Below are 57,671 nucleotides of genomic sequence, written 5' to 3'. Positions count from 1 at the left end.
GGTGCTGAAGCGGCTGGCCGCCTCCCCGCTGCCGCGCTGGGCCCTGATGACCGCGAAGACGGCATCGGTGCTGGTCACCGAGGTGCTCCAGATCGTGCTGCTGACGGTGATCGCCCTCGCACTGGGCTGGTCGCCGCACGGCAACCCGGCGGCCGTGCTGCTGCTCCTGGTCCTCGGCACCGCCGCCTTCTCCGGGCTGGGTCTGCTGATGGCGGGCACGCTCAAGGCGGAGGCCACGCTGGCCGCCGCCAACCTGGTCTTCCTGCTGCTCCTCGTGGGCGGCGGGGTGATCGTGCCGCTGGACAGGTTCCCGGACGCGGCGCAGGACGTGCTGGGGCTGCTGCCCATCTCCGCCCTGTCGGACGGCCTGCGGGACGTCCTCCAGCACGGGGCCGCGATGCCCTGGGGCGACCTGGGGATCCTCGCCGGGTGGGCGGTCGTGGCGCTCGCGGCCGCGGGGAAGTTCTTCCGCTGGGAGTAAGAACACATGCCACGGACCGACCCTCGTGAAAGCGTGCACAAGCGGGCGCCTACGATGGACGGCGTGCCAAACGTGACCCGTGCCGACGCCGTAGCCGCCGTGCGCAACCCGCTCGCCTTCATCGCCGCGCGCTGGACCCCGCATCCCCGGACGGTCCAGCGGGCGGCCCTCGCGCCGATCGTGATGTCCGTGATCATCGTCGTCACCGGCGGCGCCGTCCGGCTCACCGGCTCCGGCCTCGGCTGCCCGACCTGGCCCAAGTGCACCGACGACTCGCTCACCACCACGAGCGAGATGGGCTTCCACGGCATCATCGAGTTCGGCAACCGCATGCTGACCTACGTGCTGTGCGCCGCGGTCGGCTGGGCGATCATCGCCGCCCGCTCGCAGAAGCCCTACCGGCGCAGCCTCACCCTGCTGGGGTGGGCGCAGTTCTGGGTCGTGATGAGCAACGCCGTGCTCGGTGGCGTCGTCGTGCTCGTCGGCCTCAACCCCTACACGGTCGCGGCGCACTTCGTGGCGACGACGGCGCTGCTGACCCTGGCCACGGTGATGTGGCAGCGCACCCGGGAGGGCGACACGGCACCGCGCCCGCTGGTCGGCAGGTCCGTGCAGCAGCTGGTGTGGGTGATGGTCGTCGTCTCCGCGCTGCTGATCACGGTCGGCACCGTCGTGACCGGCGCCGGACCGCACGCGGGCGACTCCAGCGACGTGCCGCGCATGCCGGTCGACTGGGAGATGATCAGCAAGGGGCACGCCGTCCTGGCGTGGATCGTGGTGACGCTGACGTTCGCCCTGTGGTTCGTGCTGAAGGCGGTCGACGCGCCCAAGGGCCCGCTGGCCCGCACCCGCGACCTGTTCCTGGTGCTGCTGGCGCAGGGGGCAGTGGGCTACATCCAGTACTTCACCGACCTGCCCGAGGTCCTCGTCGGCCTGCACATGTTCGGCTCGTGCCTGATGTGGATCGCGGTGCTGCGGGTGCTGCTGGCACTGCGCGAGCGGCCCGAGGAGACGGTGCCCGGGCTGCCCGCTCAGGAGTACGACGCCACCAGCGTGTCGATGGCCGGTCCCAGGTAGCTCCGGGTCAGCTCGGCGCGGCGGGCGGTCCACTCTCCCGTGGCCGCGGGTCGCGCGCGGTTCCCGTACCGCCGTTCGGTGATGTCCTCGACGACCTCGCCGGGCGCGCCCAGGGCGGGCAGCTCGTCCAGGGCCTGCCGCTTGGTGATCAGGCGGCCCTCGCGCAGCGTGACGGTGGCGCGGGCGAAGGTGATCAGCCCCAGGTCGACCCAGACGTCCTGCGACCACAGCTCCGCCCTGCGCACGTGCGGACGCCAGAATTCCCGCTGGTCGCGGACGACGAAGGCGTCCAGTTCCCGGTCCGGCACCGAAGGCAGCAGCTGCTCCGGCGGCTCGCCGTGCAGGACGCGGCCGAAGCTGTGGAGTTCGCGCCGGGTGACCGGGGTGACCGTCCGCTTGAAAAGCTGCTGGTGGGCCCAGGTCAGATGCCGCTGGTCGGGGTCGGCGACCGTGTCGGGCGACAGGTAGGTGCAGTGCAGCAGCCCGGCCAGGGGCTCGGCGCGCAGGCGGGCGTGGAGCAGCCCGAGCCGCCAGGCCGTGCGCGCCGTGGCCGGCCGGGGCAGGACCGCGATCAGGTCCAGGTCGCTGCGGCCCTCCTGGTAGTCGCCCGCGCCCAGTGACCCGTGTGCCCAGACGGCGACGGGGTCGAGGGGCGTGAGGCCGGTGAGGAAACGGTCGAGCAGGGCGTCGGTCGGCATGCGCCCAGTCTCGACGACCCCCTGCGGTGTGTACACCCGTCACTCCAGTCCGTACACCCGCGCGGCGTTCCCCGAGGCGATCATCCCCGCGACCCGCTGGGCGTCCCCGAGCGACCACGCCCCCTCGGCCACCCAGGCGCCCAGCACCCGCCCGAGGGCCTCGCGGAACAGCCGGGCGGCGACCACGTGCAGTTCGGGCAGGCCCTGGGCGCCGCTGGAGAACAGGATCTTGCCGAAGGGGGCCAGCTCCAGGATCTCCGCGAGGACCGTCGCCGCGCGGGCGCCGGTGCGCACCAGGGCGGCGCCGGAGTCGGCGTAGACGTGCGGGAAGACCCCGGCCAGGTGGGCGGCGTGGCGGTGGTACGGGTAGCCGTGCAGCAGGACCAGGTCGGTGCCGAGGCCCGCGGTGGCCCGCACGAAGTCGGTGAGCAGGACCGGGTCGGTGCGGTCGATGCGCAGGCCCGGTTCGCCGAGACCGGCGTGCAGCTGGAGCGGCAGGCCGGAGGCGACGGCGATCCACAGCAGGTGGCGCAGCAGTACGGGGTCGCTCAGCTCCCCGCCGACCTCGCGCCCGGTGAGCCAGCGGGCGGCGGCCCCGCGCACCTCGCCGGGGCCGGGCGGCTCCGGGGCGAGGGACAGTCCGTGCCGTACCCCGGCGACGGAGGTGAAGGCGACCGCGTTCGCGGCGGCGCCGTGCACGGCCTCGGCGAGATTGGCGAGGAAGGACTCGACGGTGCCCGAGGTGTCGGCGACCTGCTCGGCGAGCAACTCCAGGCGCACGATCTCGCGCGTGTCCGCGTCCGCGGCGGTGGCCATCTCGGTGGGGCCTGTGAGGTCTCCGGGCAGTCCCGCGTCGACCAGGTAGGTGGTGATGCCGCTGCCGCGCAGGAGCCTGCGGTCGGCCTCCATGACGCCCAGTTCGCGGCGCCGGGCCAGGTAGCGGGCGGGCGGGCAGTGCGGTTCCAGGCCGAGCAGGGGCGGGCACCAGCGGCGTACCGCGAAGCCGGTCTGGGTGTCGAAGAGGGTGGTGCCCGGTGCGGGCGGGCCCTCCGTGCGGGCCAGCTGGGCCTCGAAGGTGCCGAGGCCCAGCTCCGTTCTCAGGACGCCGTGGCAGTACTGGTCCACCAGGGACGGCGTTTCGATCATCCGGGCTCCCCGTGCTGGGACCGTGCGCCTCGCGGCTTCCTACAGGTCCTAACGGGTGAACCCGCCTTCAGGTGTTGCTCGGGCCCCCGACCTGGATGCCGGCCATGCGGGACCACTCGTAGCGGCCCGTGGTGACCTTGGCCGCGAACTCGCCGTCGAAGTCCTCGTGGACGGTGATCCCGGACTTCTCCACGGCCTTCTGCGCGGTCTCGTAGGTGCGCGCGACCAGGTCGCCCCAGGCACCGTCTTCGCCGACCAGCACGATCCGGGCACCGCGCTCGCCGAGGTAGGCCACCTGGGCCTCGGCGCCGCCATGGGCCTTGGAGAAGGAGTCGATCCGCCCGGCCAGCCGGGTCACCCGGCGCTCGGCCCACCGGTCGGCCTTCGTGTCCACCTGCTGCGTGTCTGCCATGACCAGGATGCTACCGACGGGTAGATCGAACGGCGACGGGCGGGGTGCGTGGCCTTGACCACGCACCCCGCCCGTCGGACGACTCGGCGAGAGCGCTCAGCGCAGGAAGGGGTCCACCGCGATCGCCAGGAACAGCACCGACACGTAGGTGATGGACCAGTGGAACAGCCGCATCTCCTTGAGCTTGCCGCCGGTCACCTCGGCCTTGGCGCGGTTCTGCAGCCCGTGCGCCTCCCACAGCCACATGCCGCCGGCGGCCAGGGCCACCGCCGTGTAGAACCAGCCGGTGTAGCCGAGCGGCTGCAGCAGCAGCGACACCACGACCATCACCCAGCTGTAGATGACGATCTGCCGGGCGACGACCTTGTTGGAGGCGATCACCGGGAGCATCGGCACGCCGACGCGCGCGTAGTCCTCCTTGACCTTCATGGACAGCGGCCAGTAGTGCGGCGGCGTCCAGAAGAACATCACCCCGAAGAGGATGACCGGCGCCCAGGACATCGAGTTGGTCACGGCCGACCAGCCGATGAGCACCGGCAGACAGCCCGCGATGCCGCCCCAGACGATGTTCTGCGAGGTGCGGCGCTTGAGGATCATCGTGTAGACGACGACGTAGAAGAGGAGCGCACCGAGCGAGAGCCAGGCCGAGAGCCAGTTGACGGTGAGGCCGAACAGCAGCGTGGAGACGACCGCCAGGGTGATGCCGAAGACGAGGCATTCGACCGGACTGACCATGCCGGTCACCAGCGGGCGCTGCGAGGTCCGGTCCATCAGCGCGTCGATGTCGCGGTCGATGTACATGTTCAGCGCGTTGGCGCCGCCGGCCGACAGATAACCGCCGACGCAGGTCAGCAGCACCAGCTTCAGATTCGGAACACCCTGTTCGGCGAGGAACATCACCGGAACGGTGGTGATCAGCAGAAGCTCGATGATCCGCGGCTTGGTCAGCGCCACGAACGCCTTGACACGGGCCCCGAACGGCCGGTGACTCGGGCTCTGGTTCGTCCCGATAACCCCCGCAGGACGGGATTCAACGGCCGTCACGCACACCCCTGACAGAGACATCCCAGCAAGCCTCCCCGTGTGAAGTGGCGGTAAAGGCTCGCGCGTACCACGCCACTTTAGACGTTGCCCATACCTCGGCCTTCGCGGGGGTGGGCTCGTGTTGGCGAGGGCGCTCCTACGTGCGTTCGGAGAGTCGATTGAGCAGTCAGATGAGCGGCTCCGTATTCACTTGCCGAATGCGGTTTCGCCCAGTCGACAGGCGGATCCACGAGAGTCCCGGCAGTCTGGTTTCCATCGGAAAAACGCACGTACTTACGGGGGTAGGCTCGGCCATGGCCGGCCGACTCACGGACGCGCCGGCAGCCGGTGCTCGTGCACCGGCAACCGACATGTGGAGAGGAGCCCTGACTCAGGGTGAGCACCAAGCCGACCACCACAGACCTCGAGTGGACCGAACTGGACCAGCGGGCCGTGGACACCGCCCGCGTCCTGGCCGCCGATGCCGTACAGAAGGTTGGCAACGGCCATCCGGGTACGGCGATGAGCCTGGCGCCCGCCGCCTACACCCTCTTCCAGAAGGTGATGCGGCACGACCCCGCCGACGCGAACTGGGTCGGGCGCGACCGTTTCGTGCTGTCCGCGGGGCACTCGTCCCTGACCCTCTACACCCAGCTGTACCTGGCCGGCTTCGGCCTTCAGCTGGCGGACCTGGAGTCCTTCCGCACCTGGGGCTCCAAGACCCCCGGCCACCCGGAGTACGGCCACACCACGGGCGTGGAGACCACGACCGGCCCGCTGGGCCAGGGTGTCGCCAACGCGGTGGGCATGGCGATGGCCGCCCGCTACGAGCGCGGCCTGTTCGACCCGGAGGCCGCCGAGGGCACCTCCCCGTTCGACCACTTCGTCTACTGCATCGCCGGTGACGGCTGCCTCCAGGAGGGCATCTCCGCCGAGGCGTCCTCGATGGCCGGTCACCAGAAGCTCGGCAACCTGGTGCTCCTGTGGGACGACAACCACATCTCCATCGAGGGCGACACCGAGACCGCCGTCTCCGAGGACACCTGCAAGCGGTACGAGGCGTACGGCTGGCACGTCCAGCGGGTCGCGCCGAAGCCGGACGGCGACCTGGACCCGAACGCGATCTACGACGCGATCGAGGCGGCCAAGAAGGTCACCGACCGCCCCTCCTTCATCGCCATGCGCTCGATCATCGCCTGGCCCGCCCCGCACGCGCAGAACACCGAGGCCGCGCACGGCTCGGCGCTCGGCGACGACGAGGTCGCGGCGACCAAGCGGGTGCTGGGCTTCGATGCGGAGAAGTCCTTCGAGGTCTCCGACGAGGTCATCGGGCACACCCGCAAGGCGCTGGAGAAGGGCCAGGCGGCCCGCGCGGTGTGGGAGAAGTCCTTCCAGCAGTGGCGGGACAACAACCCGGAGCGCGCCGCCGAGTACGACCGCGTCGCCCAGGGCGAGCTGCCGAAGGGCTGGGAGGAGAAGATCCCGGTCTTCGAGGCGGGCAAGAGCCTCGCGACCCGCGCCGCGTCCGGCAAGGTGCTCCAGGCGCTCGGCGCCGTCGTCCCGGAGCTGTGGGGCGGCTCGGCCGACCTCGCGGGCTCGAACAACACGACGATCGACAAGACGTCGTCCTTCCTCCCGGCGGGCAACCCGCTGCCGGAGGCCGACCCGTACGGCCGCACCATCCACTTCGGCATCCGCGAGCACGCGATGGCCGCGGAGATGAACGGCATCACGCTGCACGGCAACACCCGCGTCTACGGCGGAACGTTCCTGGTCTTCTCCGACTACATGCGCAACGCGGTCCGCCTGTCCGCGCTGATGCACCTTCCGGTGACGTACGTGTGGACGCACGACTCCATCGGTCTGGGCGAGGACGGCCCGACCCACCAGCCGGTCGAGCACCTGGCCTCGCTGCGCGCCATCCCGGGTCTGAACGTGGTCCGCCCGGCCGACGCCAACGAGACGGCGATCGCCTGGCGCGAGATCCAGCGCCGCTGGACGAAGGAGTTCGGCAAGGGCCAGCCGCACGGTCTGGCGCTGACCCGCCAGGGCGTGCCGACGTACGAGCCCAACGAGGACGCGGCCAAGGGCGGCTACGTGCTGTTCGAGGCCGAAGGGCCCGAAGGGCAGAGCGCCGACGCGCAGGTCGTCCTGATCGCGACCGGTTCCGAGGTGCACGTCGCCGTCGGGGCGCGCGAGCAGCTCCAGGCCGACGGTGTACCGACCCGTGTGGTGTCCATGCCGTCCGTGGAGTGGTTCGAGCAGCAGGACCAGGGGTACCGGGACAGCGTCCTGCCCCCGTCCGTGAAGGCCCGGGTCGCGGTCGAGGCCGGGATCGGCCTGACCTGGCACAAGTACGTGGGAGACGCCGGCCGCATCGTCTCCCTGGAGCACTTCGGTGCTTCGGCGGACGCCAAGGTGCTCTTCAAGGAGTTCGGCTTCACCGCCGAGAACGTGGCCTCCGCCGCGCGGGAATCCCTCGCCGCGGCCCAGCGCTGACGCTCGTATACGACACGTAGGAGATGCAATTTCCATGACAGACGCACTCAAGCGCCTCTCCGATGAAGGCGTCGCGATCTGGCTGGACGACCTGTCGCGCAAGCGGATCACGTCCGGCAACCTCGCCGAGCTGATCGACCAGCAGCACGTCGTGGGCGTCACCACCAACCCGTCGATCTTCCAGAAGGCGATCTCGCAGGGCGACGGCTACGACCAGCAGCTCGCCGACCTCGCGGTGCGCGGGGTCACGGTCGAAGAGGCCATCCGCATGATCACCACGGCGGACGTCCGCGACGCCGCCGACATCCTGCGCCCGGTCCACGACAACACCGGCGGCAAGGACGGCCGGGTCTCCATCGAGGTGGACCCGCGTCTGGCGCACAACACCCACGCCACGGTGGCCGAGGCCAAGCAGCTGGCGTGGCTGGTGGACCGGCCGAACACCTTCATCAAGATCCCGGCGACCGAGGCGGGCCTGCCGGCCATCGCCGAGACCATCGGCCTGGGCATCAGCGTCAACGTCACGCTGATCTTCTCCCTGGAGCGCTACCGCAAGGTCATGGACGCCTTCCTGACCGGCCTGGAGAAGGCCAAGGAGCGCGGCCTGGACCTCTCCCAGATCCACTCGGTGGCGTCCTTCTTCGTGTCCCGCGTGGACACCGAGATCGACAAGCGGATCGACGCGCTCGGCACCGACGAGGCCAAGGCGCAGCGCGGCAAGGCCGCCGTCGCCAACGCGCGCCTGGCCTACCAGGCGTACGAGGAGGTCTTCGGCACCGACCGCTGGGCCGCCCTGGAGAAGGCCGGCGCCAACAAGCAGCGTCCGCTGTGGGCGTCGACCGGCGTGAAGGACAAGGCGTACAGCGACACCATGTACGTCACCGACCTGGTCGCGCCGAACACGGTCAACACCATGCCGGAGGCGACCCTGTTCGCCACCGAGGACCACGGCGAGATCACCGGCGACGCCGTCGCCGGGTCGTACGAGCAGGCCCGCGCGGACCTCGACGCGATCGAGAAGCTCGGGATCTCCTACGACGAGGTGGTCCAGCTCCTGGAGGACGAGGGCGTCGAGAAGTTCGAGGCGTCCTGGAACGACCTGCTGAAGTCCACGGAGGCGGAGCTCAAGCGCCTCGCTCCCTCGAAGGGCTGAGAATTGTCAAGCAGCAACCCGCTGCGTGACCCCGCAGACCGACGGCTCCCGCGCATCGCGGGGCCGTCGGGTCTGGTCATCTTCGGCGTCACCGGCGATCTGTCCCGCAAGAAGCTCATGCCCGCCGTGTACGACCTCGCCAACCGGGGTCTGCTGCCGCCGGGCTTCTCGCTCGTCGGGTTCGCCCGTCGCGACTGGGAGCACGAGGACTTCGCCCAGGTCGTGCACGACGCCGTCAAGGAACACTCCCGCACCCCGTTCCGCGAGGAGGTCTGGCAGCAGCTCATCCAGGGGATGCGCTTCGTCCAGGGCACCTTCGACGACGACGACGCCTTCGAGCGGCTGCGCGGCACCATCGAGGAGCTGGACAAGGCACAGGGCACGGGCGGCAACTTCGCCTTCTACCTCTCCGTGCCGCCGAAGTCCTTCCCGGTGGTCATCCAGCAGCTGAAGAAGCACGGGCTGGCCGACCAGTCGAGCGGCTCCTGGCGGCGGGCGGTGATCGAGAAGCCCTTCGGCCACGACCTGAAGTCGGCCGAGGAGCTCAACGCGATCGTCCACGAGGTCTTCGGCTCCGACCAGGTCTTCCGCATCGACCACTACCTGGGCAAGGAGACCGTCCAGAACATCCTGGCGCTGCGCTTCGCCAACACGATGTTCGAGCCGATCTGGAACCGGTCCTACGTCGACCACATCCAGATCACCATGGCCGAGGACATCGGCATCGGCGGCCGCGCCGGCTACTACGACGGCATCGGCGCCGCCCGCGACGTCATCCAGAACCACCTCCTCCAGCTGCTCGCGCTGACCGCGATGGAGGAGCCCGCCTCCTTCGACGCGGACGCGCTGGCGGCGGAGAAGACCAAGGTGCTCGGCGCGGTCCGCCTCCCCAAGGACCTGGGCCGGGACACCGTTCGCGGCCAGTACGCGGCCGGGTGGCAGGGCGGCGCCAAGGCCGTCGGCTACCTCGAAGAGGACGGCATCGACCCCAAGTCGAAGACCGACACCTACGCCGCGATCAAGGTGGGCATCGACAACCGCCGCTGGGCGGGCGTCCCCTTCTACCTGCGCACCGGCAAGCGGCTCGGCCGCCGGGTCACGGAGATCGCGGTCGTCTTCCAGCGGGCCCCGCACTCCCCCTTCGACACGACGGCCACCGAGGAACTCGGCTCGAACGCGATCGTCGTCCGCGTCCAGCCCGACGAGGGCGTCACCGTCCGCTTCGGCTCCAAGGTGCCGGGCACGTCGATGGAGATCCGGGACGTGTCGATGGACTTCGCCTACGGCGAGTCCTTCACCGAGTCCAGCCCCGAGGCGTACGAGCGCCTGATCCTCGACGTCCTCCTGGGCGACGCCAACCTCTTCCCGCGCACCGAGGAGGTCGAGCTGTCCTGGAAGATCCTCGACCCGATCGAGGAGTACTGGGACGAGCACGGCACCCCGGCCCAGTACCCGGCCGGCACCTGGGGGCCCGTCGAGGCGGACGACATGCTGGAACGAGACGGACGGAGCTGGCGCCGGCCATGAAGACCGACCTCACGGACACCACGGCCAGCAAGATCAACAAAGCGCTGGTGCTCGGCCGCCGGGCGATCGGCACCCCGGCCATCGGCATGGTGCTCACCCTGGTCATCGTCACCGACGAGGAGAACGCCTACGACGCGCTGAAGGCCGCGAGCGACGCCGCGCACGAGCACCCCTCGCGCACGCTGGTCGTCATCAAGCGAGTCTCGCGCTCGCCCCGGGACCGCACCCGGTCCCGGCTGGACGCCGAGGTGCGCCTCGGCGCCGACGCGGGCACCGGCGAGACGATCGTGCTGCGGCTGTACGGCGACGTCGTCGACCACGCCCAGTCGGTGGTCCTGCCGCTGCTGCTGCCGGACGCGCCGGTCGTGGTCTGGTGGCCGGTGAACGCGCCGCTGGACCCGGCGAAGGACCCGCTGGGCGCCCTGGCCCAGCGCCGGGTCACCGACACCTACGCCTGCGAGGAGCCGATACGGGAGCTGGCGGCCCGCGCCGACGCCTACGCGCCGGGCGACACCGACCTGTCGTGGACCCGCATCACGCCGTGGCGTTCGATGCTGGCCGCGGCCCTCGACCAGGTCGACTGCAAGGTGCAGTCGGTCGAGGTGGAGGGCGAGGAGTACAACCCGAGCTGCGAGCTGCTCGGAATGTGGCTCGCCGACCGGCTGGACGTACCGGTGAAGCGCACGGTGTCGAGCGGCCCGGGGCTCACCGCGGTCCGCCTGGACACCGACTGCGGTCCGGTCGTCCTGGACCGGGCCGACGGCTCGCTGGCGAACCTCTCCATCCAGGGCCAGCCGGCCCGCGCAGTCGCGCTCAAGCGCCGCGAGACGGCCGAGCTGATCGCGGAGGAGCTGCGCCGCCTGGACCCGGACGACACGTACGCCTCGGCGCTGCGGTACGGGGTGGACCGGCTGAACGAGTCGGCCAAAGGAGACCGGGCCGGCGAAGGAGACGCCCTCGCGGTCGCCGCTCCCGTCGGCACGGTCGCGAAGGCTCCCGCGAAGGACGCGGCGCGGGAGAAGACACCGGTGAGAAAGGCGGCGGCGAAATGAGCGACACCCCGCAGCTTGTCGTGCACCGCGACAAGGAGCTGATGGCCGAGGCCGCGGCGGCCCGCCTGATCACGAAGATCGTGGACGCACAGGCCTCCCGTGGCAGCGCGTCCGTGGTCCTCACCGGCGGCCGCAACGGCAACGGCCTGCTCGCGGCGCTGGCCGGCTCCCCGGCCCGGGACGCGATCGACTGGAGCCGCCTCGACCTGTGGTGGGGCGACGAGCGCTTCCTGCCGGAGGGCGACCCGGAGCGCAACGTCACCCAGGCGCACCAGGCGCTCCTCGACGCGGTGCCGCTGGACCCGAAGCGGGTGCACGCGATGGCGGCCTCCGACGGCCCCTACGGCTCCGACGTGGAGGCGGCAGCGGCGGCCTACGCGCAGGAACTGGCCACGGCCTCCGTCCCCGAGAACCACGCCGCGGTCCCGTCCTTCGACGTCCTGCTCCTCGGCGTCGGCCCGGACACCCACGTGGCGTCGCTCTTCCCGGAGCACCCGGGAGTCCGGGAGACGGAGCGCACGGTGATCGGCGTCCACGGCTCCCCCAAGCCGCCGCCCATCCGCATCTCCCTGACCCTCCCCGCGATCCGCGCCGCCCGTGAGGTCTGGCTGCTCGCGGCGGGCGAGGACAAGGCGAACGCGGTCGCGATGGCCCTCTCGGGCACGGGCGAGATCCAGGCCCCGGCCGCAGGCGCCCGGGGCCGCGCCCGCACCCTGTGGCTCCTGGACTCGGCAGCGGCGTCCCAGCTGCCGAGGTCGCTGTACCCACCGGCGTCGGCGTAGTCAGCTCTCCCAACGCCCCCGGCCGTGTGCCCTTGCCCGCACGGCCGGGGGCGTTGCCCGCCCAGGTGGAGAATGCCTGGACGAGGTTCCTGCGACGGGCGCTGAGCGCCCTGGGTGCCGAGTTCCCGGTACGAGTTGGTCTCCGCCGGGGGCACGCGCCAATAGCTCTCGCTCACCGCCTTGTACTGGCGGTGCGAGGGATTCAGCCCCGTGTGCTTCAGCGCCCACGTCTCCACCGGCTCACGGTCGTTGTCCGATGCCGGTGCTTCCTGGCCGCAGTCCATGCACACCGCGGAATGGATGGCCTGCGGTGCGCCCTCCCCGAGTTCCGGGCCGAGCGTCCATTCCGCAACTTTGATGACCGCGCGTGTCACCGCGCCCCCTCGGTCGACCGGTCGGCTGCACTGCCGGTGCAGCGGGGGCAGATGCAGGGCGGGTACTGGCCTGTGAGTTCCGGCGCTGCCGCAGGCCTGACCTTGTGCTTGCCGCGCACCCAAGTACGTGTGCCGGTCTGCGGATTGATCCGGTAGACCTTGATCGCCATCGCCATGACGCGCCCTCACCGCTGTGTGCGAGGCGGTACGTGCCCCACGGTTCCCGGCCCTCTTCGCAGCCGTCCGCGGCCCTGGTCACCCGCTTGCACGCCTCGCACTTGCGGGCGTGCTCGAACCACAGGCGGTAGGTGCGCTGCGTCTCGCCTTCCGGGGCGCTCATCCCGTGCCGGCCTGGGCGCAGGTGCAGACGCTTGCCTCCTGGCGGGTGTACGGCTGGGCGGGGTGCGCGTGTCCGCCCAGTTGGCAGGGGGCAGCAGCCGTGGCGGGGTGTACGGCGCCGGTTCCGCGGTGGGCGGGGCCTGTACGGGCGCCGCCGAACGCGTGGCAGAGGAGGGCCTGCCTGCCCTGTCCGACCCGAACAGCGCCCCTCTCAGCCATTCGAGGGCCTGTGTTACACATTCCACTGTCGACGCTCCTTGTCAGCGGTGGCAATCCCCCGGGCCGTTAGTGCGGTCGGAGGGGTCCCTACGTCTGACCACTCAACCGATTTGGCGACTGCCTACGGGAGTTGACCAGCGTTGACTTGACTGAACAGTCAACGGTCAACACCTTCCGGAGCAGGTACGGCGACTTCCGAGAGCATGTCCGGGCGACCCCTCGAAGAACGGCGTATGAGCATGCGAGGCGCTGCTCACGCCCTCAATTACGACGTTGGCTATCTGAGTCGCGCCTTCAACGGAAAGCAGTCACCATCTCTGCAATTGGCCGAAGGGCTGGACGCACTACTAGAAATGCCGCAACGTCTTGTCGCCCTCGACAATGAGAGCAACGGCTTACCCATCGCGGACGTAGCCGCGCATCAACAGTGGGAACTGAAACGGGATGGCACGGACGGGCTGACAGTCAGCACGTTGGCGACCTCATTGCGGGACGAGGGACGTACAGCGGCCCCCACGCGCCGCTGACATGATGCGGCCTCATTTCTCCCGCCACCAGGCTCGGGACCCTGCAATGTTCGAGGTTCACAGCAAGTCCGGTGCGCGGGACTCTTTTCCCAAAGGCACCGAAAGAAGGGGATTCCCATGCGTACGTGGGTCAAGTCCACAGTCGTGGCAACCAGCGCCGCCGTCACCGCGGGGCTCATGGCTGCGACACCGGCCACCGCGGCCGGCACATGCGCGGGCGGATTCGACAAGAACCTCAGAGGGGTCGGAAGGGTCACCTACTCGATCTGCACCAAGACGGGTGACAGCGGGCAGCCCCTCCGGAAGGTCCAGGGAAGGCTGTACGACACGCGATCCGACAGTGCCAGTATCAAACTCACAGTCACCCTGCACTACCGGCCCAACCAGACCGGAGAGTGGTCCTGGAGGCAGGGCGACAGCGCCGGCTCGAAGGGCTTCGAAACCTCGTGGAGGGTGGCGAACGACCAGATCATCAGCCTCGAGAAAGTATAGACACCGTTACACCCGAACCGACTGGGGTGCGTTAGGCGTTCAGGTAAGCAGAAGGTGTCTCTGGACAGCGCGGTCCTGCTGGTGGATATCGTCCGCAAGGCCGACCGGGCGATATCCACAACCCTGACTACCGGCTGATCGACACCCTGAGCCTCTCACCGAAAACCAAGTGGGCCGTCGGCACCGTCGGCGGCCCATCAAGAGGGATCGAGGCAACCCCTCACTTCACGGACCCCGCCATGACCCCCTGCACAAAATGCCGCTGGAATGCGAAGAACACCACCACCGGCACCACCAGCGACAGGAACGCCCCCGGCGCCAGCACGTCGATGTTGCTGCCGAACTGGCGGATCTGCGACTGGAGTTCCACCGTCAGCGGCTGCGACGAGCTGTCCGCGAAGAGCAGCGCGACCAGCATGTCGTTCCACACCCACAGGAACTGGAAGATGGCGAGGCTGGCGATGGCCGGCTTGCCGACCGGCAGCACCAGTCGCGTGAAGATCCGCCACTCGTTGCCGCCGTCCATGCGCGCGGCCTCCAGCATCTCCTTGGGCATCTCGGCGAAGTAGTTCCGCAGGAGGAACACCGCGAAGGGCAGGCCGTACGCCACGTGGAAGAGCACGACGCCCGGGATGGTGCCGAACAGGCCCAGTTGCCCGAAGAGTTTGGCGACCGGCAGCAGCCCGATCTGCACGGGCACCACCAGCAGCGCGACGACGACCAGGAAGACCGTCTCGCGCCCCGGGAAGTCCAGCCAGGCGAAGGCGTACCCGGCGAGCGCACCGACGGCCACGACGAGCACGGTCGTCGGTACGGAGATCAGCACCGTGTTCCAGAAGGCCTGGGTGATGCCGGAGTTGCCGAGCAGCGCCGAGTAGTTGTCGAGGGAGAGCTGCCCCGGGCTTGCCAGGGCCGTCCACCAGCCGCCCTTCGCCGTGTCCTCGGAGGACCGCAGCGAGGACAGGAACAGCCCGGCCAGCGGGGTCATCCACACCAGCCCGACGAGCACGAGGAAGGCCTGGACGATCCCGTTGCCCAGATACCGCCGGACGGCGTTCATCGCTGACTCCTCATCGCTGACTCCTCTTGAAGCGGCGGACGTTGAAGACCATGGCCGGGACGACGAGCAGCAGGAGCAGTACGCCGAGCGCGCTGCCGAGTCCCTGGTTGTTTCCGCCGCCGAACGACACCAGCCACATCTGCGTCGCGAGCACCGTCGCGTCCTCCTGCACGGGTCCGGGCGCGATGATGTAGACGAGGTCGAAGACCTTCATCACGTTGATCACGAGGGTGATGAAGACGACCGTGAGCACCGGTGCCAGCAGCGGCACGGTGATCCGCCGGAAGATCTGCCACTCGCTGGCGCCGTCCATCCGGGCCGCCTCCAGCGCGTCGCGTGGCAGCGAGGAGAGCCCGGCGCCGATCAGCACCATCGCGAACCCGGTCCAGATCCACAGGTACGCCCCGATGATGGCGGGGGTGACGAGGGCGGGTCCGAGCCAGGAGACGCCCTCGTAGGGCGGGGCGAAGTTCGATGCGGGGAGCTGCACGGTGTAGGTGCCCCGGTCCAGCCCTTCGAAGCGGAAGGAGCCGTCGGCGGCGGTGGTCGTGGTCGCGACCGTACGGCCGTCGCGCACCGCCTCGACCGTCAGCTCGGGCAGCCCGCTCTCCCGCCGGTCGACCCGTCCCTGTTCCCCTCCCCCGCCGGGTGTGAAGTCCAGGTAGACGACCCCGCGCACCTCACCGGCGGCGGCCTCGCGCCCCGCCGCCCCGTACGCGGACTCCGCGCCGGACGGCAGGTCGTCGGGCCCCACGCCGACCAGGCCGAGGGCCACCGTGTCGCCGGGTGACACGCCCGCACCGGTCCGGTACGAGCCGTCGGCCCCCTTGACCAGACCGCCCTCCTGGCCCTCACGCGCCCGGGCGCCCGGGTAGCTCGCCGTACCGGCGAAGGCGTCGTGCACGCCGGTCACGGCGGCGTTGAGGACGCCCTTGTCCGGGTCGTGGTCGTAGGCGAGCCGGAAGACGATGCCGGCGGCGAGGAAGGAGACCGCCATCGGCATGAAGAGGAGCAGCTTGAAGGCGGTGGCCCAGCGGACCTTCTCCACCAGGACGGCGAGGATCAGGCCGAGGCCGGTGAGCAGGGTGGGCGCGACGACGACCCAGATCGCCGTGTTGCGGACGGCCTTGAGGGTGGCCGGGTCGCGGAACATCTCGGTGTAGTTCTCGCCGCCCACGAAGCGCGTGCCGGAGGCGTCGAAGAAGCTGCGGCCGACGGAGAACAGCACGGGGTAGACGACGAGGGCGCCCAGCAGGAGCAGCGCGGGCAGGACGAAGAGCAGGGCGACGGCCGCCCGGCGCCGCCGGGGGCGCCGCAGGGGCACCGGGCCGGGAGCGGCGGGCGGGCTCGCCTCTTTCACCAGGGTGGAGGTCATGACCGGTCGGCCCTCAGCCCTTGTACGCCTTGGCCGCCGCGGCTTCCAGCTCGGCCGCGGTCGCCTTCGGGTCGGAGGGGTCGCGCAGGAAGTCCTGGAGGATCTTCCACTCGCCGGTGCTCTTGGTGCCGCCGAAGGCCGCCGGTGCCTGGTCGGACATGTCGAAGCGGACCGAGTTCCCGGCGCCGACGAGGGACTCGGCGGTGGCCCGGGTGACGTCGTCGCCGTAGGAGGCGGGGTCGAGGTTCTTGTTCGGGGAGAGGAAGCCGCCCGCCTCGGCCCACACGGCCGCGGCCTCCGGCGTCGCGAGGTACTCCAGGAGCGCCATGCCGGCCTCGGAGTTCTTGCCGTCCTTGAGGACGACGGCCGCGTCGCCGCCGCTGACCACGGGCGCCTCGCCGCCGTCGACCGCGGGGAACGGGAAGAAGTTCGCGTCCTTGCCGATCTCCTTGCCGAACTGGTCCTTGGCGACCCCGGCGACGAAGTCCCCCTCGTAGACCATGCCGGCCTCGGGCTTCGGGCCGAACACCTTCTCCACCGAGCCCGGGAAGTCGGTGTTCAGGGCGCCCTTCTGGCCGCCCTCGATGAGCTGCTTGTCCTTGAAGAGCTTGCCGAGGGTGGTGAGCGCCTCGACCACGCTGGCGTCGGTCCACTTCAGTTCGTGGGCGGCCAGGGCGTCGTACTTCTCGGGTCCGGCCTGGGAGAGGTAGACGTTCTCGAACCAGTCGGTCAGCGTCCAACCGTCCTGCCCGGCTACCGAGAAGGCGGCGAGCCCGGAGTCGGAGACGGTCTGCCCGGCCTTCAGCATCTCGTCGTACGTCTTCGGCGGCTCGACCCCGGCCTGGGCGAGGGCGTCGGGGCTGTACCAGACGGTCGACTTGTGGGCGGCCTTGAAGTAGAGGCCGTAGAGGGTGCCGTCGACGGTCCCGTACGTCTGCCAGACGTCCGCGAAGTTGGTGCCGACGGACTTCTGGGCCGTCTTGGACAGCGGCTTCAGCCAGCCGTTGCCGGCGAACTGCCCCAGCACGCCGACCTGCGGGACCATCACGACGTCGGGGGCGTTGCCGCCCTCGATCTTGCTGCCGACGACGGTGGAGACGTTGTCGCCGGTGGAGACGAAGGAGGTCTTGGCGCCGGTCTTCTCGGTGAAGGCGTCCAGCACCTTCTGGAAGTTCTCCTGCTCGGTGCCGGACCAGACACCGGCCACGGTGACCGACTGCCCGCTGAGCGCCTTGTCACCGCCGCCCGCGGTGACGGGTCCGGAGCCGCCGCAGGCGGTGGCGCCGAGGGCCAGGACGAGGGCGGTGCAGCCGGTGAGCAGGGTGGTACGTCGTCGCATCATCGTTGATGTCCCTTCGAAGGGTCGGGCGAGAAAAGGTCAGAGGCGGGGTCAGAGGTCGGCGATCCACCAGGCGGCGGTGGAGCCGGGCAGGACGCCGGGCGGGCAGGGACCGTCGCTGGTCAGCAGCGGGGCGCCGGGGACCGGTGCGGGCGTGGGGGCGGTGCCGAAGTTGACGGCGCAGACCAGTCCGTCGCCGCGGACGAAGGCGAGCACGCCGGGCGGGGTGTCCAGCCAGCGCAGGGTGCCCTCGCCCAGCTGGGGCAGTCCGGAGCGGAGTTGCAGGCCGTCGCGGTACAGGTGCCAGAAGGAGCGGGTGTCGGCGAGGGCGCGGTCGGTGGCGTACTCGGCGAAGTACTCGGGCTGCGGCAGCCAGGGCTTGGCGCTCCCGTCGCCCGCGGTGAAGCCGAACGGGGACGCCTGGCCCGACCAGGGCAGCGGCACCCGGCAGCCGTCGCGGACCCGGGCGCGGCTGCCGGTGCGGCGGAAGATCGGGTCGGTGAGCACGTCGTCGGGCAGGTCGACGACCTCGGGCAGGCCCAGTTCCTCGCCCTGGTAGATGTAGGCGGCTCCGGGCAGCGCGAGCATCAGGAGGGCGGCGGCACGGGCACGGGCCGTCCCCAGGCCGCTGCCGTCGGTGGCGGGTTCGCCGTAGCGGGTGACGGTGCGGACCTGGTCGTGGTTGTTGAGGACCCAGGTGACCGTGGAGCCGGTGCCGGCGATGTCCTGCATGGCCTCGGAGATGACCTTGCGGAAGGCGTCGGGGTCCCAGGGGGCGCCGAGGAGGTCGAAGAAGAAGGCCTGGTGGAGTTCGTCGGGGCGGACATAGCGGGCGTGTTCGCGGGCGCTGGGGACCGACACCTCGCCGACGAGGAGGCGTTCGCGGCCGTCGCGGGCGGTGTACTCCTCGCAGACCGCGCGCCAGTGCCGCCACACGTCGTGCACCTCGGGCTGGTTCCAGGCCAGCGGGTTGACCGAGTCGCGGGTGCGGGCGTCGGCCTCCGGGTCCGGGGAGTCGGGCAGCTCCGGGTGCTTGTAGAGGCCGGCGGCGACGTCGATGCGGAAGCCGTCGACGCCCCGGTCCAGCCAGAAGCGGAGTATCCGGTCGAACTCGGCGGCGACCTCGGGGGTGCGCCAGTTCCAGTCCGGCTGCTCGGGCGTGAACATGTGCAGGTACCACTGGCCGGGGCGGCCGCCGGGCTCCGTCACGCGGGTCCAGGCGGGGCCGCCGAACATGGCGTGCCAGTTGTTGGGCGGCTCGTCCCCGTCCGGTCCGCTGCCGTCGGCGAAGTGGAAGCGGGCGCGGGCCGGGCTGCCGGGCGGGGACGCCAGCGCCTCGCGGAACCACGGGTGCTCGCTGGAGCAGTGGTTGGGGACGATGTCCAGCAGGACCCGGATGCCCAGGCGCCGGGCTGCGGCGACCAGCGCGTCGAACTCGTCGAGGTCGCCGAAGAGCGGGTCGACGCCCCGGTAGTCGGCGACGTCGTAACCGTGGTCGTGCTGGGGCGACGGGTAGAAGGGGCTCAGCCAGATCCCGTCGACGCCGAGTTTGCGCAGGTAGGGCAGTCCGGCTCGGACACCGGCGAGATCGCCGACGCCGTCGCCGGTGCTGTCGAGGAAGCTGCGGACGTAGACCTGGTAGATCACCGCGTCACGCCACCAGTGGTGCCTGTTCACCCCGGAACCTGTCTGCAGAGGAGGGCCGCTGTTATGCATGCATGTTAGGTAGCGGTGCCGCGAGGGTGTCAATGAAAGGAACGGAGGCTACTGGACAGTTGGGTCTTTATATGCCGACTTTTCGGCATGCGACAGACGCAGATGAGACGTCGGCGTTACCTAACGCGTAACTAGGAGATCGCGGCCAGCTCGCGCGCCAGCCGCCGCACCGCGGCCTCGGGCGTCTGCCGCCCGGTCAGCGCGTCGTGCACGACGGCCTGCACGGCGAGGCTGACCTGGTCGTAGCGCGGGCTCTTGGGCCGCGGGGCGGCGGCGAGCACGCTCTCGCGCAGGGTCGGCAGGTAGGGGAACGCCTCGATCAGCGCGGGGTCCTCGTACAGGTCGGCCCGTACCGGCGGCAGCGCGCCGCGGGTGAGGACCTGGCGCTGGACGCGCTCGCCGGTGAGGTACGCGATGAGGCGCGCGGCCGAGTCGGGGTGCCGGGCGTGGGCGCCAACGGCCAGGTTGGAGCCGCCGAGGACGCTGGTGCCGGGGCCGCCCGGGCCGGGCAGCGGTACGGCGCCGACCTTCCCGGCGACCGCGGAGTCCGGGGCGGAGGCGCTGACGTAGGCGTAGGGCCAGTTGCGCAGGAAGAGCAGGCGGCCGTCCTGGAAGGCCTGCTTGGACTCCTCCTCCTTGTAGGTCAGCGCCGCCTTCGGTATCCAGCCCTCGCGCACCCCGCGCGCCAGGAAACCGATGCCCTCGCGGGCCGCCGCCGAGTCCACGGTGACGCGTTCGCCCTCGTCGCCGAGGATGCTGCCCCCGGCCGAGTAGACGGACTCGGCGGCGTTCACGGTCAGGCCCTCGTAGGGCAGGAACTGGCCCGCGTAGCCGTCCAGTCCGTGCTTCGGGGCGATGGTCTCGGCGTACCGCTCCAGCTCCGCCCAGGTGCGCGGCGGCGGGACGCCCTCGGCGGCGAGGACGTCCTTGCGGTACAGGAGCAGACCGGCGTTGGTGACGTACGGGACGGCGTAGAGCCTGCCGTCGTAGGTCGCCGTGTCGACGACGGGCGGCAGGAAGGAGCCGAGCGGGAAGCGGTCGCGGGGCAGCGGGCGTATCCAGTCGGCGGCGGCGAACTCGGAGGTCCAGTTGACGTCGATGTTGAGGACGTCGAAGCGGTGCCGGCCGCCGTCGCGCAGGTCGGTGGCCATCTGCGCGCGGGTCTCGTCGGCGGAGTCGGGCAGTTCGACGAGGGTGACGCGTTCGCCGGGGTGAGCGCGGTTCCAGCCTTCGAGGAGCGGGCCGAGGTAGCCGGTGAGGTCCCCGGCGGTGGCCAGGGTGAGCGGGCCCCGGCCGCTCCCGGTGCCCTCGTCGGCGCGGGCGCCGGAGGCGACGTAACCGGTCAGGAGCACGACCAGGACGAGCAGGCCCCTACCGGCGGCGTGGATCCACCGCATAGGTTCCTCCCTGTACGCCCTCGTACACCGGTCAGGGGCCATGTATACCTGTTAGGTATGCGCGATACTAGGGCCTGGAGCACATGACCAGAAGGGAGGGACCGCTGAGTGCGCCTGCACCTCCTGGCTCTCCTGGCCCGCGGTCCGGCCCACGGCTACGAGCTGAAGCAGGACCTTGAGCAACTGCTGGGCTCCGCGTACCCTCAGCCGAACGTCGGCCAGATCTACGTCACCCTCGGCCGTCTCGAGAAGACGGGACTGATCGAGGGCGAGGACATCGAGCAGTCGAGCCGGCCCAACAAGAAGGTCTACCACCTCACCGACGCCGGGCGCGACGAGCTGCGGGCCTGGTACGAGGAGACGGCGGACGAGCCGCGGGTGCGGGACGAGTTCTTCATGAAGCTCGCCCTGGCTCCGCAGACCGGGCTCGCCGACCAGATCGCCCTGATCAACAAGCAGCGGCGGCAGTACCTGAACACGATGCGGCAGCTGTCGAAGCTGGCCGCCGCCGAAGACCGGGACAACCGCGTCGCCCACCTCCTCATCGAGGGCGCGATGCTGCACCTGCAGGCCGACCTCGACTGGCTGGAGCGGTGCCAGGAAGAGCTGGAGGAGCTGGAGTGAGCGCTGGCGCGAGTGCCGACCCCGCTCCCGTGCTGCGCGCCGAGGGCCTGGTCAAGACGCACCACGGCGAGGGCGCCCCGGCGCACGCCGTGCGCGGGGTGGACCTGACGGTGCGGCGCGGCGAGTTCGTGGCGATCACGGGACCGTCCGGTGCCGGGAAGTCGACGCTGCTGCACCTGCTCGGCGGGCTCCAGCGGCCGGACGCGGGCAGCCTCTGGCTGGACGGCGCGTGCACCGACGCCTACCGCGAGGCCCGCTGGGCCGTGGAGCGCAGGAAGCGGATCGGGATCGTCTTCCAGTTCTTCAACCTGGTCTCGGACCTGTCCGTCGCCGACAACGTGGAGCTGCCCGCCCTGCTCGCCGGGCTGCCGCCGAAGCGGGCGCGCACCGAGCGGGAGGGGCTGCTGGCCGAGCTGGGGCTGACGGGCAAGGAGCGCAGCATGCCCGGTGAGCTGTCCGGCGGTGAGCAGCAGCGGGTGGCGCTGGCGCGGGCGCTGGTCAACCATCCGCCGCTGCTGCTGGCGGACGAGCCCGCGGGCAGCCTGGACAGCAAGGGCACCCGCGAGGTGATGCGGCTGCTGTCCCGCTTCCACCAGCGGGGCCAGACGATCCTGCTGGTCACCCATGACGCACGGCTCGCCAGCGCCGCCGACCGGGTGATCAGCTTCTTCGACGGGCGGATAGCCGACGACGCCGAGCTGGACCCCGCCGCGCCACCGCGCCGCCGTCCCGGGGCGTCCGCCGTCCTGGAACTCAAGGACTGACATGCGGGCATACGACCACCGCGCGCACCGCGCACCGGAGGGCTGAGCCCGTGCGAGCCACGCTGCGCTGGGCCCACTCCGATCTGCGCACGCACCGGGGCGAGGCGCTGTTCCTCGTCCTCGCCACCGCCGGGATCGTCGCGTCGCTGCTGCTGGCCACGGCCCTGTTCGGGTACGCGACCAACCCCTGGCAGCGGGTTTTCGCGCAGGCCCGCGGCGCCCACGTCTGGCTGCACACCGACCGCGCCGCCGACACCGGCGAGCTGGCCGCGCTGGACGGCGTCCAGTCCGTCGCCGGCCCCTACCCCACCGCCTCCACCACCGTCGCCGTGCGCGGCACCCGGGCCTCCGTCGAACTGCGCGGCACCGCCGAGCGGCCCGACGTGGGGCGCCCGCTGCTCACCGCCGGGCACTGGCTCGACGCCGGCGACCCCGACGGGGTGGTCCTGGAGACCCGCCTCGCCCGCGCGCTGCTGGCCCAGCCCGGTGACACCCTCACCCTGCCCGGCACCTCGCGCACCCTCACGGTGCTCGGCATCGCCGACAGCCCCGAACGCCGCTACCGGCCGGGCGAGCAGCCGGGCCTGGTGTGGGCGCCGCCGGCCGCGGTGCCCGACCCGGGCGGCCAGGTCATCGGGCTGCGGCTGACCGATCCCGGGGAGACGGACTACGCCGTGCAGCGGGCGGTGACCGTACTGGGCTCCGGGGCGATCGGGCAGGTCTCCACCTGGGAGCAGGCCCGCGCCGAAGCCCAGGGCGACAACCGGCTGCTCGGTCAGGTCCTCGGCCTGTTCGGGCTGGGCGCGCTGCTCGCCGCGGGGCTGGCGGTGCACGGGGCGATCGGCACCCGGATCCGAGGACATCTGCGGGACATCTCGGTGCTGAAGGCGATCGGCTTCACACCGGGCCAGGTCGTGCGGGTCTTCCTGCTCCAGCACCTCGCCTACGCGCTGCTCGGCGCGGTGGCCGCCGCCGCGACCGTCCAGGTTCTGGGCAGCCGTGTCCCGGGGCGGCTCGGGGACGCGGTCGGCGTCTGGCAGGGGCTGCCCGGGCACACCGTCGCGCTGTTCGTCGTACCGGCGTGCGCGGTGCTGTTCATCGGCGCGACCACCGGCCTCGCGGCCTGGCGGGCGGGCCGGGTGCCGCCGGTCCCGCTGCCGCGTCCGGCGGGGGCGCAGGGCGGCGGGCTGTCCGTGGCGGCTCGCCGGGCGCTGGGGCTGCGGATGTTCCGGGTGCCGGTGGGAGCCCGGCGGCGGGGACGTGGTGTCCGGGGTTCCGACGGAGCGGGTGCACCGGATGCCGGGGCGTCGCCCGGCGTGCGGGAACTGGAGGTACGCGTACCGCCCGCGCTCGTGCTCGGCTGGCACAAGGCGTTCGCCCGCCGCCCGCGCTCGTTCGCCACGGTGGCCCGGCTCACGCTGCCGCTGCTGCTGATCGTGGTGGCGATGAGCGCGTGGACCACCATCGACCGCTTCCACAGCCGGCCCGAGCAGATCGGCCTGCCGGCCGCGCTGACCGTCCGCGCGGACACCGACGCCGGGGAGCGCGGCACACGGGCCCTGCTGGAGCGCGACCCCCAGGTCGCCGCCGCCTACCCGGGTGTCGAGGTCGCCGCCCTGGTGCCGGGCCAGACGGCGACGATCGCCCTGCGCGGTCTCGGCACCCGCGGCGACCCCTACCCGTACGCCCTGGCCGAGGGCCGCCGCGCGCACGGACCGGACGAGGCGGTGGCCGGACAGGGACTCCTGGACCTGCTGGAGGTGAAGGTCGGCGACTGGGTACGGATGACCGTCGGCGACCGGCCGCAGATCCTCCACATCGTGGGCCGCAGCATCGAGCCGGAGAACGCCGGCCGGGTCATCTCCACCTCCCTGGACACCCTCCGGGAGAACGATCCGCGGCTCCGGCCGACCCTCTACCAGCTGCGTCTGGCGGCCGGAGCCGACCCGGACGAGGTCGCCGGGCGGCTCGCGGAGGCCGGGCACGGACGGCTCGACGTGCACGCCGTGGCGAACCCGGCCGACGGGCTGTCCCCGTTGCGCGCGGTGGTCCTCGGCCTGATCGCCGTCCTCGCCCTCGTCGGGCTGATCGAACTGCTCACGGCGATCGGCGGCACCGTCCGGGAGAGCGAACGGGACCTGCTCGCCCTCAAGGCGATCGGGCTCTCCCCGCGCCAGATCACCGGCATCACCGTCACGGCGGCGGGCTGCACCGCCCTGGCGGCCGTACTCCTCGCCGCCGCCCTCGGGCTGCCGCTCGCCCACTGGCTGATCGACGCCCAGGGCGCCTCCAGCGGCATCGGCGCGGGAATCGCCCAGGTCCCCTCTCCCGCTCTCCTGGTGCCGGTGGGAGCGGCTGCCGTGCTCGGTGCGGCGGCGCTGGCCGCGGTGCCGTCGGCGCGGGCGGCCCGGCGGCGCCTCGCCGACACACTGAGCGCGGTGGCCTGACCGGCACCGGCCGGGCCACCGCGCCCCGTGCCGCTCACTGCCGGTCGCGCAGCTCCCGGTAGGCGGCCACCAGCGCCACCGTGGAGGCGTCCAGCCCCGGCACCTCCGCGCCCTCGGTCAGCGTGGGCTCGATCCGCTTGGCGAGCACCTTGCCGAGTTCGACGCCCCACTGGTCGAAGGAGTCGATGTTCCAGATCGCGCCCTGGACGAAGACCTTGTGCTCGTACAGGGCGATGAGCTGTCCCAGTACGGAGGGGGTCAGCTCGGCGGCCAGGACGGTCGTGGTGGGGTGGTTGCCGCGGAAGGTCTTGTGCGGGACCAGCTCCTCGGGCACTCCCTCGGCGCGTACCTCGTCCGGGGTCTTGCCGAAGGCGAGGGCCTGGGTCTGGGCGAAGAAGTTGGCCATCAGCAGGTCGTGCTGGGCCTTGAGTTCGTCGCTCAGCTCGTCCACCGGCCGGGCGAAGCCGATGAAGTCCGCCGGGATCAGCTTGGTGCCCTGGTGGATCAACTGGTAGTAGGCGTGCTGCCCGTTGGTCCCGGGCGTGCCCCACACCACCGGCCCGGTCTGCCACTGCACCGGGTTCCCGTCCCGGTCGACGGACTTGCCGTTGGACTCCATGTCGAGCTGCTGGAGATACGCGGTGAACTTCGACAGGTAGTGCGAGTACGGCAGCACCGCGTGCGACTGCGCACCCAGGAAGCTGCCGTACCAGACGCCCAGTAGCCCCATCAGCAGCGGCACGTTGGACTCGGCGGGGGCGGTGCGGAAGTGTTCGTCGACGAGATGGAAGCCGTCGAGCATCTCCCGGAAGCGGTCCGGGCCGATGGCGATCATCAGGGAGAGCCCGATGGCCGAGTCGAAGGAGTACCGGCCGCCGACCCAGTCCCAGAACTCGAACATGTTGGCCGTGTCGATACCGAAGCCGGAGACCTTCTCGGCGTTGGTCGACAGGGCCACGAAGTGCTTCGCTACCGCGGCGTCGTCACCGAGCGAGGCCAGCAGCCAGGAGCGCGCCGAGGTGGCGTTCGCGATCGTCTCGATGGTGGTGAAGGTCTTGGAGGCGATGATGAACAGCGTCTCGGCCGGGTCCAGGTCCCGGACCGCCTCGTGCAGGTCGGCGCCGTCCACGTTGGACACGAAGCGGAGGGTGAGGGAGCGGTCGGTGAAGGCCCGCAGCGCCTCGTAGGCCATCGCCGGACCGAGGTCGGAGCCGCCGATGCCGATGTTGACGACGTTCTTGATGCGCCTGCCGGTGTGGCCGGTCCACTCGCCGGAGCGGACCCGGTCGGCGAAGCCGGCCATCTTGTCGAGCACGGCGTGCACCTTGGGGACGACGTTCTCGCCGTCGACCTCGATCACCGCGTCCCTGGGGGCGCGCAGCGCGGTGTGCAGCACCGCCCGGTCCTCGGTGATGTTGATGCGCTCACCGCGGAACATCGCGTCGCGCAGCCCGGACACGCCGGTCGCGGCGGCCAGCTCCTGGAGCAGGGCCAGCGTCTCGTCGGTGACCAGGTGCTTCGAGTAGTCGACGTGAAGGTCCCCCACGCGCAGCGTCCAGCCGGTGCCGCGCCCCGGGTCGGCGGCGAACAGCTCGCGCAGCCGCACCTCGCCGAGCTGCTCGCGGTGCTTGACCAGCGCGGCCCATTCGGGCGTCTGGTGGAGCCTGGTACGGCCGTCTGCGTTCATGTCGGACGTCAGCCTTCTTCCTTGGGTGTCCCAGCTGTCCCCTGTACAGCTGTTCCAACCTAAGTGATCAGGAGTGAAGGCGACCGACGGAGACGGAAACCGACGGTGTACGGAGCGGTGTACGGAGCTAGATCTCGCCGCGCAGTTTGGCGAGTGCCTCGGCGAGGATCGCCTCGCCGTCCGCGTCGCTGCGGCGTTCGCGCACGTACGCGAGGTGGGTCTTGTAGGGCTCGGTGCGCGGCGGGTCCGGAGGATTGTCCCGGTCCTGTCCGGCGGGGAAGCCGCAGCGCGGGCAGTCCCAGGTCTCCGGGACCTGGGCGTCGCTCGCGAAGCTCGGCTGAGTCTCGTGTCCGTTGGAGCACCAGAAGGAGATGCGCAGACGCGGCGCGGACTCGCCGCGCTCGGCCTCGCCCATCGGCCCCGCCCCGACCCGGCTTCCCCGGATCGCGTTGCCACTTGCCACGGTCGTAACTCCCTGCGTGATGGTGCCGCGAAGCGAGTCGGCGTTTCGCTTCGCTGCGAGCGCCTCAGTCTACGTAAGGCCCAACGCGCGTCCAGTATTTGGAGTTACAAGCTCCACTGCACAGACGCAAGCCCCATGATAGGCGGCGCGCCGAGGCGCGTACCGGACATGGGGCTTTACGTGCACAAGTGTGTGACGGGGCGACGGGACCCCTCAGTTGTTGGCCTTCATGAGCAGGCCGAGCACCATGATGCACGCGAACCAGCACAGACCGACCACGACGGTGATCCGGTCGAGGTTGCGCTCGGCGACCGAAGAGCCGCCGACGGAGGACTGCATGCCGCCACCGAACATGTCGGAGAGGCCGCCGCCCTTCCCCTTGTGCATCAGCACCAGCAGCATCAGCAGCCCGCTGAAGACGATCAGGGCGATCGAGAACCCCAAAACCACGGCTGGACCAACTTCCTCGGATTCGGATGAACGACGGTGAACGACGGGGGCACGGTGACAGCAGGCCACCATGCCCCCGCAAGGGTACGACGTATCGCCGCTAGCGCATACTCACTGGTCGATCTGCCTCTCGACCGGGCGCCGGCTACTGGTCGCGGAAGCGGACGATCTTGACGAACTCGTCCGAGTCCAGCGAGGCGCCGCCGACCAGGGCGCCGTCGATGTCGGGCTTCGCCATGATCTCGGCGACGTTGCCGGACTTGACGGAGCCGCCGTACTGGATGCGGACCTTGTCGGCCAGCTCCTGGGAGTACAGCTCGGCGAGCTTGCCGCGGATCGCCGCGCAGACCTCCTGGGCGTCGTCGGCGCCGCAGACCTTGCCGGTGCCGATGGCCCACACGGGCTCGTAGGCGATCACGACGGTCTCGGCCTGCTCGGCCGGGAGGTCCTTCAGGCCGCCCTCGACCTGGGCGAGGGTGTGCTCGACGTGGTTGCCCGCCTCGCGGACGTCCAGCTCCTCGCCGACGCACAGGATCGGGGTCAGACCGTGCTTGTAGGCGGCCTTGGCCTTGGCGTTCACGATCTCGTCGGTCTCGGCGTGGTACTGCCGGCGCTCGGAGTGGCCGACGGCCACGTACGCGCACTTCAGCTTGGCCAGCATCGGGCCCGAGATCTCGCCGGTGTAGGCACCGCCGTCGTGCGCGGAGATGTCCTGGGCGCCGTACTTGATCTTGAGCTTGTCCCCGTCGACCAGGGTCTGCACGGAGCGCAGGTCGGTGAAGGGGGCGAGGACGGCGACCTCGACGGCGTCGTAGTCCTTGTCCGCGAGGGCGAAGGCGAGCTTCTGGACGTGGGCGATGGCCTCCAGGTGGTTGAGGTTCATCTTCCAGTTGCCCGCCATCAGCGGCGTGCGGGTGGTCATCGGGGTCAGTCCTCCAGTGCGGCGAGGCCGGGGAGCGTCTTGCCCTCGAGGTATTCGAGGGAGGCGCCGCCGCCGGTCGAGATGTGGCCGAATGCGTTCTCGTCGAAGCCGAGCGTGCGCACGGCCGCGGCGGAGTCGCCGCCGCCGACCACGGTGAAGCCCGGGGCGTCGACGAGGGCCTGGGCGACCGCTTTGGTGCCCTCGGCGTAGTCGGGGTGCTCGAAGACGCCCATGGGACCGTTCCAGAAGACGGTGCCGGCGTCGGCGAGCTTGGACGCGTACAGATTGCCGGACTCGGGGCCGATGTCCAGGCCCATCCGGTCCGCCGGGACGGCGTCCGCGGCGACGGTGGTGGCGTTGGCCGGAGCCTTGGTCTTCAGGTCCGGGAACTCGGGCCCGGCGACGACGTCGACGGGCAGGACCAGCTCGACGCCGTTCTTCTCGGCGCGCTCCATGTACTCCCTGACCGCCGGGATCTGGTCCTCCTGGAGCAGGGAGATGCCGACCTCGTACCCCTTGGCCTTGAGGAAGGTGTACGCCATGCCGCCGCCGATGAGGATCCGGTCGGCCCTGCCGAGCAGTTCGTCGATGACGGCGAGCTTGTCGGAGACCTTGGCGCCGCCGAGGGCGACGACGTAGGGGCGCTTGACCTCGTCGGTGAGCTTCTTGAGGACGCCGACCTCGGTGGCGATGAGGTACCCGGCGTAGTGCGGGAGCCGCTTCGGCAGGTCGAAGACGGAGGCGTGCTTGCGGTGCACGGCGCCGAAGCCGTCGCCGACGTAGACGTCCGCGAGGCCGGCCAGCCGGTCGGCGAAGGCGGCGCGCTCGGCGTCGTCCTTGCTGGTCTCGCCCGCGTTGAAGCGCAGGTTCTCGATGACGGCGACACCGCCGTCGGCGAGGCCGGAGACGGCGGCCTCGGCGGAGGTGCCGACCGTGTCCTCGGCGAAGGCGACGTCGGCGCCGAGCAGTTCACCGAGGCGGGCGGCGGCCGGGGCGAGGGAGAAGGCGGGGTCCGGGGCGCCCTTGGGGCGGCCCAGGTGCGAGGCGACGATCACGCGGGCGCCCGCGTCGGCCAGCGCCTTGACGGTGGGCACTACCGCGCGGATGCGGCCGTCGTCGGTGATGGTGGTGCCGTCCAGCGGGACGTTCAGGTCGGCGCGGACGAAGACGCGCTTGCCCGCGACGCCTTCGGAGAGCAGTTCGTCGATCGTCTTCAAGAGGGCTCCTGGGTTCTCGGATCGCTCGTGATCCTACGAGGGCTGGTGGCGGCGGACGCGACGCAGGGCCCGGGCAGCGCGACCTTGCGCTGTCCGAGCCCTGCTACCGCATCGAGGTGCCTTGCTGAAGTCGATCAGAGCTGGTTGCCGACGAAGACCGTGAGGTCGACGAGGCGGTTCGAGTAGCCCCACTCGTTGTCGTACCAGCCGAGGATCTTCACCGACTTGCCCTCCTGGACCATGGTCAGGGAGGAGTCGAAGGTGCAGGAGGCCGGGTCGCCCGTGATGTCCGAGGAGACGATCGCGTCCTCGGTGTAGAACAGGATGCCCTTGAGGTCGCCGTCGTCGGCGGCCTTCTTGAACGCGGCGTTGACCTCGTCCTTGGTGACCTCGCGCTGGAGCTCCACGACCAGGTCGGTGGCCGAGCCGGTCGGGACCGGGACGCGCATCGCGATGCCGTCGAGCTTGCCCTTGAGCTGCGGCAGGACCAGCGCGGTGGCCTTGGCGGCGCCCGTGGTGGTCGGGATGATGTTCTCCGCGGCGGCACGGGCGCGGCGCAGGTCCTTGTGCGGGAAGTCCAGGATGCGCTGGTCGTTGGTGTACGCGTGGACCGTCGTCATCAGGCCCTTGACGATGCCGAAGTTCTCGTCGAGGACCTTGGCCATCGGCGCCACACAGTTGGTGGTGCAGGAGGCGTTGGAGATGACGTGGTGGCCGGCCGGGTCGTACTTGTCCTGGTTGACGCCCATCACGATGGTGATGTCCTCGTCCTTGGCCGGGGCCGAGATGAGGACCTTCTTCGCGCCGCCGGCGATGTGCTTCTCCGCGTCGGCCTTCTTCGTGAAGATGCCGGTCGACTCGATCACGATGTCGACGCCCAGCTCGCCCCACGGGATGTCGGCCGGGTTGCGCTCGGAGAGGACCTTGATGGTCTTGCCGCCGACGGTGATGGTGTCCTCGGTGTGCGTGACCTCCTGCTTGAGGCGGCCGAGGATGGTGTCGTACTTCAGCAGGTGGGCGGTGGTCGCGGTGTCACCCAGGTCGTTGACAGCCACGATCTCGATGTCCGCACCCTGCTCCAGCAGCGCGCGGAAGTAGTTACGACCGATGCGGCCAAAGCCGTTGATGCCTACGCGGATCGTCACGAACCGATCTCCTCGTTGGTACGCCGGCCCGATGTGCCGGCGAGCTGTATTTGGGATGTCCCCGACCACCTCCGACCCTACCTCTCCGGGGCCTCGGGGGTGACATCGAGACGCCCCATACCCGGCAGGGCGGTCCGTACCCGCCAGTAGGGGTGCGGACCGCCCTGGGCGACGGGGACCGATCACCCGTTTTGGTTACACCGGGTCAGTCCCTCGCACACCGGGATTCACTCGTCCAGGGCGCGCAGCGCCTGCCGGACCAGTGCCGCGCGGGCGGCCGGTTCGGCGAGGTGCTCCAGGCCGAAGCCGAGCAGCACGGTGTCGTCCGTGGTGATGGCGCCGTAGGTCTGGAACAGGGTCCCGGTGCGGGTCCAGTCCTTCAGGACGGCGGGGCTGCCCGCGGGCGGGCCGGACACCTGCCAGGCTCCCAGCGAGGTCTCGAAGCCCTCGGTCTGCGTCGCCGCGCCGTCGACGACCAGGGAGGCCTCGTCGGCGAGGACGCCGCGGCCGCCGCTGCCGGGGTCGGTGACGTAGGCGATCGACAGCTCCACGGACTTCCCGGCGTAGGCGCTCAGGTCGAACTCGACCTGCTTCCAGCCGCCGGAGGAGCCGGTGAGGCTGTTCCACTGCCCGGTGGTGCCGGCCGGGGTGCAGCCCTCGTCGGACAGGGTCAGGTAGTGCTCCAGCCAGGGGTGCCCGGCCAGGTAGAACCCGGCCGCGCACTCGGCGGGTACGGCCGTGCCGGTGGCGCCGTTCGCCTCGGGCAGCGTGGTCCAGTCGTCGGCGCCGGTGGTGTGCGCCTCGACCAGGGCGTGGTCGTAGCCGCGCTCGGTGTCCCACAGCAGCTGGGTGCGGAGTGTGGGGCGCTCGGAGGCGGTGACTCCGGTGAGGTCGACGGTGCGGGTGAGGCGCTTGTAGGCGTTGTCGGTGTGGACGGCGGCGGCCATCCACTCCCCCGCGTAGGGACCGTACGGGTTGACCGTCCCGGCGAACTTCCCGGCGCCCGCGCTCGCGAACTGCGGGTAGGTGCCGGGGTCCAGCTCGTCGGAGGTCACGCTGTACGCGCCGGCGGCGTCCAGCGGGTTGCCGGGGGCGTCGCCGAGGGCGCCGTCGGTCTTGTCGAGCTTGCCGGAGCCGGTGAACCCGGTGGCGCCGGAGGTGGCGGTGCGGGTGTAGGCGCCCAGGTAGTACTGGCTGAAGTCGTCGGAGAGGGTGCCGCCGCCGAGGTCGACGTCGCCGCCGGCCTGTTCTCCGGCCTCGATCAGCTTGCCGCCCTCGTTGAGGAAGGCGCGCAGCTGGAGCTGGGTGGCGTTGCCGGGCACCGCGGCGCCCGTGTAGTGGACGACCGTGTCGAAGTGGCCGAGGACGCCGAGCGCGTCGGGGGCGCCCTGCGTGGCGACGTCCCAGACGGCGGCGCGTCGGCCGTCGGCCTTGAGCGCGTCCACGTACGTCCGGGTCTGCGTGGCCTTCGCGCCCTCCTCGGCGACGACGAGGACGTCGGCGCGGGGCCGCTCGGCGACCGTGTAGGTGAAGTGCTCGCTCTCGGTGCGCTTGCCGTGCCTGCCGCTTTCTCCGTTTTCTCCGTGCCGGTCGTGGCCGTCGTGGGTGCCGCGCGGCGTCCGGCCGGTGAACCAGACCTCGACGCGGTCGCCGGGGTCGGCGCCCCTGACCTTGGCCCGGTACTCGTCGAAGTAGAGGTTGTCCTCGCCGCCGTACGTCTCGCCGCCCCGCCAGGGCCGCAGCGTCGCGTCGTGCGTGCGTCCGCCGTTGACGCGGTACTTCAGCTCCTTGTCGCGCACGGACTTGCGGACGACGACGGAGACCTCCTGGTCGGCGCCTCGCGCGTAGGAGGTGGTGAAGGGGGCGGGGGTGAAGTCGGCGGCGTCCAGGCCGACCGAGGAGGACGGACGGTCGGGGTGGGCGGCGCTCTCGGCGACGGAGAGCGCGAACGGGACGTTCTTGGCGAACTCCTGCTGGATCAGCTTCTCGTCGTCGGGGAAGTTGAAGCCGGACTGGCAGTCGCGCGCGTTCCACTGGTCGTCGGGGTCCACGTCGGAGGCCGTCTTGCAGGTCGACATCTCCGGGGTGAACATCGCCATGCCGTTGACGTTGGCCGCGTGCCCGTCGGCCTCGCCGTTGGTGGTGTACAGCTCCGAGGAGACCTGCGGGTGGTAGCCGGGGATCGCGGAGTTGTCGGGGGTGCCGGCCAGCGCCTTGTAGAGGACGTCGTCCGGGGTGTTGGTGGCCACCTGCCAGCCGACGCCGTAGAGGAGGAGTTCGGCGGCGGAGTGGTAGTTGATGCCGTAGGTGAAGCCGATGCGCTTCTGGAAGGCGTCCAGCGCCTTGGTCTCGGGCTCGGAGCCGGGGCTCGCGCCGCGGTAGGTCTCGCTGGTGGGGTTGGGGGACGAGCCCTCGTCGTCGTAGCCCCACTTGTAGGCGAAGTTGCGGTTGAGGTCGACGCCGTCGCCGGTGCTGATGGTGCCGTCGCCGTTGACGTCGCGCAGGTTCTTGCGCCAGAGGCGGTTGTCGGTGCTCTCGAAGGTGTAGTCGTAGCCGTCGGGGTTGGCCGACAGGACGAACCACAGCTCGGTGGAGTCGACGATCTTCCTGATCCGCCGGTCCTTCTTGTAGTTGTCCAGGTAGTGGTGCATCAGCCGCCGGGTCATCTCCGGGGTGATCCACTCGCGCGCGTGCTGGTTGGACATGTAGAGGACGGACGGCTTGGAGCCGTCCCTCGACTTCTTCGCGTGCCTGGTGAGCTTGAGCGCCAGGATGTCCTGGCCGTTGACCGTCTTGCCGATGGAGACGACCTTGGTGAGACCGGGGTTCTCCTGGGCGGTGCGCAGGATCTCCTCGCGCAGGCCGCCGCTGCCGCTGTACGGGCGGAAGACACCGTCGGCGGCGCTCTCGACCCGCTTCTCGGCCTGGGCGGACAGGGTGTGCTCGGTGAGGTCGACGCCCTGCTTCTGCAGCGTGCCGGCCTGCTTCTCGGTGAGGTACAGCTCGACGGCGGCGGTTCCCCGGTCGGGTACCTGCTCGCCGAGTTCGTGGCCGTCCTGGCCGGTCGCCAGCAGCAGGGGTACCTGCTCCTTGGTGACGTCGGCGCGGAAGACCTTCACTTCGTTCGCGTCCGGGGTCCCCGGGTCCGCGGGTTGTGCCTGGGCGATGGGCGCGAAGCTCGCTCCGCCGATCAGGAGCGCGCCGACAGCGAGGATCGATCTCGCTCTTCGTCTCATGAACCCCCCTAGATGGGGCCTGTCCGACAGGCCTGGGTTCGCCACAGCGGCGAACAGATGCCAGGCTCATGACAGCTCATGATCGAGTCAAGAGTGCGGCAAGGACACGCGAAAGCCGGTACCGGTCACCCAAGTGGGCGCCGGCACCGGCTCGTTGTCCGCGCTCCGTGCGGCCCTGGGGCACCAGGCACAGGTGCGCGTCCGGTCAGCCGACGAGGTTGTCGGCCAGCTCCTCCTCGCCGAGGTTGGCGTCCGTACCGGCGATGCCGAGGTCCGAGGCCCGCTTGTCGGCCATGGCCAGCAGGCGGCGGATGCGTCCGGCGACGGCGTCCTTGGTCAGCGGCGGGTCGGCGAGGGCGCCCAGCTCCTCCAGGGAGGCCTGCTTGTGCTCCATGCGCAGCCGGCCCGCCGCGGCGAGGTGCTCGGGCACGTCGTCGGCGAGGATCTCCAGGGCGCGCTGCACCCGGGCACCGGCGGCGACGGCCGCGCGGGCGGAGCGGCGCAGGTTGGCGTCGTCGAAGTTGGCGAGCCGGTTGGCGGTGGCGCGGACCTCGCGCCGCAGCCTGCGCTCCTCCCAGGCCAGCACCGAGTCGTGGGCGCCGAGCCGGGTGAGCAGGGCGCCGATCCCGTCGCCGTCGCGGACCACGACCCGGTCCACGCCGCGCACCTCGCGGGCCTTGGCCGGGATCGACAGCCGGCGGGCGGCGCCGACCAGGGCGAGCGCCGCCTCGGGTCCCGGGCAGGTCACCTCCAGGGAGGAGGAGCGGCCGGGCTCGGTGAGCGAGCCGTGCGCCAGGAAGGCCCCGCGCCAGGCCGCCTCGGCGTCGCAGGTGGCCCCCGAGACCACCTGCGGCGGCAGGCCCCGGATCGGGCGGCCCCGGCCGTCCACCAGACCGGTCTGCCGGGCCAGCTGGTCACCGCCCGCGACCACCCGGACCACGAAACGCGAACCGCGGCGCAGCCCGCCCGGCGCCATCACGATCAGCTCCGAGCTGTGCCCGAAGATCTCCAGGATGTCCCGCTTGAGCCGACGGGCCGCGTTCCCGGTGTCCAGCTCCGCCTCGATCACGATGCGTCCGCTCACCAGGTGGAGGCCGCCGGCGAACCGCAGGACGGCGGAGACCTCCGCCTTTCTGCAGCAGGTCCGGGTGACGGGGAGCTGGGAGATCTCGCTCTTCACCGCTGCCGTCATCGCCATGGGCCGATCCTTCCATGCATCCGAAAAATACGGTCGTACGCGGCGGCCAGCAGCTCCGGGTCGTGCCTCGGGGTCCCGTCGGTCCGGGCGACCGGAGCCAGCTCGACCGCGGCACCGAACCGTTTCGCGGCGTCGGTGAGCGAGTCACGGTCGGGCACGGCGGCCTCGTCGGCCAGCACCACGTCCAGGGCGAGTTTAGGGGCGTGTCGTCCCAAAACCTCCAAATGACGCTGCGGGGAGAAGCCCTCAGTTTCTCCGGGCTGGGGGGCGAGGTTCAGCGAGAGCACCCGGCGCGCCTTCGTCTCGACCAGCGCGTCCAGCAGATCCGGCACGAGCAGGTGCGGGATGACCGAGGAGAACCAGGAGCCGGGGCCCAGCACCACCCAGTCGGCGTCCAGGACGGCGTCGACCGCCTCGGGGACGGCGGGCGGGTCGCTGGGCACCAGGTGCACGGACTGCACCTCACCGGGCGTGAGCGCCACGGTCGCCTGCCCCCGTACGGTGTCCACCTCGTCCGGCCGCTCCGGGGCGTGGCCCCTGACCAGGGCCTGGAGCTCCAGCGGGACGGCGGACATGGGCAGCACCCGGCCGTGTGCGCCGAGCAGCTTGCCCACCAGGTCCAGCGCCTGGACGTGGTCGCCGAGCTGCTCCCACAGGGCGACGATCAGCAGGTTGCCGACCGCGTGTTCGTGCAGGTCGCCCTGGGACTGGAAGCGGTGCTGGATGACGCGGGCCCAGGTCTGGCCCCAGTCGTCGTCGCCGCACAGCGCGGCCAGCGCCTTGCGCAGGTCGCCGGGCGGCAGGACGCCCAGCTCGTCGCGCAGCCGCCCGCTGGAGCCGCCGTCGTCGGCGACGGTGACGACCGCGGTGAGGTCGCCGGTGATCCGGCGCAGCGCGGCGAGCGAGGCGGACAGGCCCATGCCGCCGCCGAGGGCGACGACCTTGGGCTGGGCGCCCCGGCGGCGCGGCTTGCCGCCGCGCGCCTGTTCGGGCCGGGGGGCGCGGGCATCGGCGGGTCTGCCACCGCGTCCCTCGGGCACCACCCGGCGCAGCCTGCTCAGCCGCGGAGTACGTCCTGTCATTCCCCTGTCATTCCCGTCCCATGTCCCGGTGGACGACCACCGTCTCCACGCCCTCGGCGGCGAGCCGGGCGGCGAGCTTCTCCGACATGGCCACGGACCGGTGCTTGCCGCCGGTGCAGCCGACGGCGACGGTCACATAGCGCTTGCCCTCCCGACGGTAGCCCGCGGCGATCAGCTGGAGCAGCTCGGCATAGCGGTCGAGGAACTCCTTGGCCCCGGGCTGGTTGAGGACGTAGCTCGACACCTCCTCGCTCTGGCCGGTGAAGGGGCGCAGCTCCGGGACCCAGTGCGGGTTGGGCAGGAAGCGCATGTCGACGACGAGGTCGGCGTCGACCGGGAGGCCGTACTTGAAGCCGAAGGACATCACCGTGGCCCGCAGCTCGGGCTCCTGGTCACCGGCGAACTGGGCGTCCATCTTGGCGCGCAGCTCGTGCACGTTGAGGCTGGAGGTGTCGATCACCAGGTCGGCGTCGCCGCGCAGCTCCCGCAGCAGCTCGCGCTCGGCGGCGATGCCGTCGACGATGCGGCCGTCGCCCTGGAGGGGGTGCGGGCGGCGCACCGACTCGAAGCGGCGCACCAGGGCGTCGTCGGAGGACTCCAGGAAGACGATCCGACGAGTGACGCCGCGGGCGTCGAGGTCCGCGAGGGACTCGCGCAGATTGTCGAAGAAGCGCCGGCCGCGGACGTCGACGACCACCGCGATGCGGGCCACGTTGCCCTGGGAGCGGGCACCCAGCTCCACCATGGTGGGGATCAGCGCGGGCGGGAGGTTGTCGACGACGAACCAGCCCAGGTCCTCCAGACACTTGGCGGCCGTCGAGCGGCCGGCCCCGGACATGCCGGAGATGATCACCAGCTCGGGGATGGCCGCCTCGTGCGCCCCGGCCGTTTCCTTGCCCGTACTCACCTGTGCTCCGTCGTCGCGGGTCTGTTCCCGTTCGGCTGCGCCCTGGGCCTTTTCTCGTCCCGTCGCGGGCTGCGCCTGTTCTCGCCCGGCTGCGGGCCGCGCCTGTTCTCGCTCCGCTGCGGGCTGTGCCTCGTGCTCGGTCATCTCTCCTGCCCCCGTCGTTCGTCCGGGGTGCCCGCGGACACGGGCTCCCCCGGGGCATCCGCCGTCGTCTCGGGTGCCCCGTCGTCGTCATCCATGATCTCTCCGGTCGCCGTGTTCACGGCGGGCGCGGCCGGGGTGGCCCGGGCGAGGGCCACGGCGACCGTCTCGGCCGTCTTGCGGCCTATGCCGGGCACCTCGCAGATCTGGTCGATCGTCGCCGACCGCAGCTTCTTCACCGACCCGAAGTGCTTGATCAGCGCCTGCTTGCGGGTCTCCCCCAGGCCGGGCACGTCGTCCAGCGGGCCGGCCCGGAAGCGTTTGGCGCGTTTGGCGCGCTGGTAGGTGATCGCGAAGCGGTGGGCCTCGTCGCGGACCCGCTGCAGCAGGTAGAGGCCCTCGCTGGTGCGGGGCAGGACGACCGGGTCGTCCTCGCGGGGCAGCCAGACCTCCTCCAGGCGCTTGGCGAGACCGCACACGGCGATGTCGTCGATGCCCAGCTCGTCCAGTGCCCGCTGGGCGGCCGCGACCTGCGGCTGCCCTCCGTCGACGACGACGAGCTGCGGCGGGTAGGCGAAGCGCTTGGGCCGGCCGTCGTCGTCCTTGAGCGCGGGGCCGTCCGTGAGCGCCTGCCCGTCCGTGAGCCCCCGCCCGCCCGTGGGCGCCGCGCCGCCGTCCGTGGGTGCCGCGCCGCCGTCCGGGGCGGCGTCGCCGTTCGGGTGCCCGGCGTCGTCGGCCAGGCCCTCGCCGTCCGCCCACTCGCCGGTCTTCTCCTTCTCGGCGAGATAGCGGCGGAAGCGGCGGGTGATGACCTCGTGCATGGAACGGACGTCGTCCTGTCCCTCGAAGCCCTTGATCTGGAACCGCCGGTATTCGCTCTTCCGGGCCAGCCCGTCCTCGAAGACGACCATGGAGGCCACGACGTCGTCGCCCTGGAGGTGCGAGATGTCGTAGCACTCGATCCTGAGCGGTGCGCTGTCCAGGTCGAGGGACTCGGCGATCTCCTCCAGCGCGCGCGAGCGCGTCGTCAGGTCGGAGGCGCGCTTGGTCTTGTGCAGGACGAGGGCCTGCTGGGCATTGCGCTGGACGGTCTCCATCAGCGCCTTCTTGTCGCCGCGCTGCGGGATGCGCAGCGAGACCCCCGAACCGCGGCGCTCGGCCAGCCACTGCTGGACGGGCTCGACCGGGTCGGGCAGGGCGGGGACCAGGACCTCCTTGGGGACGGCGTCTCCCCTCTCCTCGCCGTACAGCTGCTGGAGGGCGTGCTCGACGAGGGCGCCGGTGGTGATCTCCTCCACCTTGTCGGTGACCCAGCCGCGCTGACCGCGCACGCGTCCGCCGCGTACGTGGAAGATCTGGACGGCCGCCTCCAGCTCGTCCTCGGCGACGGCGATCAGGTCGGCGTCGGTGGCGTCGGCGAGCACCACCGCGCTCTTCTCCATGGCCTTCTTGAGCGCCCCGATGTCGTCCCGCAGGCGCGCCGCCCGCTCGTACTCCATGTCCTCGGCCGCCTCGGCCATCTGCCGCTCCAGGCGGCGCAGGTAGGTACCGGTGCGGCCGGCCATGAAGTCGCAGAACTCGTCGGCCAGGTCCCAGTGGTCGTCGGGGGTGATGCGGCCGACGCAGGGCGCCGAGCACTTGCCGATGTAGCCGAGCAGACAGGGGCGGCCGGTGCGGGCGGCGTTCTTGAAGACGCCCGCGGAGCAGGTGCGCACCGGGAAGACGCGCAGCAGGAGGTCGACCGTGTCGCGGATCGCCCAGGCGTGCCCGTACGGCCCGAAGTAGCGCACGCCCTTCTTCTTCTGGCCGCGCATCACCTGGACGCGCGGGAACTCCTCGTTCATCGTCACCGCGAGGTACGGGTAGCTCTTGTCGTCGCGGTACTTGACGTTGAACCGGGGGTCGTACTCCTTGATCCAGGAGTACTCCAGCTGCAGCGCCTCGACCTCGGTGGACACCACCGTCCATTCCACGGACGCGGCGGTCGTGACCATGGTGCGGGTGCGCGGGTGCAGGTGCGCCAGGTCCTGGAAGTAGTTCGCCAGGCGCTGGCGCAGGCTCTTCGCCTTTCCGACGTAGATCACCCGGCGGTGCTCGTCACGGAACCTGTACACCCCCGGGGAGTCCGGGATCTCTCCCGGCCTGGGGCGGTAGCTGGAGGGGTCGGCCATGACTCACACCCTACTGGCGCGGACCGACACATCGGCGGGCCTGTGGACGACGGTCCGGGCCCCTGTGGACAGCCGGCGGGAGAGGCCGGGGAAGACGGTACGGGGCCGGTCGGTCACGGCGGGTGGCCCCCGGGACCGCGGGCCCGTGCGTTCTCGGCCAGGAGCGGATGGCGGCCGGGCGCCAGGTGTTGTCGGGACTAGGCCAACACGCTTCAATGCGGGGGGACTCGGGGCCCTGAAGCGCGGCGTACGGATGTGAAGACCTCTGCGTCGCGGGCGGGGGCGGGCGGCCCCGGTCGATCCGTGTCGACGGCCTGACCAGCCGCCGTGAACTTCACAGAAGGGCCCCTGCATGCCGCACGCCACACAACACGCGGACGTCGCCACCGCGCAACTCGACTCGGCCCTGCGCGGTGGTCCCTTCCACGTCGCCCTGCGGGCGGCGATCGCCGCCCGCGGACTGCCGCTGCAGCGCGTGCAGCACCACCTGTCGCGCCACGGGGTGAAGGTGGGCGTCACGAGTCTGAGCTACTGGCAGCAGGGCGCCCGCCGTCCGCAGCGTCCGGAGTCCCTGCGGGCGGTGCGGGCCCTGGAGGAGATACTCCAGCTGCCCGAGGAATCGCTGATACGCCTGCTCGCCGAGGCCGACGCGGAACCGGCGGAGCGACGGCCCGCGGGCCGCTCCTACCGTGCCCACCTGGCGGCGTCGGGCGTCCTGGACCAGCTGCTGAGCGAACTGGGGTACCCGTCGCCGGACGGCGGGGTGCACACCCTGGGGCACCACGAACGGATCCGGATCGGCCCCCGCCGTGAGCTGGCGGGACGCGAGTCGCATCTCATCGTCCGTGCCCACCGCGACGGCGTGGACCGCTTCGTCGCGGTCCACTACGGCGATCCGGGATGCGTTCCCGCGCGGATGACCGTCCACGCGCTGGAGAACTGCCGCACGGGCCGCGTCCGCGCCCACCAGGAGACCGGTGTGCTCGTCACCGAACTGCTCTTCGACACGCGGCTGGGAGCCGGCGACACCCATCTCTTCCGCTACGGCGTCGAGGACGCCACGGCCGGTGTGTCGCGCGAGTACGTCCGCGGGTTCGGTACGGCGGGCGGGCAGTACGCGCTCCAGGTGCGGTTCGACGCCGCGGCGCTTCCGGCGCGCTGCCACCGCTTCACGCAGCACTCCGCGGCGGCACCGCGCGGCGGCCGGCAGGACCTGGTGCTCAGCGGCCGGCACCATTCGGTGCACCTCGTGGAGCCGCGGGTCAGGTCGGGGATGCTGGGGATCGGCTGGGACTGGGAGTAGGACGCGGCCCGTCCCCGGTCAGGTCCCCGGGCTCGCGACGATCCGGCCCTGCTCGACCGAGACCGGCAGTTCGACGAGCGGCACGGTCGCCGGAGCGTGCAGCACCTCGCCGGTACGGGCGTCGAACTCACTGCCGTGGCAGTTGCAGACGAGCTTGGTCCCCTCCAGCTTCTTGATGGGGCACCCCGCGTGCGTGCACACCGTGCTGAACGCCTTCAGGGAGCCGTCCGCGGCCCGGCTGACCACCACGTTCCCGTCCGGGAAGAGCTTCGTCGCGCCCTTGGCGACGTCGCCGTCCGCGCCGAGGTCCACGGGCGCGGTCGGCCTGGCCGGCGCGGCACCGTCGTTGCCCGGGGAGCAGGCGGCCAGGCCGAGCCCGGCGACGGGCGTGGCGGCCGCCGAACGCAGGACGGTACGGCGGCTCGGGGCGGGACGGCCGGGCATGGGATCTCCACTGGTCGGGGCGGGCAGGGCCGGAGGTGTGCGGGTGCAGGGCCGGGAGCGCGCGGGTGCAGGGCGACGATATCCGGCGGCCCGGGCAGTTGTGGGGGCCGGGTGGCCCGGGGGCGAGGGCTGCCGGCGAGGCCTTCGCCGGAGACCGCGTAAACGCTTGCGCAAGCGTTTACGCGACCCGGCGCCATGGGGTACGGTCCGGCCACAGCGCGACCGCACGCGAAGCGAAGGGGGGACGCCGGTGGCGACCATGGCCGATGTGGCGCGGAGTGCCGGTGTCTCGGTGGCGACCGTCTCGCACGTGCTCAACGACACCCGTCCGGTGCTGCCGCACACCCGCCGGGCGGTGCTGGACGCCGTCGAGGAACTGGGCTACACCACGAACACCCTCGCCCGCTCCCTGGTGACCTCCCGCACCCGCTCCATCGGGCTCGCGGTGTCGGCCATCAGCAACCCGTACTTCACGGAGATCCTCCAGGGCGTCGAGGCCAGTGCCCTGGAACACGGATACAGCCTGCTCATCGCCGATCCGCACGACGACCCCGCGCACGAGCGCGAAGTCGTCCGGCTGCTGCACGAGCGACGCGTGGACGGCATGATCGTCGCGCCCTCCGCCGAGCCCCGGGAGCTCGTCGCCTACCTCACCCGCCACCGGGTGCCGGCCGTGTTCCTCGACCGGATCGTGGACGTGCCGAAGGGCGAGGACGCCCCGCGCTTCGACCAGGTGGGCGCAGAGGGCGCCGAGCCGACGACCGGACTGGTGGGCCATCTCGCCGGGCTGGGCCACCGCCGGATCGGCCTGATCGCGGGCCGGCCCGGCCTCAGCACGACCCGCGAGCGGATCACCGGGTACCGGCACGGCCTCGCCGCCGCCGGGCTGCCCTTCGACGAGCGGCTGCTGGTCCACGGCGACTCCGAGGCGGCGGGCGGCGAACGGGCCACGGCGGACCTGCTGTCCCTGGCGGTGCCGCCCACCGCGCTGGTCACCGCCAACAACGCGATGACCATCGGCGCCCTGCGCGCCCTGCGGGACCGGGGCCTGTCGGTACCCGGTGACCTCGCCCTGTGCTGCTTCGACGACTTCGCCTGGGCCGACCTCTTCTCCCCCCGGCTCACCGCGGTCGCCCAGCCCAGCAGGGACATCGGGGCGCAGGCCGTCCGCCTGCTCCTCGACCGCCTCGCCGCGCCGGACCGGCCCGCGCGGACCCTGCGACTGCCCTGCACCCTTGTCCACCGCGGCTCGTGCGGCTGCGTCGAGCAGCCCGGACCGCTCTCCGAGAAGTCCGGGCACCTCGCCGGACCGTCCGGGGAAGCCCACGCCAAGGCCCACGAAAGGACCCTCCCGTGATCGTCGTCGCCGGTGAGGCACTGATCGACCTGGTACCGCAGGGCACGGGCGCCCTCGCCGCGCTGCGGCCCGCGCTCGGCGGCGGTCCGTACAACACGGCCGTCGCGCTGGGCCGCCTCGGCTCTCCCGTCGCGTTCTGCTCGCGGGTGTCGTACGACGGCTTCGGCGAGGCGCTGCTCGACCGGCTGCGCGAGACCGGTGTCGACGTCTCCCCGGTGCAGCGCGGGGCCGAGCCGACGACCCTCGCCGTGGCGTCGCTCGACGCGGACGGCTCGGCCGCGTACTCCTTCTACGTGGACGGAACGGCCGACCGGATGTTCGCGCTGCCCGCCGCGCTGCCGTCCGGCACCCGGGCCGTCTCCTTCGGGACCTGTTCGCTGGTCCTGGAGCCGGGCGCGAGCGCGTACGAGGAACTGTTGCGCGAGACGGCCGCGCGGGGTCTGTTCACCGCGCTGGACCCGAACATCCGGGCCGGGCTGATCCCGGACCCCGACGCCTACCGGGCCCGGTTCAAGAGCTGGCTGCCGTCGGTGTCACTGCTGAAGCTGTCCGCCGAGGACGCCGAGTGGCTCGGCGGCACGCCCCGGGAGTGGCTCGCGGCGGGACCGGCCGCGGTCGTGGTCACCCGGGGCGGCGACGGACTGACGGCCTTCACCCGGGACGGGGGCGAGTACACGGTGCCGGGCGAGCGCGTCGAGGTGGTGGACACAATCGGGGCGGGCGACACGGTGAACGCGGCACTCCTGCACGGCCTCGCGGCGCGGGACGCGCTCGATGACGCGGCCGTGGCCGCTCTGGGACCGGACGGCTGGGCGGGGCTGCTGGGTTTCGCCGCCCGCGCGGCGGCGGTCACCTGTTCCCGTGCGGGCGCGGAACCGCCGTACGCGCACGAAGTCGCCGTCTGACGGGCGCGCGACGGGTGCCGGCACCGGCTCAGATGGCCGGGGCCGGGTCCGGGGCCGGGTCCGATCCGGCGCCGATGGGGCGTGGGGCTTTTTCAGACCGCCCGGCGTACGGCCCGCAGGGCACCGGGACGGCGGCCGTTCAGGCGGTCCAGGGCGGCGGCGGTGGCATCGTCCGCGGGCAGGTGCACGACGATCCGCTGGCCCTCCTCCGGCACCGTCAGCGTCTCGTGCAGCAGCCGCAGCGGTCCGGCCTCGGGATGCTCCATGAGCTGGGTGCCGACCCGCCGGGCCGCCGCGCCGAGGTCGGAGAACCGGTCGGTGAAGGCCACGCCTGCGGTCAGCGTCAGCTCGTCGGCCAGGTCGTTCACGTACGGGTCCCGCAGCGGAGCCTCTTGCCTGAGCTGGGCGACCAGGTCGTCGGCCACCCGGTCCCAGTCGGGATGGGCGACCCGCGCACGCGCGTCGGTGAATCGCGCACGTACGCGCCTCCGACCTGCTCGACGTGGCGGAGCGGCCGACGATGGCCTTCCGCTCGACCCGGGTGTCGGGGGCGGGCGAGGACTGGACCATGGAGGGTGAGCTGACGATCGGCGCCGTGCCCCGTCCGGTGACGCTGGCCGTGGAGTTCGGCGGGCTGGTGGACGTCCCGATGGAGGGCGCCGGCCGGCACGCCGGGTTCGAGGCGACGGGTGAGATCCGGCGCGGCGAGTACGGCCTGGACTTCGCGCCGGGGCTGTTCGGAGAGGTCGTGAAGATCCAGCTCGACATGCGGTTCGTGGAGCCCGCCGGCGCCTGAGTGTCCGGCCGCGCGGACGGCGCCGGGCCCCACGGATGGTCCCGTGGGGTCCGGCGCCGTCGGACTCAGGCCTTGCTCGTCCGCGCGGTCTTCTTCGCGGCGGGCTTGGCAGCCTTCTTGGCCGCTGTCTTGGCCGTCTTGGTGGCGGTCGCCTTCTTGGCCGCCGTGCCCGTGACCGTCTTCGTGGCGGTCTTCTTGGCGGTGGCCTTGGTCGCGACCGTCTTCGCCGCCTTGCGCGGCCTGGTCGTCACGGGGGCGGCGTCGCTGACCCGGTCGGCGCCCAGGACGTCCCGCAGGAACTTGCCGGTGTGGCTGGCGGGCACGCCCGCGACCTGCTCGGGCGTGCCCTCGGCGACCACCAGGCCACCACCGGCGCCGCCCTCGGGGCCCATGTCGACGACCCAGTCGGCGGTCTTGATCACGTCGAGGTTGTGCTCGATGACGATGACCGTGTTGCCCTTGTCGACGAGGCCGCCGAGGACGGTCAGCAGCTTGCTGATGTCCTCGAAATGCAGACCGGTGGTCGGCTCGTCCAGGACGTAGACCGTGCGCCCGGTGGAGCGGCGCTGCAGCTCGCTGGCGAGCTTGACGCGCTGGGCCTCTCCGCCGGACAGGGTGGTCGCAGACTGGCCGAGCCGGACGTAGCCGAGGCCGACGTCCTTCAGGGTCTTCATGTGCCGGGAGATGGCGGGGACCGCCTCGAAGAAGTCGGTCGCCTCCTCGATCGGCATGTTCAGCACGTCGGCGATGGACTTGCCCTTGAAGTGGACCTCCAGGGTCTCCCGGTTGTACCGGGCGCCGTGGCAGACCTCGCACGGGACGTAGACGTCCGGGAGGAAGTTCATCTCGATCTTGATCGTGCCGTCGCCCGCGCAGTTCTCGCAGCGGCCGCCCTTGACGTTGAAGGAGAAGCGGCCGGGCAGGTAGCCCCGGACCTTCGCCTCCGTCGTCTCCGCGAACAGCTTGCGGATGTGGTCGAAGACGCCGGTGTACGTCGCCGGGTTCGACCGGGGGGTGCGGCCGATGGGCGACTGGTCGACGTGGACGACCTTGTCGACGAGGTCGTCACCGTCCACGCGCGTGTGCCTGCCCGGGACGTTGCGCGCACCGTTCAGTTCGCGGGCCAGGTGGGTGTACAGGATGTCGTTGACCAGCGTCGACTTGCCGGATCCCGAGACGCCGGTGACGGCCGTGAAGACGCCCAGCGGGAAGGACACGTCGATGTCCTGGAGGTTGTTCTCCCGGGCGCCGTGCACGGTCAGCCGCCGCGAGGGGTCCTGCGGGCGCCTGATGTCGGGCAGCGGGATGGCCTTCCGGCCGGACAGGTACAGGCCGGTCTGCGACTCGGCGTTGTCCAGCAGCTCCTTGAGGGAGCCGCTGTGCACCACCTTGCCTCCGTGCTCGCCCGCGCCGGGGCCGATGTCGACGATCCAGTCGGCGACCTTGATGGTGTCCTCGTCGTGCTCGACGACGATCAGGGTGTTGCCCATGTCCCGGAGCCGGACGAGGGTCTCGATCAGCCGGTGGTTGTCGCGCTGGTGCAGGCCGATGGACGGCTCGTCGAGGACGTACAGCACGCCGACGAGCCCGGAGCCGATCTGGGTGGCCAGCCGGATGCGCTGGGCCTCGCCGCCGGAGAGGGTGCCCGCCGCGCGGTTCAGCGAGAGGTAGTCCAGGCCGACGTCGACCAGGAAGCGCAGCCGTTCGTTGACCTCCTTCAGCACGCGCTCGGCGATCTTCTTGTCGCGGGCGTTGAGCTTCAGCTCGCCCAGGAAGTCCGCGCAGTCGCTGATGGACATCGCCGAGACCTCGGCGATCGACCTGCCCATGACGGTGACCGCGAGGACGAGGGGCTTCAGGCGCGTGCCCTCACAGGTGGGGCAGGGCACCTCGCGCATGTAGCCCTCGAAGCGCTCGCGGCTGGCGTCGCTCTCCGCCTCGCTGTGCCGGCGCTTGACGAAGGGGATCGCGCCCTCGAAGGCCGTGGTGTACCGGCGCTCGCGGCCGTACCGGTTGCGGTAGCGGACCTCGACCTGGGTCTTGTGGCCGTACAGCAGGGCCTTGCGGGCGCGCAGCGGCAGGCCCGCGAAGGCGATGTCGGTACGGAAGCCGAGCGCGTCCGCGAGCGCGCCGATCAGTCGGCCGAAGTAGTCCTTGGTGTGCCCGTGCGACCAGGGGTGGATGGCGCCCTCGTCGAGGGACTTGTCCTCGTCGGGGACGATCAGCTCCGGGTCGACCTCCATGCGCGTGCCGATGCCGGAGCAGTCGGGGCAGGCGCCGAAGGGCGAGTTGAAGGAGAAGGAGCGGGGCTCCAGCTCCTCGAAGGAGAGGTCGTCGTACGGGCAGTACAGGTGCTCCGAGTACATGCGCTCGCGCTCGGGGTCGTCCTCGGGGAGGTCGACGAAGTCGAGCACGACCATGCCGCCGGACAGGCCGAGCGCGGTCTCCACGGAGTCGGTCAGGCGCCGCTTGGCGGTGTCCTTCACGGTGAGGCGGTCGACGACCACCTCGATGGTGTGCTTCTCCTGCTTCTTCAGCGTGGGCGGGCTGGACAGCTGGATGGTCTCGCCGTCCACCCGCGCGCGGGAGTAGCCCTTGGTCTGGAGGTCGGCGAAGAGGTCGACGAACTCGCCCTTGCGCTCGCGCACCAGCGGCGACAGCACCTGGAAGCGGCTGCCCTCCGGCAGCTCCAGGACCTTGTCGACGATGGCCTGCGGCGACTGGCGCGAGATGGGCCGGGAGCACTCCGGACAGTGCGGCTTGCCGATGCGGGCGAAGAGCAGGCGCAGGTAGTCGTAGACCTCGGTGATGGTGCCGACGGTGGAGCGCGGGTTGCGCGAGGTCGACTTCTGGTCGATGGAGACCGCCGGGGAGAGGCCCTCGATGAAGTCGACGTCCGGCTTGTCCATCTGGCCGAGGAACTGCCGGGCGTAGGAGGAGAGGGACTCCACGTAGCGCCGCTGGCCCTCGGCGAAGATGGTGTCGAAGGCCAGGGAGGACTTGCCCGACCCGGACAGGCCCGTGAAGACGATGAGCGAGTCACGAGGCAGGTCGAGCGAGACGTTCTTCAGGTTGTGCTCGCGCGCGCCACGGACGATGAGACGGTCGGCCACGCCGGTCCGCACCTTTCTTGAGAGAAGTGACAGGGGCGGGGCCCCCGTCTTTCTCAGACTAGGGGGAGCCACTGACAACGCCGGTCGGATTCACCGGTTGTCAACAAACCCCGACTTCCCAGCATGCCCGACGCCGCAGTCGACCTTATAGCACGTGCATTCGAATTGCGGGGGTCGTCCGCAACCTTCACCCGAAGGTGTGGCGCGGTCTAGGGTCAGCAGCATGATTGATCACGCTCATGACCTGGCGTCTGTACGTGACGCGACCGATCGGCTGCTCACCGCGGTCGGCAAACTGGACAACGTGTCCGTGACGGAGTCGTCACGGCTTCCCGGCTGGAGCCGCGGTCACGTCCTCGCCCACCTCGCCCGCAACGCCGACGCCCTCGTGAACGTCCTCGAAGGACGCCCCATGTACGTCTCCGGGGAGGCCCGGGACGCCGACATCGAGCGGGACGCCCCGCGCCCCCTCGACGCCCAGCTCGCGGACGTGCGCGAGAGCGCCGCCCGGTTCCAGGACGTCGGTGCCGCCCCCGCGGACTGGACGCGCACGGTGGAACTGCGCAACGGGGTCACGGACTCGGCCTCCAGGGTGCCGTTCCGGCGGTGGGCCGAGGTGGAGCTGCACCACGTGGACCTGGGCATCGGCTACGAGCTGGAGGACCTTCCGGCGGAGTTCACCGAGCGGGAGGCCGACTTCCTCGCCGCCCGGTTCGCCGGTCACCCCGAGGTGCCGCCGACCCGGCTCACCGACGGCACGCGCGCGTGGACCACGGGACGGGAGGCGGACGCCGTCGAGGTGACCGTCACCGGCTCCCCGGCCGATCTGCTCGGCTGGCTCGCCGGCCGCCGTGCGGGCTCCGCGCTCACGGTGGAGGGCGGCACGCTGCCGACGCTGCCTCCTCTGTAGCGCCCGGTGGGCAGCCGGGAGGCAGCCTGCCGGCCGTCTCCCGGCGCTAGGCTGGCCGTCATGACGTACAGCGGAGAGGTGACGGTCGGCGGGCCCGCCGACGTGCACGAACTCAAGGATCTGATGATCACCAAGGTCGCGGTCGGCCCGATGGACAACAACGCCTATCTGCTGCGCTGCCGGGCCACCGACGAGCAACTGCTGATCGACGCCGCCAACGACGCGCACACCCTGCTCGGCACGATCGGTGACGACGGCATCGCTTCCGTCGTCACCACGCACCGGCACGGCGACCACTGGCAGGCGCTCGCCGAGGTCGTCGCGGCCACCGGCGCCCGCACCCACGCCGGCCGGCACGACGCCGAGGGCATCCCGGTGCCGACCGACGTCCTGGTCGACGACGGCGACACGATCCGGGTGGGGCAGGTGGAACTCACCGCACGCCACATCGTCGGACACACACCGGGCTCCGTCGTCCTGGTCTACGACGACCCGCACGGGCATCCCCACGTGTTCACCGGGGACTGCCTGTTCCCGGGCGGCGTGGGGAACACCTTCAAGGACCCGGACGCCTTCGCGAGCCTCATCCACGACGTGGAGACCAAGGTCTTCGACACGCTCCCGGACGAGACGTGGGTCTATCCCGGCCACGGCAACGACACGACGCTCGGCGCGGAGCGGCCGCACCTGCCGGAATGGCGGGCGCGGGGCTGGTGACGGGCGGGCGGGTCAGGTGTGCGCCCACGCCCTACCGCCCGACGTACGCGCCCCGTGTGAAGCGTTCGCACACACCCGCGGGCCGCACCCGCTCCCCGCGCACCGGTCCGGCGCTGTCGACTGGTGGCAGCCCCGCACAGGAACGACGGCTCCTGGGCGGCACGGGCCGCCGGCCCCTCGATCCCCGCCCTCGGTCGGCGGCCCCGGCGCCTCAGGCCCTGGCCGAGCCCGCCCCGGCCAGGGCCGCGATCCGCTCCACACCGAAGACGTAGCCCTGCACACCGCACCCCGCGACGACGCCGTCGGCACGCTGCGAGACGTAGGAGTGGTGCCGGAACGGCTCACGCTGGTGGATGTTGGAGATGTGGACCTCCACCACCGGCAGCCCGTCGCAGGTGTTGAGCGCATCCAGGATGGCGACGGACGTGTGCGAGTACGCGGCGGGGTTGATCACGATCCCGCAGTGGTTCAGCCGGGCCTCGTGGATCCAGTCGACCAGTTCGCCCTCGTGGTTGGACTGCCGGAAGTCCACCGTGCCGCCGTGCGCGGCCGCCGCCTTCACGCACAGTGCCTCGACGTCGGCGAGGGTGTCCGATCCGTAGATCTCCGGCTGGCGCTGGCCGAGCAGGTTCAGGTTGGGGCCGTTGAGGATCATGATCGGGGCGTTGGCCAGGCTGCGGGGCACGGTTCCTCCGGTCCGTGAGGGTGCGGCGGTCCCTGCGCGACCGCTGCTCGGTCCCCGGTCTATCACGGTGCGCCGATGCCCCTGCCCCGGCCTACGGGTTGACGGCCAGTTCCAGGTACGCCGCGAACAGCACCAGGTGGACGCCTCCCTGCAAGGGCGTGGCCCGGCCCGGCACGACCGTCAGGGAGGCCACCACCACGGTCAGGGCCAGCAGCACCATGTGGATGGAGCTGAGGCCCAGGACCAGCGGCCCGGTCAGCCACACGGAGGCCAGGGCCACCGCGGGGATGGTCAGTCCGATGCTGGCCATGGCGGAGCCGAGCGCCAGGTTCAGGCTGGTCTGGACCCGGTCGCGGCGCGCGGAACGCACCGCGGCGATGGTCTCGGGGAGCAGGACCAGCAGCGCGATGATGACGCCGACGACGGCGTGGTGGAGTCCGGCGGCCGCCACCCCGTCCTCGATGGTCGGCGACACGCCCTTCGCGAGGCCGACGACCCCGACCAGTGCCAGGCCCAGCATCCCCAGGCTGATCAGGGCCGTGCGGGAGGACGGTGCGTCGGCGTGCTCCTCGAAGGTGATCACTTCGCCCTGCCGGGTGATCGGCAGGAAGTAGTCGCGGTGCCGCACGGTCAGGGTCGCGATGAACAGGCCGTAGAGGACGAGCGAGGACAGTGCCGCGAAGGTCAGCTGCACGGTGGAGAACTCCGGGCCGGGCGCGCTGGTGGTGAAGGTCGGCAGCACCAGGCTGAGGGTGGCCAGGGTCGCCACCGTCGCGAGGGCGGCGCCGGTGCCCTCCGGGTTGAACACCGCGGTCCCGTGTCGCAGGGAGGCGACCAGGAGGCTGAGGCCGACCACGCCGTTGCAGGTGATCATGACGGCCGCGAAGACCGTGTCCCGGGCCAGGGTCGCGCTCTTGTCGCCGCCGTCCACCATCAGGGTCACGATGAGCGCGACCTCGATGACCGTGACCGCGATGGCGAGGACCAGGGAGCCGAAGGGTTCGCCCACCCGGTGGGCGACCACTTCGGCGTGGTGCACGGCGGCCAGGACGGAGGCCGCCAGGACGATCGTGAGCAGCGCGACGACCGCGCCGGGCAGCGAGCGGCCCCAGGTGAGGGCCAGCAGGACGACCGCGATCACGGGGGTGACGGTCGTCCACTGTGCGAGGAGCGCCCTGGGACCGGTGACCATGCGGTGATCGTCGCAGAGGGCGACGGGCGCCGCACTCCGGGCCCGGGGAGCCTTCGCCCGCGGAGCACGCCCGGCGCACACGGGAGGAGTGGCGAACGGCTCCGCGCCGTTCGCCGCTCCCGGGCCCGGGTGGATCAGGCCTCGACGCTGTCCTTGCGGGTGTCGTCGCCCCCGATGGCCGCCGCTTCCGCCGCGGCCTGCTTCTTCGAGGCGCGGAGGCTGGTGATCGTGGTGACGATCAGGACGGAGCAGATCACGCCGAGCGAGACCGGAATGCTGATCTCGGGGACGTGGACGCCGGACTCGTGCAGGGCGTGCAGCACCAGCTTGACGCCGATGAAGCCCAGGATCACGGACAGTCCGTAGGACAGGTGGACCAGCTTCTTCAGCAGACCGCCGATGAGGAAGTACAGCTGTCGCAGACCCATCAGCGCGAACGCGTTGGCCGTGAACACGATGTACGGGTCCTGGGTCAGGCCGAAGATCGCCGGGATGGAGTCGAGCGCGAAGAGCACGTCGGTGGTGCCGATCGCGAGCATCACGACCAGCATCGGGGTCATGATCCGCTTGCCGTTCTCCTCGATCCACAGCTTGGTGCCGTGGTACCGGTCGGCGACTCCGAAGCGACGCTCGGCGGCCTTGAGGAGCTTGTTCTCCTCGAACTCCTCGTCCTCCTCGTCGGCCCGGGCCTCCTGGATGAGCTTCCAGGCGGTGTAGATGAGGAAGGCACCGAAGATGTAGAAGACCCAGGCGAAGCTGGCGAGGATCGCGGCACCCGCGGCGATGAAGACGGCCCTCAGCACCAGGGCTATGAGCACGCCGATGAGCAGGACGCGCTGCTGGTACTGGGAGGGCACGGCGAACTTCGCCATGATCAGAACGAAGACGAAGAGGTTGTCCACGCTCAGCGACTTCTCGGTGATGAAGCCCGCGAAGAACTCGCCGGCGGGCTCACCGCCGCTGAAGAGCAGCAGGCCGAGCCCGAAGAGGCCCGCCAGGGCGATCCAGACGCCGGTCCAGATACCGGCTTCCTTGATCGATACGTCGTGCGGTTTGCGGCCGATGAAGAAATCGACCGCGATGAGGGCGGCAAGGCCCACGATGGTCAGGACCCACAGGGTCACCGAAACTTCCACTACGCCTCCGGCAGTACGTCACACGGCAGATGTCAGCGTCGTCGCTGCCGGAGGTCTCTTCCACCCGGGTGTCCGGGACGCGTGATGCGCCCGGAACCACGGGCCGACGCCCCGGGATCTGGCCTGATCCGTATTGACGGGTACGCCGCACAGACAGGGAGTACTCCCCTCCGTACGGACGACAGTACCCCAATCACCAAGGGAAGGTAAAGAGATTTGCAAATAAAGCTCAAAAGGCCAGGTCGGAGCCGGTCAACGATCCCATGACCGGCGGGCTGCGGCGACCTGGGCGAGCACCTGCTGGAGCACCTGGCTGCCGGGCGGCACGAGCGAGGGCTCGTACGTCCAGGCATGCCCGACCCATGGGTCGGCGAGGTGGTCGTCGGCCACCGGGGTCAGCCGCAGCAGCGAGCGCCACAGCGGATCGAGCAGCGGTCCGAACCCGGCGGACTCCTCGCGGTCGGCGACCATCATCAGGTGGACGCCGACGGCCGGCCCCTCGTCGGCGAGGTAGCGCAACTGGTTGACGGCGCGGTCGTCGAAGCCGTGCGGGAAGTCGTTGACGATCAGGAGCTGCTGCGAGGTGTCGAGGCCGGGCGGGAGCGCGTCGGGCGCACCTCCGCGCAACGCCATCTGGACCAGGTCGACGCGCTGGGTGAGACGGGCCAGTACGTCCGCCGCCCCCGCGGCGCCCTGGGCGGGCGGCGCGGCGAGCACCCCGCTCCGCGCCAGCGGCGCCAGTGCCTGCGCCCCGGACCCGGCCGGATCGATGACGTGCACGGTGAACTCGCCCGCCGGGTAGACGGCGAGCAGCCGGGCCGCGTGGGAGACGGCGGTCTCCAGGCCCAGGCGCCGCATCTCGTGGGAGTCGGCGAACGACCCGTCGAGCGAGGCGGAGCGCCCGCTGTCGATCCACAGGCCGCGCTCGAGCGGCAGCCTGATCAGCATCGGGATGCGGATGCGGTCGGCCTCCGGCAGATGGAGGTCGCCCAGCCGCAGGGCCATCGGGATCTCCATGGGGACGCGGTAGGCGTGCCAGACGGGGTTGTCCCACCGCGCGAAGGCCGTCGGCAGCGCGGGCTCGACGACCTCGGCCTCGGCGACGAGCTGGGCGACGTCCCGGTCCAGGACCTCCCGGGCCTGGGACACCAGCTCGCCGTGCCGGGCGCGCGCCGCGTCCCGGGCCGCGTCGCCCTGCCCGCCGATCCGGCTGCGGGGGTCGGACAGGACCTGGTCCAGCTCCTTCTCCATGCGGGAGTCGGCGAAGTCGACGGCGCTGCGGTAGGCGGCCGTGGTGCGGGCCAGGTCCTCGAACATGCCCCACACCTGGTTGTAGAGCCGCTCCTCCATGGACCAGCCGGTGGCGTCACCGGCGACCGGCCGGGCCGGGCGGCCCGGTTCGGACGGGGGTGCGGCGGGCGGGGGCGGGGGCGGCGCCGCGCTCTGCCGGCGCGGGTGGCTGTAGTCGATCGGACCACCCGCGGCGGGAGCGGACGGCTGGCCGGTGGCAGGCTCCCCCGGCCCGCCCGGGTACGGCTGCTGTCCCCCGGGCCGTCCCGGCGCCCCGGGCGTCTGTGGGCCGGGAGCGGGAGCTCCCTGGGCGTCGTACGGAGACGCCGACGGGACGGGACCACCGGGGCCGGTCCCGGGCGCGGTGCCGTGGTCCGGCCGGTGGGCCGGGGCGGCGGCCGGCGGGGCCGGTATCGAACGGGCCAGTCCGCTCGCCACCGCCTCGTCAATGGCCGCCGCGAGCTGGTGGGCCTGGGAGAGCTTCTGGTCGGCGAGCAGCTCGGCGAGGCCGCCCGCGTAGCCCTGGCCGACGGCACGCACCTTCCACGCGCCCTGGCGCCGGTAGAGCTCCAGGGCGACGACGGCGGACTCGGCCTCCAGGCCGGTGATGGTGTAGCTGGCGACCTCGTCGCCGTCGAGGTCCGTGACGGCGACGAAGGGGGCGGCCACGGCCCCGAACCTGGCCGGGCCCCGCCCGCCGGTGGGCAGGGCGAGCAGCACGCTGACACGGTGCACGGCGTCCGGCACGGCGTCCAGGTCCACCGCGAGACGGTGGTCGGCGGCGGCCTGTCGGGATACCTCCAGGCCCGGCAGGGTGGGCGCACCGGGGTGGACCACCCGTTCGACGCCGTGGATCGTGCCGTTCTCGTCGCCGAGCGTGGCCCCGGCCACGACCGGCGTACCGGCCGAGACCCGGATCTCGAGACGAGCCCGGGGAAGCGGATGGTTCTGTCCCCGCGTCAGCTCGGCCGTCATCGCCTTTCCCCCTGTGTCGTTCGTCTGCCACCCGCGAGGCGTCACGCGGGTGAGGCCGGTCCCGCGCGGGGACCGGCCGGTTCGTCTCTGACTGCTGCGGGCTACAGGACCGGCAGGATCGCCGGCATCAGGTCCTGGAAGGTGCGGCCGTTGGCCGGGGTGCCGATGGCGGTCATCGCCCAGCCCTGGCCCGCGCGGTGCACCTTGGCCATGATCTGGGCCGTGTAGGCTCCGCCGCCGGCCAGTGTGTAGCGGGCGAGTTCCTGGCCGTTGGTCTCGTCGACCAGGCGGCAGAAGGCGTTCTGCACTTCCTGGAAGGTCTGGCCGGTGAAGGAGTTCACCGTGAAGACGATCTGGTCGATGTGGACCGGAACGCGCTGCAGGTCGACGAGGATCGCCTCGTCGTCGCCGCCCTGGCCGACACCGCCGACGAGGTTGTCCCCGGTGTGGCGCACCGAGCCGTCGTCGCTCACCAGGTGGCGGAAGAAGACCACGTCGACCGGCTGCTTGTCCGCGAAGAGGACCGCGGAGGCGTCCAGGTCGATCTCCCGGGTGCGCGAACCGAACAGGCCGCGCCGGGGAGCCGCCTGCCAGCCGAGACCCATCCGCACCGACGTCAGGCTGCCGCCGTCGCTCTTCTGCAGACTGATGGCCTGACCCTTGGTCATGTTGACGGTCACGCGCTGATCCCCTCTCGAACTGTCCCCTGTTGCCGCGGTCTCCGCGGTTGACCAGAACCCTACGCAGGGGCACTGACAGTGCCCCACCCCGGTCCGCGCTTTGTGTCGGTCTTGCAACACAGCGCGTGCCCAAAGGGGGCCGTCAGGCCAGGCCCGCCTCCCGCATCTGGCGCAGTTCCTTCTTCATTTCGGAGACCTCGTCGCGCAGCCGGGCCGCGATCTCGAACTGGAGGTCGGCCGCGGCCGCCCGCATCCGGGTGGTGAGGTCCTCGATCTGCTCGGCCAGCTCCGCCGCGGGACGGTCGGTCACCGCCGTCTCCTTGGCCCTGCCCCTGGCCGCCTTGGCTCCGCCCGTCGCCTGGCCGCCCAGCGCGGGCACGGGAGCCTTGGCGCCCTTGCCCTCCTTCGCCTGGCGGTAGCCCGAGCCGAGGAGCTGTTCGGTGTCGACGTCCTCGCGGGCGATCTGCGCCACGATGTCGTTGATCTTCTTGCGGAGTGGCTGCGGATCGACGCCGTTCGCCTTGTTGAACGCGACCTGCTTCTCGCGGCGCCGGTTGGTCTCGTCGATGGCCTTCTCCATCGCCGGCGTGATCTTGTCCGCGTACATGTGGACCTGGCCGGAGACGTTGCGCGCCGCGCGGCCGATGGTCTGGATGAGGGAGGTGCCGGAGCGCAGGAAGCCCTCCTTGTCGGCGTCGAGGATCGCCACCAGGGACACCTCGGGCAGGTCGAGTCCCTCGCGCAGCAGGTTGATGCCGACCAGGACGTCGTACTCGCCGGCGCGCAGCTCGCGCAGCAGCTCGACGCGGCGCAGCGTGTCCACGTCGCTGTGCAGGTAGCGGACCTGGATGCCGAGATCCACGAAGTAGTCGGTGAGGTCCTCGGCCATCTTCTTGGTGAGGGTGGTGACCAGGACGCGTTCGTCCTTCTCGGTCCGCCGGCGGATCTCGTGCACCAGGTCGTCGATCTGGCCCTCGGTGGGCTTGACGACGACCTCCGGGTCGACCAGGCCGGTCGGGCGGATGATCTGCTCGACGGCGCCGTCCGAACGGGAGAGCTCGTAGGCGCCCGGGGTCGCCGACAGGTAGACGGTCTGGCCGATGCGCTCCTGGAACTCCTCCCATTTCAGCGGGCGGTTGTCGAGGGCGGAGGGCAGCCGGAAACCGTGGTCGACCAGGGTCCGCTTGCGGGACGCGTCGCCCTCGTACATGGCGCCGATCTGCGGCACGGTGACGTGCGACTCGTCGATGACGAGCAGGAAGTCGTCCGGGAAGTAGTCCAGCAGTGTGTTCGGCGGGGAGCCGGGTGAGCGGCCGTCGAAGTGCATCGAGTAGTTCTCCACGCCGGAGCAGGAGCCGATCTGGCGGAGCATCTCGATGTCGTACGTGGTGCGCATCCGCAGCCGCTGGGCCTCCAGGAGCCTGCCCTGCTTCTCCAGCTCGGTCAGGCGCTCGGCCAGCTCCTTCTCGATGTCGTTGACCGCGCGCTCCAGGCGCTCGGGACCGGCGACGTAGTGGGAGGCAGGGAAGACGTACAGCTGCTGGTCGTCGCTGATGATCTCGCCGGTGACCGGGTGGAGCGTGGACAGGGCCTCGATCTCGTCGCCGAACATCTCGATGCGGACGGCCAGCTCCTCGTAGACCGGGAAGATCTCGATGGTGTCGCCGCGCACCCGGAAGGTGCCGCGCGCGAAGGCCATGTCGTTGCGCGTGTACTGGATGTCGACGAAGCGGCGCAGCAGCTCGTCCCGGTCGTGCTCCTCGCCGACCCGCAGCGGGACCATGCGGTCCACGTACTCCTGCGGGGTGCCGAGGCCGTAGATGCAGGACACGGAGGCGACCACGACGACGTCACGGCGGGTGAGCAGCGAGTTGGTGGCGGAGTGGCGCAGGCGCTCCACCTCCTCGTTGACCGAGGAGTCCTTCTCGATGTAGGTGTCCGACTGGGGGACGTAGGCCTCGGGCTGGTAGTAGTCGTAGTACGAGACGAAGTACTCGACGGCGTTGTTCGGCAGCAGCTCGCGGAACTCGTTGGCCAGCTGGGCGGCCAGGGTCTTGTTCGGCGCCATCACCAGGGTGGGGCGCTGGAGCTTTTCGATCATCCACGCGGTGGTGGCGGACTTGCCGGTGCCGGTCGCGCCGAGCAGGACGACGTCCTTCTCGCCTGCCTCGACGCGCCGGGCCAGCTCGGCGATGGCCGTCGGCTGGTCACCGCTCGGCTGGTAGGGGCTGACGACCTCGAAGGGCGCCACCGTGCGTTCGATCTGGGAAACGGGCCGCATGGGTTCCACCGTACGACCCCGCACTGACAACGGGTCCCGTCAGCGGTTCTGCGGGGTGCGGGAGCGCCGGTGGCCGAGGGGGCGGCGGGTGCGGCGCGCGGGGTGGTGTGCCGGGTGGCGGATCGTGCGCGGGACCTCGGTGTGGGCGGGGATGCCCGGCTTCCGCTCGGCGGGGACCACGGCGGGCCTTCCCATCACCATCAGCGGGTCGAACATGACGACGACGCCGGCGAGGAGGAGGAAGGCGAGGGGGCCGATCAGCATGGGGGCGAGCAGTTCGGCGGGCGATCCGCCGAGGGAGGGCTCGGCCGTGCCGCTGAGGTGGACCTCGACCGCGGCCATTCCCGTGTAGTGCATGCCGGTGACGGCCAGCCCCATGACGAGGGCCGCGCCCACACTCCACAGGAAGCCCCGGACCTGTCCGGCCGCCCACAGGGCGGCGGTGGCGGCGGCCATGGCTATGACGACGGACACGGCGACGGTGAACGTGTTGTACGTCAGCTGTCCGTCCAGGTGCATACCGGCCATTCCCAGGTAGTGCATCGAGGCGATGCCCAGGCCGGTGATGGTGCCGCCGGTGAACAGGGCGGTCCCGCGGGCGCCCCGGTAGCCGACGATGAAGATCCCGACACCCACCATGACGATGGCGACGGCCAGGCTGGCGAAGGTCATCAGCCAGTCGTAGCGGATCGGGGTGTGCTCGATCGTGAAGCCCATCATCGCGACGAAGTGCATGGTCCAGATG

General features: G+C 71.3%; 47 protein-coding genes and 2 pseudogenes (2 of these 49 running past the window's edge). 18 read left to right on the top strand and 31 right to left on the bottom strand.

Annotated features, from left to right (window positions below; all coding sequences use genetic code 11):
* Both ACFV9J_RS08975 and ACFV9J_RS08970 read left to right on the top strand, forming a co-directional pair.
* Positions 1–481, top strand: partial view of an ABC transporter permease gene (locus tag ACFV9J_RS08975; RefSeq protein WP_385351946.1) — the 3' portion only. Its footprint begins 329 nt before the window's first position; only the last 481 of its 810 coding nucleotides appear in the window; the start codon falls outside the window, past its left edge; its stop codon occupies positions 479–481.
* Between the two features lie 6 nt (positions 482–487).
* A complete protein-coding gene (locus ACFV9J_RS08970; protein ID WP_385351943.1) occupies positions 488–1,558 on the top strand; it encodes a heme A synthase in 1,071 nt (356 codons plus the stop codon).
* On the opposite strand, the gene ACFV9J_RS08965 is transcribed toward ACFV9J_RS08970, so the two are convergent.
* The 4 genes from ACFV9J_RS08965 to ACFV9J_RS08950 all read right to left on the bottom strand — a co-directional run bounded on the left by ACFV9J_RS08965 (position 1,513) and on the right by ACFV9J_RS08950 (position 4,879).
* Positions 1,513–2,256, bottom strand: coding sequence for a nucleotidyltransferase (locus tag ACFV9J_RS08965; protein WP_385351941.1), 744 nt, complete (start codon positions 2,254–2,256; stop codon positions 1,513–1,515). The two genes, ACFV9J_RS08970 and ACFV9J_RS08965, sit on opposite strands and share 46 nt — an antisense overlap.
* Before the next feature lie 39 nt (positions 2,257–2,295).
* Positions 2,296–3,402 carry an amidohydrolase family protein gene (locus tag ACFV9J_RS08960; protein WP_385351938.1) on the bottom strand — a complete coding sequence of 369 codons (1,107 nt, stop codon included), beginning with the start codon at positions 3,400–3,402 and terminating at the stop codon, positions 2,296–2,298.
* Between the two features lie 67 nt (positions 3,403–3,469).
* Positions 3,470–3,814: a hypothetical protein gene (locus ACFV9J_RS08955; RefSeq protein WP_189749942.1), complete on the bottom strand. Its 345-nt coding sequence runs from the start codon at positions 3,812–3,814 to the stop codon at positions 3,470–3,472.
* Positions 3,815–3,910: 96 nt separating this feature from the next.
* The gene (locus tag ACFV9J_RS08950; RefSeq protein ID WP_385351935.1) at positions 3,911–4,879 is read right to left on the bottom strand and encodes a heme o synthase; all 969 of its coding nucleotides are present in this window, start codon (positions 4,877–4,879) and stop codon (positions 3,911–3,913) included.
* Between the two features lie 354 nt (positions 4,880–5,233).
* Here ACFV9J_RS08950 and tkt point away from each other — a divergent pair, with 354 nt between their 5' ends.
* Genes tkt through pgl form a run of 5 tightly spaced genes read left to right on the top strand, consistent with a single transcriptional unit; the run spans position 5,234 to position 11,850 of the window.
* A complete protein-coding gene (gene tkt, locus ACFV9J_RS08945) occupies positions 5,234–7,336 on the top strand; it encodes a transketolase (RefSeq protein WP_385351932.1) in 2,103 nt (700 codons plus the stop codon).
* A 34-nt stretch (positions 7,337–7,370) separates the two neighbouring features.
* Positions 7,371–8,489, top strand: a complete 1,119-nt coding sequence (gene tal / locus ACFV9J_RS08940; protein ID WP_385351929.1) for a transaldolase — start codon at positions 7,371–7,373, stop codon at positions 8,487–8,489.
* 3 nt (positions 8,490–8,492) lie between these two features.
* The gene (zwf, locus tag ACFV9J_RS08935; RefSeq protein ID WP_385351926.1) at positions 8,493–10,016 is read left to right on the top strand and encodes a glucose-6-phosphate dehydrogenase; all 1,524 of its coding nucleotides are present in this window, start codon (positions 8,493–8,495) and stop codon (positions 10,014–10,016) included.
* Positions 10,013–11,068 carry a glucose-6-phosphate dehydrogenase assembly protein OpcA gene (gene opcA, locus ACFV9J_RS08930; RefSeq protein ID WP_385351923.1) on the top strand — a complete coding sequence of 352 codons (1,056 nt, stop codon included), beginning with the start codon at positions 10,013–10,015 and terminating at the stop codon, positions 11,066–11,068. The genes zwf and opcA overlap by 4 nt, the downstream gene beginning before the upstream one ends.
* Entirely contained in the window at positions 11,065–11,850 is a 786-nt protein-coding gene (gene pgl, locus ACFV9J_RS08925; protein WP_385351920.1) for a 6-phosphogluconolactonase, read from the top strand. Before opcA ends, pgl begins: the two co-directional genes overlap by 4 nt.
* A 370-nt stretch (positions 11,851–12,220) precedes the next feature.
* Here the strand turns inward: pgl and ACFV9J_RS08920 are convergent, their stop codons facing one another.
* Complete coding sequence (locus ACFV9J_RS08920) at positions 12,221–12,400, bottom strand: hypothetical protein (protein WP_385351917.1); 180 nt, start codon at positions 12,398–12,400, stop codon at positions 12,221–12,223.
* A gap of 615 nt (positions 12,401–13,015) precedes the next feature.
* On the opposite strand from ACFV9J_RS08920, the gene ACFV9J_RS08915 reads away from it, so the two are divergent.
* A complete protein-coding gene (locus tag ACFV9J_RS08915; protein WP_385351914.1) occupies positions 13,016–13,309 on the top strand; it encodes a helix-turn-helix domain-containing protein in 294 nt (97 codons plus the stop codon).
* A 117-nt stretch (positions 13,310–13,426) separates the two neighbouring features.
* Complete coding sequence (locus ACFV9J_RS08910) at positions 13,427–13,801, top strand: hypothetical protein (protein ID WP_385351912.1); 375 nt, start codon at positions 13,427–13,429, stop codon at positions 13,799–13,801.
* A gap of 220 nt (positions 13,802–14,021) precedes the next feature.
* On the opposite strand, the gene ACFV9J_RS08905 is transcribed toward ACFV9J_RS08910, so the two are convergent.
* The 5 genes from ACFV9J_RS08905 to ACFV9J_RS08885 all read right to left on the bottom strand — a co-directional run bounded on the left by ACFV9J_RS08905 (position 14,022) and on the right by ACFV9J_RS08885 (position 20,688).
* Entirely contained in the window at positions 14,022–14,861 is an 840-nt protein-coding gene (locus ACFV9J_RS08905) for a carbohydrate ABC transporter permease (RefSeq protein ID WP_385351909.1), read from the bottom strand.
* Positions 14,862–14,871: 10 nt separating this feature from the next.
* Positions 14,872–16,236, bottom strand: coding sequence for a carbohydrate ABC transporter permease (locus ACFV9J_RS08900; RefSeq protein WP_385351906.1), 1,365 nt, complete (start codon positions 16,234–16,236; stop codon positions 14,872–14,874).
* 13 nt (positions 16,237–16,249) lie between these two features.
* The gene (locus ACFV9J_RS08895; protein WP_385351903.1) at positions 16,250–17,578 is read right to left on the bottom strand and encodes an ABC transporter substrate-binding protein; all 1,329 of its coding nucleotides are present in this window, start codon (positions 17,576–17,578) and stop codon (positions 16,250–16,252) included.
* A gap of 48 nt (positions 17,579–17,626) precedes the next feature.
* Positions 17,627–19,291, bottom strand: a complete 1,665-nt coding sequence (locus ACFV9J_RS08890; RefSeq protein WP_385351900.1) for a glycoside hydrolase family 13 protein — start codon at positions 19,289–19,291, stop codon at positions 17,627–17,629.
* 131 nt (positions 19,292–19,422) lie between these two features.
* Positions 19,423–20,688 carry an ABC transporter substrate-binding protein gene (locus tag ACFV9J_RS08885; protein WP_385351897.1) on the bottom strand — a complete coding sequence of 422 codons (1,266 nt, stop codon included), beginning with the start codon at positions 20,686–20,688 and terminating at the stop codon, positions 19,423–19,425.
* 108 nt (positions 20,689–20,796) lie between these two features.
* On the opposite strand from ACFV9J_RS08885, the gene ACFV9J_RS08880 reads away from it, so the two are divergent.
* From ACFV9J_RS08880 to ACFV9J_RS08870, 3 genes are read left to right on the top strand one after another with little or no spacing between them, the layout of a single operon-like run.
* Positions 20,797–21,312 (top strand): PadR family transcriptional regulator, encoded by a 516-nt coding sequence (locus tag ACFV9J_RS08880; protein ID WP_189749952.1) that lies wholly within the window; start codon positions 20,797–20,799, stop codon positions 21,310–21,312.
* Positions 21,309–22,076 carry an ABC transporter ATP-binding protein gene (locus ACFV9J_RS08875; protein ID WP_385351893.1) on the top strand — a complete coding sequence of 256 codons (768 nt, stop codon included), beginning with the start codon at positions 21,309–21,311 and terminating at the stop codon, positions 22,074–22,076. The genes ACFV9J_RS08880 and ACFV9J_RS08875 overlap by 4 nt, the downstream gene beginning before the upstream one ends.
* A 50-nt stretch (positions 22,077–22,126) precedes the next feature.
* Complete coding sequence (locus ACFV9J_RS08870; RefSeq protein WP_385351890.1) at positions 22,127–24,523, top strand: FtsX-like permease family protein; 2,397 nt, start codon at positions 22,127–22,129, stop codon at positions 24,521–24,523.
* Between the two features lie 34 nt (positions 24,524–24,557).
* On the opposite strand, the gene pgi is transcribed toward ACFV9J_RS08870, so the two are convergent.
* From pgi to uvrC, 11 genes are all read right to left on the bottom strand, one after another.
* Positions 24,558–26,210 carry a glucose-6-phosphate isomerase gene (pgi, locus tag ACFV9J_RS08865; protein WP_385351887.1) on the bottom strand — a complete coding sequence of 551 codons (1,653 nt, stop codon included), beginning with the start codon at positions 26,208–26,210 and terminating at the stop codon, positions 24,558–24,560.
* Positions 26,211–26,337: 127 nt separating this feature from the next.
* A complete protein-coding gene (locus ACFV9J_RS08860) occupies positions 26,338–26,673 on the bottom strand; it encodes an RNA polymerase-binding protein RbpA (RefSeq protein ID WP_003976875.1) in 336 nt (111 codons plus the stop codon).
* Positions 26,674–26,886: 213 nt separating this feature from the next.
* Positions 26,887–27,123, bottom strand: coding sequence for a preprotein translocase subunit SecG (gene secG, locus ACFV9J_RS08855; RefSeq protein WP_356861707.1), 237 nt, complete (start codon positions 27,121–27,123; stop codon positions 26,887–26,889).
* Positions 27,124–27,268: 145 nt separating this feature from the next.
* On the bottom strand, positions 27,269–28,045 hold the full coding sequence (tpiA, locus tag ACFV9J_RS08850) for a triose-phosphate isomerase (RefSeq protein WP_385351883.1): 777 nt from the start codon (positions 28,043–28,045) through the stop codon (positions 27,269–27,271).
* 5 nt (positions 28,046–28,050) lie between these two features.
* Complete coding sequence (locus tag ACFV9J_RS08845; protein ID WP_385351880.1) at positions 28,051–29,262, bottom strand: phosphoglycerate kinase; 1,212 nt, start codon at positions 29,260–29,262, stop codon at positions 28,051–28,053.
* A 134-nt stretch (positions 29,263–29,396) separates the two neighbouring features.
* Entirely contained in the window at positions 29,397–30,407 is a 1,011-nt protein-coding gene (gene gap / locus ACFV9J_RS08840; protein WP_385351877.1) for a type I glyceraldehyde-3-phosphate dehydrogenase, read from the bottom strand.
* A gap of 227 nt (positions 30,408–30,634) precedes the next feature.
* The gene (locus tag ACFV9J_RS08835) at positions 30,635–33,643 is read right to left on the bottom strand and encodes a M14 family zinc carboxypeptidase (RefSeq protein WP_385351874.1); all 3,009 of its coding nucleotides are present in this window, start codon (positions 33,641–33,643) and stop codon (positions 30,635–30,637) included.
* A gap of 205 nt (positions 33,644–33,848) precedes the next feature.
* Positions 33,849–34,841 (bottom strand): DNA-binding protein WhiA, encoded by a 993-nt coding sequence (whiA, locus tag ACFV9J_RS08830; RefSeq protein ID WP_385351871.1) that lies wholly within the window; start codon positions 34,839–34,841, stop codon positions 33,849–33,851.
* Entirely contained in the window at positions 34,832–35,923 is a 1,092-nt protein-coding gene (gene yvcK, locus ACFV9J_RS08825) for a uridine diphosphate-N-acetylglucosamine-binding protein YvcK (RefSeq protein WP_385351867.1), read from the bottom strand. Before yvcK ends, whiA begins: the two co-directional genes overlap by 10 nt.
* Positions 35,924–35,930: 7 nt before the next feature.
* Positions 35,931–36,974 (bottom strand): RNase adapter RapZ, encoded by a 1,044-nt coding sequence (gene rapZ / locus ACFV9J_RS08820; protein ID WP_385351864.1) that lies wholly within the window; start codon positions 36,972–36,974, stop codon positions 35,931–35,933.
* Positions 36,971–39,142 carry an excinuclease ABC subunit UvrC gene (gene uvrC / locus ACFV9J_RS08815; protein WP_385351861.1) on the bottom strand — a complete coding sequence of 724 codons (2,172 nt, stop codon included), beginning with the start codon at positions 39,140–39,142 and terminating at the stop codon, positions 36,971–36,973. Before uvrC ends, rapZ begins: the two co-directional genes overlap by 4 nt.
* A 352-nt stretch (positions 39,143–39,494) precedes the next feature.
* Here uvrC and ACFV9J_RS08810 point away from each other — a divergent pair, with 352 nt between their 5' ends.
* Positions 39,495–40,445, top strand: a complete 951-nt coding sequence (locus tag ACFV9J_RS08810; protein WP_385351858.1) for a hypothetical protein — start codon at positions 39,495–39,497, stop codon at positions 40,443–40,445.
* An 18-nt stretch (positions 40,446–40,463) separates the two neighbouring features.
* Here ACFV9J_RS08810 and ACFV9J_RS08805 read toward each other — a convergent pair whose 3' ends face one another.
* Positions 40,464–40,889, bottom strand: a complete 426-nt coding sequence (locus ACFV9J_RS08805) for a Rieske (2Fe-2S) protein (RefSeq protein ID WP_385351855.1) — start codon at positions 40,887–40,889, stop codon at positions 40,464–40,466.
* Positions 40,890–41,139: 250 nt separating this feature from the next.
* Between ACFV9J_RS08805 and ACFV9J_RS08800 the strand changes: the two genes are divergently transcribed.
* Both ACFV9J_RS08800 and ACFV9J_RS08795 read left to right on the top strand, forming a co-directional pair.
* Positions 41,140–42,246: a LacI family DNA-binding transcriptional regulator gene (locus tag ACFV9J_RS08800; RefSeq protein WP_385351852.1), complete on the top strand. Its 1,107-nt coding sequence runs from the start codon at positions 41,140–41,142 to the stop codon at positions 42,244–42,246.
* Positions 42,243–43,151: a carbohydrate kinase gene (locus tag ACFV9J_RS08795; protein ID WP_385351850.1), complete on the top strand. Its 909-nt coding sequence runs from the start codon at positions 42,243–42,245 to the stop codon at positions 43,149–43,151. Before ACFV9J_RS08800 ends, ACFV9J_RS08795 begins: the two co-directional genes overlap by 4 nt.
* Positions 43,152–43,243: 92 nt before the next feature.
* Here the strand turns inward: ACFV9J_RS08795 and ACFV9J_RS08790 are convergent.
* A pseudogene (locus ACFV9J_RS08790) lies at positions 43,244–43,591 on the bottom strand (transcriptional regulator); the annotation flags it as partial.
* 32 nt (positions 43,592–43,623) lie between these two features.
* Here ACFV9J_RS08790 and ACFV9J_RS08785 point away from each other — a divergent pair.
* Positions 43,624–43,947: pseudogene (locus ACFV9J_RS08785) on the top strand (YceI family protein); the annotation flags it as partial.
* Between the two features lie 65 nt (positions 43,948–44,012).
* On the opposite strand, the gene uvrA reads toward ACFV9J_RS08785, so the two are convergent.
* Positions 44,013–47,060, bottom strand: a complete 3,048-nt coding sequence (gene uvrA, locus ACFV9J_RS08780) for an excinuclease ABC subunit UvrA (RefSeq protein ID WP_385351847.1) — start codon at positions 47,058–47,060, stop codon at positions 44,013–44,015.
* Positions 47,061–47,283: 223 nt separating this feature from the next.
* Between uvrA and ACFV9J_RS08775 the strand changes: the two genes are divergently transcribed.
* Together ACFV9J_RS08775 and ACFV9J_RS08770 are read left to right on the top strand one after the other, a co-directional pair.
* The gene (locus ACFV9J_RS08775; protein ID WP_385351844.1) at positions 47,284–47,970 is read left to right on the top strand and encodes a maleylpyruvate isomerase family mycothiol-dependent enzyme; all 687 of its coding nucleotides are present in this window, start codon (positions 47,284–47,286) and stop codon (positions 47,968–47,970) included.
* A 60-nt stretch (positions 47,971–48,030) separates the two neighbouring features.
* Positions 48,031–48,687: an MBL fold metallo-hydrolase gene (locus ACFV9J_RS08770; RefSeq protein WP_159326568.1), complete on the top strand. Its 657-nt coding sequence runs from the start codon at positions 48,031–48,033 to the stop codon at positions 48,685–48,687.
* A gap of 211 nt (positions 48,688–48,898) precedes the next feature.
* Here ACFV9J_RS08770 and aroQ read toward each other — a convergent pair whose 3' ends face one another.
* From aroQ to ACFV9J_RS08735, 7 genes are all read right to left on the bottom strand, one after another.
* Positions 48,899–49,372 (bottom strand): type II 3-dehydroquinate dehydratase, encoded by a 474-nt coding sequence (aroQ, locus tag ACFV9J_RS08765; protein ID WP_003976858.1) that lies wholly within the window; start codon positions 49,370–49,372, stop codon positions 48,899–48,901.
* Between the two features lie 91 nt (positions 49,373–49,463).
* A complete protein-coding gene (locus tag ACFV9J_RS08760; RefSeq protein WP_385351841.1) occupies positions 49,464–50,564 on the bottom strand; it encodes a calcium:proton antiporter in 1,101 nt (366 codons plus the stop codon).
* 134 nt (positions 50,565–50,698) lie between these two features.
* A complete protein-coding gene (locus ACFV9J_RS08755; RefSeq protein WP_385351837.1) occupies positions 50,699–51,700 on the bottom strand; it encodes a TerC family protein in 1,002 nt (333 codons plus the stop codon).
* Positions 51,701–51,952: 252 nt separating this feature from the next.
* A complete protein-coding gene (locus ACFV9J_RS08750; RefSeq protein ID WP_385351834.1) occupies positions 51,953–53,965 on the bottom strand; it encodes a TerD family protein in 2,013 nt (670 codons plus the stop codon).
* Between the two features lie 101 nt (positions 53,966–54,066).
* The gene (locus tag ACFV9J_RS08745) at positions 54,067–54,645 is read right to left on the bottom strand and encodes a TerD family protein (RefSeq protein WP_385351831.1); all 579 of its coding nucleotides are present in this window, start codon (positions 54,643–54,645) and stop codon (positions 54,067–54,069) included.
* A gap of 142 nt (positions 54,646–54,787) precedes the next feature.
* The gene (uvrB, locus tag ACFV9J_RS08740) at positions 54,788–56,926 is read right to left on the bottom strand and encodes an excinuclease ABC subunit UvrB (protein WP_385351827.1); all 2,139 of its coding nucleotides are present in this window, start codon (positions 56,924–56,926) and stop codon (positions 54,788–54,790) included.
* 39 nt (positions 56,927–56,965) lie between these two features.
* Positions 56,966–57,671, bottom strand: partial view of an MHYT domain-containing protein gene (locus ACFV9J_RS08735; RefSeq protein ID WP_385351824.1) — the 3' portion only. The gene runs 173 nt beyond the window's last position; the window shows 706 of its 879 coding nt (coding positions 174–879); its start codon lies off the right edge, out of view — the gene reads right to left on this strand; the stop codon is at positions 56,966–56,968.

This window comes from Streptomyces sp. NPDC059906 (assembly GCF_042730645.1).
Classification (GTDB): Bacteria; Actinomycetota; Actinomycetes; order Streptomycetales; family Streptomycetaceae; genus Streptomyces; species Streptomyces rubrogriseus.
Note: the sequence above shows the minus strand (reverse complement) of the source record. Positions and strands in the feature narration are given on the sequence as shown.

Bases quoted from the DNA above. Each gene is read 5' to 3' on its own strand.
- ACFV9J_RS08970 (WP_385351943.1), top strand. From the start codon at position 488: ATGCCACGGACCGACCCTCGTGAAAGCGTGCACAAGCGGGCGCCTACG.
- ACFV9J_RS08965 (WP_385351941.1), bottom strand. From the start codon at position 2,256: ATGCCGACCGACGCCCTGCTCGACCGTTTCCTCACCGGCCTCACGCCC.
- ACFV9J_RS08960 (WP_385351938.1), bottom strand. From the start codon at position 3,402: ATGATCGAAACGCCGTCCCTGGTGGACCAGTACTGCCACGGCGTCCTG.
- ACFV9J_RS08955 (WP_189749942.1), bottom strand. From the start codon at position 3,814: ATGGCAGACACGCAGCAGGTGGACACGAAGGCCGACCGGTGGGCCGAG.
- ACFV9J_RS08950 (WP_385351935.1), bottom strand. From the start codon at position 4,879: ATGTCTCTGTCAGGGGTGTGCGTGACGGCCGTTGAATCCCGTCCTGCG.
- tal (WP_385351929.1), top strand. From the start codon at position 7,371: ATGACAGACGCACTCAAGCGCCTCTCCGATGAAGGCGTCGCGATCTGG.
- opcA (WP_385351923.1), top strand. From the start codon at position 10,013: ATGAAGACCGACCTCACGGACACCACGGCCAGCAAGATCAACAAAGCG.
- pgl (WP_385351920.1), top strand. From the start codon at position 11,065: ATGAGCGACACCCCGCAGCTTGTCGTGCACCGCGACAAGGAGCTGATG.
- ACFV9J_RS08920 (WP_385351917.1), bottom strand. From the start codon at position 12,400: ATGGCGATGGCGATCAAGGTCTACCGGATCAATCCGCAGACCGGCACA.
- ACFV9J_RS08915 (WP_385351914.1), top strand. From the start codon at position 13,016: ATGAGCATGCGAGGCGCTGCTCACGCCCTCAATTACGACGTTGGCTAT.
- ACFV9J_RS08910 (WP_385351912.1), top strand. From the start codon at position 13,427: ATGCGTACGTGGGTCAAGTCCACAGTCGTGGCAACCAGCGCCGCCGTC.
- ACFV9J_RS08905 (WP_385351909.1), bottom strand. From the start codon at position 14,861: ATGAACGCCGTCCGGCGGTATCTGGGCAACGGGATCGTCCAGGCCTTC.
- ACFV9J_RS08900 (WP_385351906.1), bottom strand. From the start codon at position 16,236: ATGACCTCCACCCTGGTGAAAGAGGCGAGCCCGCCCGCCGCTCCCGGC.
- ACFV9J_RS08895 (WP_385351903.1), bottom strand. From the start codon at position 17,578: ATGATGCGACGACGTACCACCCTGCTCACCGGCTGCACCGCCCTCGTC.
- ACFV9J_RS08890 (WP_385351900.1), bottom strand. From the start codon at position 19,291: ATGCATAACAGCGGCCCTCCTCTGCAGACAGGTTCCGGGGTGAACAGG.
- ACFV9J_RS08885 (WP_385351897.1), bottom strand. From the start codon at position 20,688: ATGCGGTGGATCCACGCCGCCGGTAGGGGCCTGCTCGTCCTGGTCGTG.
- pgi (WP_385351887.1), bottom strand. From the start codon at position 26,210: ATGAACGCAGACGGCCGTACCAGGCTCCACCAGACGCCCGAATGGGCC.
- tpiA (WP_385351883.1), bottom strand. From the start codon at position 28,045: ATGACCACCCGCACGCCGCTGATGGCGGGCAACTGGAAGATGAACCTC.
- ACFV9J_RS08835 (WP_385351874.1), bottom strand. From the start codon at position 33,643: ATGAGACGAAGAGCGAGATCGATCCTCGCTGTCGGCGCGCTCCTGATC.
- whiA (WP_385351871.1), bottom strand. From the start codon at position 34,841: ATGGCGATGACGGCAGCGGTGAAGAGCGAGATCTCCCAGCTCCCCGTC.
- yvcK (WP_385351867.1), bottom strand. From the start codon at position 35,923: ATGACAGGACGTACTCCGCGGCTGAGCAGGCTGCGCCGGGTGGTGCCC.
- rapZ (WP_385351864.1), bottom strand. From the start codon at position 36,974: ATGACCGAGCACGAGGCACAGCCCGCAGCGGAGCGAGAACAGGCGCGG.
- uvrC (WP_385351861.1), bottom strand. From the start codon at position 39,142: ATGGCCGACCCCTCCAGCTACCGCCCCAGGCCGGGAGAGATCCCGGAC.
- ACFV9J_RS08810 (WP_385351858.1), top strand. From the start codon at position 39,495: ATGCCGCACGCCACACAACACGCGGACGTCGCCACCGCGCAACTCGAC.
- ACFV9J_RS08805 (WP_385351855.1), bottom strand. From the start codon at position 40,889: ATGCCCGGCCGTCCCGCCCCGAGCCGCCGTACCGTCCTGCGTTCGGCG.
- ACFV9J_RS08775 (WP_385351844.1), top strand. From the start codon at position 47,284: ATGATTGATCACGCTCATGACCTGGCGTCTGTACGTGACGCGACCGAT.
- ACFV9J_RS08770 (WP_159326568.1), top strand. From the start codon at position 48,031: ATGACGTACAGCGGAGAGGTGACGGTCGGCGGGCCCGCCGACGTGCAC.
- ACFV9J_RS08760 (WP_385351841.1), bottom strand. From the start codon at position 50,564: ATGGTCACCGGTCCCAGGGCGCTCCTCGCACAGTGGACGACCGTCACC.
- ACFV9J_RS08750 (WP_385351834.1), bottom strand. From the start codon at position 53,965: ATGACGGCCGAGCTGACGCGGGGACAGAACCATCCGCTTCCCCGGGCT.
- uvrB (WP_385351827.1), bottom strand. From the start codon at position 56,926: ATGCGGCCCGTTTCCCAGATCGAACGCACGGTGGCGCCCTTCGAGGTC.